This window comes from Sapientia aquatica, assembly GCF_004358105.1.
GTDB lineage: Bacteria > Pseudomonadota > Gammaproteobacteria > Burkholderiales > Burkholderiaceae_D > Solimicrobium > Solimicrobium aquaticum.
Map to the genome: position 1 here is coordinate 57,672 of NZ_SMYL01000001.1, position 57,197 is coordinate 114,868.

The 57,197-nt window shown below is 47.6% G+C and carries 57 protein-coding genes and 1 tRNA gene (1 of these 58 only partly in view); 43 read left to right on the plus strand and 15 right to left on the minus strand.

Annotated features, from left to right (window positions below; translation table 11 throughout):
• The 4 genes in view from E2I14_RS00275 to E2I14_RS00290 are tightly spaced (each overlapping or abutting the next) and all read right to left on the minus strand, a layout consistent with a single transcriptional unit that may run on beyond the window.
• Positions 1–1,278 carry the 5' portion of a sodium:solute symporter family protein gene (locus E2I14_RS00275; RefSeq protein WP_133324293.1) on the minus strand. It extends 762 nt beyond the left edge of the window, so only the first 1,278 of its 2,040 coding nucleotides appear in the window; its start codon is at positions 1,276–1,278; its stop codon lies beyond the left edge, outside the window.
• Positions 1,275–1,511 (minus strand): DUF4212 domain-containing protein, encoded by a 237-nt coding sequence (locus tag E2I14_RS00280; RefSeq protein ID WP_133324295.1) that lies wholly within the window; start codon positions 1,509–1,511, stop codon positions 1,275–1,277. Before E2I14_RS00280 ends, E2I14_RS00275 begins: the two co-directional genes overlap by 4 nt.
• A complete protein-coding gene (locus E2I14_RS00285; protein WP_133324297.1) occupies positions 1,495–2,973 on the minus strand; it encodes a sensor histidine kinase in 1,479 nt (492 codons plus the stop codon). Before E2I14_RS00285 ends, E2I14_RS00280 begins: the two co-directional genes overlap by 17 nt.
• Positions 2,954–3,637 (minus strand): response regulator transcription factor, encoded by a 684-nt coding sequence (locus tag E2I14_RS00290; RefSeq protein WP_133324299.1) that lies wholly within the window; start codon positions 3,635–3,637, stop codon positions 2,954–2,956. The genes E2I14_RS00285 and E2I14_RS00290 overlap by 20 nt, the downstream gene beginning before the upstream one ends.
• A gap of 235 nt (positions 3,638–3,872) precedes the next feature.
• Between E2I14_RS00290 and recA the strand changes: the two genes are divergently transcribed.
• The 18 genes from recA (at position 3,873) to E2I14_RS00380 (ending at position 19,461) form a co-directional block, all read left to right on the plus strand.
• Positions 3,873–5,024, plus strand: a complete 1,152-nt coding sequence (recA, locus tag E2I14_RS00295; RefSeq protein WP_133324301.1) for a recombinase RecA — start codon at positions 3,873–3,875, stop codon at positions 5,022–5,024.
• The gene (recX, locus tag E2I14_RS00300; protein ID WP_133324303.1) at positions 4,987–5,508 is read left to right on the plus strand and encodes a recombination regulator RecX; all 522 of its coding nucleotides are present in this window, start codon (positions 4,987–4,989) and stop codon (positions 5,506–5,508) included. Before recA ends, recX begins: the two co-directional genes overlap by 38 nt.
• A gap of 467 nt (positions 5,509–5,975) precedes the next feature.
• A complete protein-coding gene (locus E2I14_RS00305) occupies positions 5,976–6,566 on the plus strand; it encodes a DUF2889 domain-containing protein (protein ID WP_133324305.1) in 591 nt (196 codons plus the stop codon).
• 68 nt (positions 6,567–6,634) lie between these two features.
• On the plus strand, positions 6,635–7,813 hold the full coding sequence (gene sucC / locus E2I14_RS00310; protein ID WP_133324307.1) for an ADP-forming succinate--CoA ligase subunit beta: 1,179 nt from the start codon (positions 6,635–6,637) through the stop codon (positions 7,811–7,813).
• Between the two features lie 12 nt (positions 7,814–7,825).
• Positions 7,826–8,707: a succinate--CoA ligase subunit alpha gene (gene sucD / locus E2I14_RS00315; RefSeq protein WP_133324309.1), complete on the plus strand. Its 882-nt coding sequence runs from the start codon at positions 7,826–7,828 to the stop codon at positions 8,705–8,707.
• A 495-nt stretch (positions 8,708–9,202) separates the two neighbouring features.
• Positions 9,203–9,964 (plus strand): Stp1/IreP family PP2C-type Ser/Thr phosphatase, encoded by a 762-nt coding sequence (locus tag E2I14_RS00320; protein ID WP_133324311.1) that lies wholly within the window; start codon positions 9,203–9,205, stop codon positions 9,962–9,964.
• A 322-nt stretch (positions 9,965–10,286) separates the two neighbouring features.
• On the plus strand, positions 10,287–10,910 hold the full coding sequence (locus tag E2I14_RS00325) for an FHA domain-containing protein (protein ID WP_133324313.1): 624 nt from the start codon (positions 10,287–10,289) through the stop codon (positions 10,908–10,910).
• A gap of 205 nt (positions 10,911–11,115) precedes the next feature.
• Positions 11,116–11,559, plus strand: a complete 444-nt coding sequence (locus E2I14_RS00330; RefSeq protein WP_133324315.1) for a pilin — start codon at positions 11,116–11,118, stop codon at positions 11,557–11,559.
• Positions 11,560–11,772: 213 nt separating this feature from the next.
• Positions 11,773–12,234, plus strand: coding sequence for a pilin (locus E2I14_RS00335; RefSeq protein ID WP_133324317.1), 462 nt, complete (start codon positions 11,773–11,775; stop codon positions 12,232–12,234).
• Positions 12,235–12,323: 89 nt separating this feature from the next.
• Positions 12,324–13,049: a TfpX/TfpZ family type IV pilin accessory protein gene (gene tfpZ, locus E2I14_RS00340; protein WP_133324319.1), complete on the plus strand. Its 726-nt coding sequence runs from the start codon at positions 12,324–12,326 to the stop codon at positions 13,047–13,049.
• A 66-nt stretch (positions 13,050–13,115) separates the two neighbouring features.
• On the plus strand, positions 13,116–14,837 hold the full coding sequence (locus E2I14_RS00345) for a PglL family O-oligosaccharyltransferase (RefSeq protein ID WP_133324321.1): 1,722 nt from the start codon (positions 13,116–13,118) through the stop codon (positions 14,835–14,837).
• A 103-nt stretch (positions 14,838–14,940) separates the two neighbouring features.
• On the plus strand, positions 14,941–16,755 hold the full coding sequence (locus tag E2I14_RS00350) for a PglL family O-oligosaccharyltransferase (protein ID WP_133324323.1): 1,815 nt from the start codon (positions 14,941–14,943) through the stop codon (positions 16,753–16,755).
• Positions 16,756–16,843: 88 nt separating this feature from the next.
• The gene (locus E2I14_RS00355) at positions 16,844–17,440 is read left to right on the plus strand and encodes a DUF4376 domain-containing protein (RefSeq protein WP_133324325.1); all 597 of its coding nucleotides are present in this window, start codon (positions 16,844–16,846) and stop codon (positions 17,438–17,440) included.
• 71 nt (positions 17,441–17,511) lie between these two features.
• On the plus strand, positions 17,512–17,871 hold the full coding sequence (locus tag E2I14_RS00360) for a hypothetical protein (RefSeq protein ID WP_133324327.1): 360 nt from the start codon (positions 17,512–17,514) through the stop codon (positions 17,869–17,871).
• Positions 17,872–17,882: 11 nt separating this feature from the next.
• Positions 17,883–18,230 carry a holin gene (locus E2I14_RS00365; protein WP_165967706.1) on the plus strand — a complete coding sequence of 116 codons (348 nt, stop codon included), beginning with the start codon at positions 17,883–17,885 and terminating at the stop codon, positions 18,228–18,230.
• Positions 18,214–18,477, plus strand: coding sequence for a hypothetical protein (locus tag E2I14_RS00370; RefSeq protein WP_133324329.1), 264 nt, complete (start codon positions 18,214–18,216; stop codon positions 18,475–18,477). The genes E2I14_RS00365 and E2I14_RS00370 overlap by 17 nt, the downstream gene beginning before the upstream one ends.
• A gap of 1 nt (position 18,478) precedes the next feature.
• Positions 18,479–18,976 carry a glycoside hydrolase family 24 protein gene (locus E2I14_RS00375; protein ID WP_133324331.1) on the plus strand — a complete coding sequence of 166 codons (498 nt, stop codon included), beginning with the start codon at positions 18,479–18,481 and terminating at the stop codon, positions 18,974–18,976.
• Positions 18,973–19,461, plus strand: coding sequence for a hypothetical protein (locus E2I14_RS00380; protein WP_133324333.1), 489 nt, complete (start codon positions 18,973–18,975; stop codon positions 19,459–19,461). Before E2I14_RS00375 ends, E2I14_RS00380 begins: the two co-directional genes overlap by 4 nt.
• 49 nt (positions 19,462–19,510) lie before the next feature.
• On the opposite strand, the gene E2I14_RS00385 is transcribed toward E2I14_RS00380, so the two are convergent.
• Positions 19,511–19,792 carry a helix-turn-helix domain-containing protein gene (locus E2I14_RS00385; protein WP_133324335.1) on the minus strand — a complete coding sequence of 94 codons (282 nt, stop codon included), beginning with the start codon at positions 19,790–19,792 and terminating at the stop codon, positions 19,511–19,513.
• On the minus strand, positions 19,789–20,127 hold the full coding sequence (locus tag E2I14_RS00390) for a type II toxin-antitoxin system RelE/ParE family toxin (protein WP_133324337.1): 339 nt from the start codon (positions 20,125–20,127) through the stop codon (positions 19,789–19,791). Before E2I14_RS00390 ends, E2I14_RS00385 begins: the two co-directional genes overlap by 4 nt.
• Before the next feature lie 232 nt (positions 20,128–20,359).
• Between E2I14_RS00390 and E2I14_RS00395 the strand changes: the two genes are divergently transcribed.
• Positions 20,360–21,148 carry a DNA adenine methylase gene (locus tag E2I14_RS00395; protein WP_133324339.1) on the plus strand — a complete coding sequence of 263 codons (789 nt, stop codon included), beginning with the start codon at positions 20,360–20,362 and terminating at the stop codon, positions 21,146–21,148.
• A 32-nt stretch (positions 21,149–21,180) separates the two neighbouring features.
• Here the strand turns inward: E2I14_RS00395 and E2I14_RS00400 are convergent, their stop codons facing one another.
• From E2I14_RS00400 to E2I14_RS00410, 3 genes are all read right to left on the minus strand, one after another.
• Positions 21,181–21,780 (minus strand): hypothetical protein, encoded by a 600-nt coding sequence (locus E2I14_RS00400; RefSeq protein WP_133324341.1) that lies wholly within the window; start codon positions 21,778–21,780, stop codon positions 21,181–21,183.
• Between the two features lie 407 nt (positions 21,781–22,187).
• Positions 22,188–22,607 carry a type II toxin-antitoxin system HicB family antitoxin gene (locus E2I14_RS00405; protein WP_133324343.1) on the minus strand — a complete coding sequence of 140 codons (420 nt, stop codon included), beginning with the start codon at positions 22,605–22,607 and terminating at the stop codon, positions 22,188–22,190.
• Between the two features lie 117 nt (positions 22,608–22,724).
• A complete protein-coding gene (locus tag E2I14_RS00410; RefSeq protein ID WP_133324345.1) occupies positions 22,725–22,904 on the minus strand; it encodes a type II toxin-antitoxin system HicA family toxin in 180 nt (59 codons plus the stop codon).
• A gap of 166 nt (positions 22,905–23,070) precedes the next feature.
• On the opposite strand from E2I14_RS00410, the gene E2I14_RS00415 reads away from it, so the two are divergent.
• Positions 23,071–23,940, plus strand: coding sequence for an FRG domain-containing protein (locus E2I14_RS00415; RefSeq protein ID WP_133324347.1), 870 nt, complete (start codon positions 23,071–23,073; stop codon positions 23,938–23,940).
• A gap of 185 nt (positions 23,941–24,125) precedes the next feature.
• On the opposite strand, the gene E2I14_RS00420 is transcribed toward E2I14_RS00415, so the two are convergent.
• The 4 genes from E2I14_RS00420 to E2I14_RS00430 form a co-directional block, all read right to left on the minus strand.
• Positions 24,126–26,411 carry a TonB-dependent receptor gene (locus tag E2I14_RS00420; protein WP_133324349.1) on the minus strand — a complete coding sequence of 762 codons (2,286 nt, stop codon included), beginning with the start codon at positions 26,409–26,411 and terminating at the stop codon, positions 24,126–24,128.
• Between the two features lie 74 nt (positions 26,412–26,485).
• A complete protein-coding gene (locus tag E2I14_RS19225) occupies positions 26,486–26,629 on the minus strand; it encodes a hypothetical protein (protein WP_165967707.1) in 144 nt (47 codons plus the stop codon).
• 63 nt (positions 26,630–26,692) lie between these two features.
• Positions 26,693–27,085: a DUF2946 domain-containing protein gene (locus E2I14_RS19940; RefSeq protein WP_133324351.1), complete on the minus strand. Its 393-nt coding sequence runs from the start codon at positions 27,083–27,085 to the stop codon at positions 26,693–26,695.
• A 578-nt stretch (positions 27,086–27,663) separates the two neighbouring features.
• Positions 27,664–28,680, minus strand: coding sequence for a site-specific integrase (locus E2I14_RS00430; RefSeq protein WP_133324353.1), 1,017 nt, complete (start codon positions 28,678–28,680; stop codon positions 27,664–27,666).
• A gap of 124 nt (positions 28,681–28,804) precedes the next feature.
• Between E2I14_RS00430 and dusA the strand changes: the two genes are divergently transcribed.
• Positions 28,805–29,800, plus strand: a complete 996-nt coding sequence (dusA, locus tag E2I14_RS00435) for a tRNA dihydrouridine(20/20a) synthase DusA (RefSeq protein WP_227544541.1) — start codon at positions 28,805–28,807, stop codon at positions 29,798–29,800.
• A 23-nt stretch (positions 29,801–29,823) separates the two neighbouring features.
• Here the strand turns inward: dusA and E2I14_RS00440 are convergent, their stop codons facing one another.
• Together E2I14_RS00440 and trxB are read right to left on the minus strand one after the other, a co-directional pair.
• Entirely contained in the window at positions 29,824–30,489 is a 666-nt protein-coding gene (locus tag E2I14_RS00440) for a Smr/MutS family protein (RefSeq protein ID WP_133324355.1), read from the minus strand.
• Between the two features lie 30 nt (positions 30,490–30,519).
• Entirely contained in the window at positions 30,520–31,467 is a 948-nt protein-coding gene (gene trxB / locus E2I14_RS00445; protein WP_133324357.1) for a thioredoxin-disulfide reductase, read from the minus strand.
• 255 nt (positions 31,468–31,722) lie between these two features.
• On the opposite strand from trxB, the gene E2I14_RS00450 reads away from it, so the two are divergent.
• The 22 genes from E2I14_RS00450 to E2I14_RS00555 all read left to right on the plus strand — a co-directional run bounded on the left by E2I14_RS00450 (position 31,723) and on the right by E2I14_RS00555 (position 57,164).
• On the plus strand, positions 31,723–34,041 hold the full coding sequence (locus E2I14_RS00450) for a DNA translocase FtsK (protein ID WP_133324359.1): 2,319 nt from the start codon (positions 31,723–31,725) through the stop codon (positions 34,039–34,041).
• 12 nt (positions 34,042–34,053) lie between these two features.
• On the plus strand, positions 34,054–34,722 hold the full coding sequence (lolA, locus tag E2I14_RS00455) for an outer membrane lipoprotein chaperone LolA (protein WP_133324361.1): 669 nt from the start codon (positions 34,054–34,056) through the stop codon (positions 34,720–34,722).
• Complete coding sequence (locus E2I14_RS00460; protein ID WP_133324363.1) at positions 34,719–36,029, plus strand: replication-associated recombination protein A; 1,311 nt, start codon at positions 34,719–34,721, stop codon at positions 36,027–36,029. Before lolA ends, E2I14_RS00460 begins: the two co-directional genes overlap by 4 nt.
• 162 nt (positions 36,030–36,191) lie before the next feature.
• Complete coding sequence (locus E2I14_RS00465) at positions 36,192–36,815, plus strand: GIN domain-containing protein (protein WP_165967708.1); 624 nt, start codon at positions 36,192–36,194, stop codon at positions 36,813–36,815.
• Between the two features lie 261 nt (positions 36,816–37,076).
• Positions 37,077–38,369, plus strand: coding sequence for a serine--tRNA ligase (serS, locus tag E2I14_RS00470; RefSeq protein ID WP_133324367.1), 1,293 nt, complete (start codon positions 37,077–37,079; stop codon positions 38,367–38,369).
• A gap of 75 nt (positions 38,370–38,444) precedes the next feature.
• Positions 38,445–38,521, plus strand: a tRNA-Arg gene (locus E2I14_RS00475).
• A 510-nt stretch (positions 38,522–39,031) separates the two neighbouring features.
• Positions 39,032–40,918 (plus strand): dihydroxy-acid dehydratase, encoded by a 1,887-nt coding sequence (gene ilvD / locus E2I14_RS00480; protein ID WP_133324369.1) that lies wholly within the window; start codon positions 39,032–39,034, stop codon positions 40,916–40,918.
• Between the two features lie 491 nt (positions 40,919–41,409).
• On the plus strand, positions 41,410–42,711 hold the full coding sequence (locus E2I14_RS00485; protein WP_165967709.1) for an HD-GYP domain-containing protein: 1,302 nt from the start codon (positions 41,410–41,412) through the stop codon (positions 42,709–42,711).
• Positions 42,712–42,747: 36 nt separating this feature from the next.
• Positions 42,748–44,688 (plus strand): PAS domain-containing sensor histidine kinase, encoded by a 1,941-nt coding sequence (locus E2I14_RS00490; protein ID WP_165967710.1) that lies wholly within the window; start codon positions 42,748–42,750, stop codon positions 44,686–44,688.
• 160 nt (positions 44,689–44,848) lie between these two features.
• On the plus strand, positions 44,849–45,316 hold the full coding sequence (gene gspG, locus E2I14_RS00495) for a type II secretion system major pseudopilin GspG (RefSeq protein ID WP_133324375.1): 468 nt from the start codon (positions 44,849–44,851) through the stop codon (positions 45,314–45,316).
• A 20-nt stretch (positions 45,317–45,336) separates the two neighbouring features.
• The gene (locus E2I14_RS00500) at positions 45,337–45,816 is read left to right on the plus strand and encodes a GspH/FimT family pseudopilin (protein ID WP_133324377.1); all 480 of its coding nucleotides are present in this window, start codon (positions 45,337–45,339) and stop codon (positions 45,814–45,816) included.
• Positions 45,817–45,876: 60 nt separating this feature from the next.
• Complete coding sequence (gene gspI / locus E2I14_RS00505) at positions 45,877–46,266, plus strand: type II secretion system minor pseudopilin GspI (protein WP_133324379.1); 390 nt, start codon at positions 45,877–45,879, stop codon at positions 46,264–46,266.
• A complete protein-coding gene (locus E2I14_RS00510; protein WP_133324381.1) occupies positions 46,256–47,002 on the plus strand; it encodes a PulJ/GspJ family protein in 747 nt (248 codons plus the stop codon). The genes gspI and E2I14_RS00510 overlap by 11 nt, the downstream gene beginning before the upstream one ends.
• Positions 47,002–47,991 carry a type II secretion system minor pseudopilin GspK gene (gspK, locus tag E2I14_RS00515; protein ID WP_133324383.1) on the plus strand — a complete coding sequence of 330 codons (990 nt, stop codon included), beginning with the start codon at positions 47,002–47,004 and terminating at the stop codon, positions 47,989–47,991. The genes E2I14_RS00510 and gspK overlap by 1 nt, the downstream gene beginning before the upstream one ends.
• Positions 47,992–48,070: 79 nt before the next feature.
• The gene (gene gspL / locus E2I14_RS00520; RefSeq protein WP_133324385.1) at positions 48,071–49,306 is read left to right on the plus strand and encodes a type II secretion system protein GspL; all 1,236 of its coding nucleotides are present in this window, start codon (positions 48,071–48,073) and stop codon (positions 49,304–49,306) included.
• The gene (gspM, locus tag E2I14_RS00525; protein ID WP_133324387.1) at positions 49,303–49,809 is read left to right on the plus strand and encodes a type II secretion system protein GspM; all 507 of its coding nucleotides are present in this window, start codon (positions 49,303–49,305) and stop codon (positions 49,807–49,809) included. Before gspL ends, gspM begins: the two co-directional genes overlap by 4 nt.
• 119 nt (positions 49,810–49,928) lie before the next feature.
• Positions 49,929–50,717 (plus strand): type II secretion system protein N, encoded by a 789-nt coding sequence (gene gspN / locus E2I14_RS00530; protein WP_227544542.1) that lies wholly within the window; start codon positions 49,929–49,931, stop codon positions 50,715–50,717.
• Between the two features lie 23 nt (positions 50,718–50,740).
• Positions 50,741–52,993: a type II secretion system secretin GspD gene (gspD, locus tag E2I14_RS00535; protein WP_133324389.1), complete on the plus strand. Its 2,253-nt coding sequence runs from the start codon at positions 50,741–50,743 to the stop codon at positions 52,991–52,993.
• A gap of 1 nt (position 52,994) precedes the next feature.
• Complete coding sequence (gene gspE, locus E2I14_RS00540; RefSeq protein ID WP_133324391.1) at positions 52,995–54,431, plus strand: type II secretion system ATPase GspE; 1,437 nt, start codon at positions 52,995–52,997, stop codon at positions 54,429–54,431.
• 13 nt (positions 54,432–54,444) lie between these two features.
• Positions 54,445–55,659 (plus strand): type II secretion system inner membrane protein GspF, encoded by a 1,215-nt coding sequence (gspF, locus tag E2I14_RS00545; RefSeq protein ID WP_133324393.1) that lies wholly within the window; start codon positions 54,445–54,447, stop codon positions 55,657–55,659.
• Between the two features lie 12 nt (positions 55,660–55,671).
• Positions 55,672–56,370, plus strand: coding sequence for a type II secretion system protein N (locus E2I14_RS00550; protein ID WP_133324395.1), 699 nt, complete (start codon positions 55,672–55,674; stop codon positions 56,368–56,370).
• Positions 56,370–57,164 (plus strand): uracil-DNA glycosylase family protein, encoded by a 795-nt coding sequence (locus tag E2I14_RS00555; RefSeq protein ID WP_133324397.1) that lies wholly within the window; start codon positions 56,370–56,372, stop codon positions 57,162–57,164. The genes E2I14_RS00550 and E2I14_RS00555 overlap by 1 nt, the downstream gene beginning before the upstream one ends.
• Positions 57,165–57,197: the final 33 nt, after the last annotated feature.

Below are 57,197 nucleotides of genomic sequence, written 5' to 3' on the forward strand. Positions count from 1 at the left end.
CGCAGGGATCGTGATGTAAATCAGCATGATAAAAAACAACGACCAAAATACCGAAGTGCGCGCTTCGGCCACCGACGGTGTCGTGTAATAGCGGATGAGCACATGTGGTAGCGCAGCCGTGCCGAGCATTAAGCAAAATACCAAGGCCAAAAAATTATTGCGTTTGATGTTCGATTCGTCCGCCGTCTTACCCTGAAACGGTTCGGTATGCGCTTTGACGGGCAGGGAATGTGCCAGATTATTGTTGCGCGCCTCTGTCCATTTTTGCCGCGCATCTTCCGGCAATTTGGGAAATTGATCCAAGGCTTGCTGCGCGGCACGGACTTCCATTAACGACGCATTGCTATTGAGTTGCTGAGTGAGTTTGGATTGAAGTTGTTCTCGACCTTGCGCCCATGAATTTGGCAATTGACTGATTTGCTTTTCGAGCGTCGCAGCGCGCTCTTTATAAATTGTGCGGACTTCTAATTCTTTGGGGTCGTTGTTGATTTTCTTTTCTTGCGCGCTCAAGACCGACAAGGTTTGTCCATAAGCGCCGGGCGGAAAAGGGTTGCCAGTATGTTTGACCGATAACCACACCACCGGAATCATGTAGGCAAACAAAATCACAATATATTGCGCCACCTGCGTCCAGGTAATAGCGCGCATCCCGCCTAAAAAAGAGCAGACCAAAATACTGGCTAAACCTAAAAAAATCCCAATGGAGAAATCCACACCAGTAAAGCGCGAAGCGATTAATCCAACGCCGTAGATTTGTGCCACGACATACACAAATGAAATCAGAATCGTCGCAATCACCGCCAAAATTCGCACTGCATTTGGGAAGCGTGCATTATGAAATCGCGTGCCTAAAAAATCAGCAATGCTGTATTGCCCAAACTTACGCAAATACGGCGCAATTAAAATTCCCACCAAACAAAATCCGCCCGTCCAGCCGATGATGTAAGCCAACCCTTCAAAGCCTTCTAAATACAAACCACCTGCCAAACTAATAAAACTAGCCGCCGAAATCCAATCGGCTGCGGTCGCCATGCCGTTAAACATCGCGGGAACGCGCCGACCAGCGACGTAGTACTCCGAAATATCAGCGGTGCGCGAAATAATGCCGATACCGGCATACACCATGATGGTAGAAAAGATGAACAAGTAACCAATCCAAGCACGCGGCACGCCTGCATTTTCTAGCAACGCCAATAACGCTAAAAACGCGATAAAACATAGCGTGTACCAAATGTAGTAGCGGCGCAGACGCTGCTCGAACTGTCGCTGTTTGATCATTTATTTTTCTCTAAGCGATTCATGCGCCAAGCGTAGAGCGCTACGATGAGGACGTACAACAGCGTTAAACCTTGTGCCGCCATATAGAAAGAGATCGGCCAACCTAAAACAGTCCACTGATTCAATTCGCGCGCGAAGTAAATCACGCTAAAGGTAGGAATGCCCCAAAGTAAACATAGGAACAGGGTAAACAGGCGTGTCTTACGCCAAATTGGATTAGTTGGCTGCATCATCGTCCTCCACGTTTTCTGGCGGAGAATCGGGGAAGCTGATGCGGAATAATGTACCTGGATTCGCTTGCTCAACGGCGATATCGGCGCCATGTTGTTGCGCGATCTCACGCACAATCGCCAAGCCTAAGCCACTGCCTTCAACATGATTATTCAAGATCCGGTAGAAGCGCTCAAAGATGTGCGGAACCTCGGCCGGATTGATGCCGATTCCTTGATCTTCCACTTCTAAGACGGCATGTTGATCGACTTGTTTAATGCGCAGCGTGACACTTTTATCGGCTTGGGTGTAATGCAGCGCATTGTCGATTAAATTATTGATCAACTCGCGCAGCATCAAACTATTTCCCAGCATATACACCGGTTGATCGGGAACTTCTAATCCCAAATCAATCCGCGCATTGAGCGCCTTTGGTACCCAGTCGGATGCAACTTGGCGCGCTAACTCGCTTAAATCCATCTTGCGTAATTGCGTCGTATTGAGATTTTCTGCGCGCGCTAAGGACAACAATTGATTGACCAAATGGGTGGCGGATTCCGAGCTTTTGGCGAGCTGAATTAGCGAGCGATGGATTTCTTCTTGATCCGAATGCCGCAGCGCCAATTCGGACTGCATGCGCATTCCGGCCAGCGGTGTTTTCATTTGGTGTGCCGCGTCGGCGATAAAGCGCTTTTGAATGCTGATTGAGAGCGAAAGCCGATCTAGCATTTCATTAAAGGAATCCACCAAGGGCAAAATTTCTTCGGGAATTTGTCCTGAAATAATCGGACTCAAATCATCCGATTTGCGCGCACGAATGCGCTGCTGTAATTCAAGCAATGGCGCCAAGCCGCGTGTGAGCGCCAGCCAGATGAGGGTTAAGCCAATCGGCAAAATAATAAACTGCGGGAAAATCACGCCTTTAATAATTTCGTTGGCAAGTTGCGAGCGCTTCTCTAAGGTTTCGCCAACTTGAATTAAGATCGTTTGCCCCGGCGCAGTTGGACTGGTTTTAATGCTTACATAACGCGCTGCGATTCTGATTTCTGCACCGTGTAAGGCCGTGTAGCGAAATTGCACGTCGCTGAGTTTGTCGTTCGATTTGGCGGCAAGAGCAGTGGCGGGAAAATCCGCATCGCCATCGATCAGTGTGTGCTGGGCATCGCTGAGTTGGAAATAAATCGAATCCTGCGCATCCGCGCGCAAAATCCGTTTTTCAGAGGGAGATAATTGCGAAACCAGCTTGCCATCGACTTGCTTAATTTGCTGCGACAAGACCAAAATTTTATCGTCCAACGCGCGATCAAACGGGTGATTAGCAATCGACTTGGCGACCAAATAAGTAATCGCAATACTCATCGGCCAGAGCAACAATAACGGCGCCAAAATCCAATCTAAAATCTCGCCAAACAGCGAACGCTTGCGGTCTTCTTCCGGTTGCGTGGAGAGCGGTTTAGACGCCGCCTTAGAGGGAGTTAGGCGCATTGAATTTTTCTAGGCAATAACCCAAGCCACGCACGGTAGCAATGCGGATGCCACCGACTTCAATTTTTTTACGCAGGCGATGCACATAGACTTCAATCGCGTTATTGCTAACTTCTTCGCCCCATTCGCACAGATGATCGACCAATTGATCTTTGGATACCAACCGACCAGTGCGCTGCAATAACACTTCTAGCAAGCCCACTTCGCGGGCCGATAAATCGATTACTTGGTCATTGATATAAGCGATGCGACCAATTTGATCAAAGTTAAGCGGTCCGTGGCTAATCATGGTCGGTCCGCCACCCGCGCCGCGCCGAGTTAAAGCCCGCACCCGGGCTTCTAGTTCATACAGTGAAAAAGGCTTGGCCATGTAATCGTCAGCGCCTAAATCCAAGCCGCGCACGCGTTGTTCAATGGAATCGGCTGCCGTCAGTATCAGAACCGGCAAATGCGAATTGCGCGCGCGCAGGCGCTTTAAGACATCCAAGCCGGACATTTTCGGCAAGCCTAAGTCCAAAATCAGCAAATCAAAATCTTGCGTCGATAACGCGGTGTCCGCGGCCATGCCATTATTAACGCAATCGGTCACATAGCCAGATTGCCGCAAAGAGCGAGTCAGACCGTCGGCTAAAACGCTGTCGTCTTCAGCTAATAAAATACGCATGATTTTATTGCCCTAAGGGAAAAGTTGTGCGGTTGAAAAGATTTTACAGTCTAGGTCGTTTTCGGCACATCAGCAACAGTTTTGAAATTTTTTGACTTTTTAACTGTTTTTTTATACAGTACTAAAAAATTACAGTAGAATACGCCAAAACCGGCAAATTGCTGTTGAACAACCTTAAAAGCAAGCTCAAGAACGACCTTAGTAACGCCCCTTAATTTACTCGCTGAAAGATACCATGGACGATAAAAAAACACTCCCAACGGCAGAAAAAGCCAAGGCTTTGGCAGCTGCGTTAGCACAAATCGAAAAACAATTCGGCAAGGGTTCCGTCATGCGTATGGCGGATGGCGAAGTCGTTGAGGAAGTTTCTGTTGTGTCAACAGGTTCTCTCGGTTTGGATATCGCTCTAGGTGTTGGCGGCTTACCACGCGGCCGCGTGATTGAAATCTACGGACCAGAATCGTCCGGTAAAACGACCTTGGCATTGCAAGTGATCGCCGAGATGCAAAAGCTCGGTGGAACCTGTGCCTTTATCGATGCCGAACACGCGCTGGATGTTGGCTATGCACAAAAGCTCGATGTCAATTTGTCTGACTTGCTGATTTCTCAGCCAGACACTGGCGAACAAGCCTTAGAAATTACCGACGCGCTAGTGCGTTCTGGCAGTATTGATTTGGTCGTGATCGACTCCGTTGCTGCGTTGACGCCCAAGGCTGAAATCGAAGGCGACATGGGCGCATCCTTACCAGGTTTGCAAGCCCGTTTAATGTCCCAAGCGTTGCGTAAGCTCACTGGTAGCATTAACCGCACGAATACCTTGGTCATTTTCATTAATCAAATTCGTATGAAAATCGGCGTCATGTTTGGGAACCCAGAAACGACAACCGGCGGTAATGCGCTCAAATTTTATGCTTCCGTGCGTTTAGATATTCGCCGCACCGGCGGTATCAAGTCAGGTGAAGAAGTGATCGGTAACGAAACCAAAGTTAAAGTGGTTAAGAACAAAGTCGCGCCTCCGTTCAAAGAAGCGCATTTTGACATCATGTACGGCGAAGGTACTTCGCGCGAAGGCGAGATCTTGGATTTAGGTTCAGATGCCAAAATCGTTGAAAAAGCCGGCGCTTGGTACAGCTACAACGGCGAACGCATCGGTCAAGGTAAAGACAATGCGCGTAACTTCTTAAAAGAACGCCCAGCCTTAGCCCGCGAAATCGAAAACAAAGTGCGTCAACATTTAGGCGTCCCAGTTTTGCCTGCCATCGTTGAACCTAAATTGACCAAAGCCGCTGCCGCTAAATTAGCCGAAGCCGCCAAAGCAGCCGATGCTGATTCCGAAGAAAGTCCAGTTAATGCGTCCAAAGCAGCAAAAGCTAACGCTAAAGAATAGGGCGCTGAATTACCTTTCTCTGCGTGAACATAGCCGACTTGAGCTTGGGCGTAAGTTAGCGCGTTACGCGGAGGAGGGTGACGATGTTGAAGCCTTGTTGGATTTTTTAGAAAAGGCGAAGTTTTTATCCTCCGAGCGGTTTTCTGAAGCATTAGTCAGACGCCGCTCCGAGAGTTACGGCAATAGCCGTATTTTGGCTGAGCTGCAAACACATAACTTAGATCCAGAGTTAATGGCGCAAAGTAAAGCGGAATTGGCTGAAACCGAAGTCGCTCGTGCTTGCGCTGCATGGCAGAAAAAGTTTGGACATTTGGCTCTGGCTAATTCATCCGACTCCGATTCCTCAGATCCTGATTCAATTCAATCTTCCCGTGAACAGCGCGCCAAACAATTTCGGTTTTTGGCCCAGCGCGGATTCTCTTCCAATGCCATCAAAATCGCCTTGCGCGGCATTGTTGACGATGTTGATCAGTTCGATTCTTAATTCCTACTTAGGGCATTATTGCTTCGACGCACCTAGTGGGGCATGCCAGGTGGGTGTTTATCTCGGTAAGTATTTATCCAGTTGATGTCGACTCTGTCTACTGGCCCAATGGTCATCACTTCCGATTCGTATTTAAATAAGCAGCAATTAAAGGCAATGTGTTAACTCGGCGTTAATTATTGTTAATATTTTCAATATTCATTCTGCTTTGAAACCAACAAAACCCACCAGTTTGGTGATCGGAAAAGGCTAATTACTAGCCCAAGTACTGACAGAAAATTGGTGTCACCCACCCACCTGTGCTAAACTTCTGGAATTATTTTGCAGTGCCGCAAGAGCGGCTGTTAGCGTAGAAACTGCGCCAACGACGCGTAATGTGGCTTTTTGAACTTTAATGGAACTTTGTTTGCAAGCTTGCCGGTAATCGGCAGTTGTTGACATAAAAGAAAATCGCCCAGCCCCACTCCATGTTTTTTCCTCCATCAACATCCCGCCGTGTGTTAAAACACAGTCGTGTTATTTCCATCGAAGCCTACGCTCGAGAAGATAACTTATGGGATATTGACGCCAGAATCTCCGATACCAAAACCAATCCGACTCAATTAGCCAGTGGCGTTCGCCCTGCTGGTGAGCCGATTCACGATTTGGGTTTGCGCATCAGTATTAATACAGATTTTGACATTGTGGACGCACAAGCTGTCTCGAGCAGACATCCTTATCCCGGCTATTGCAATGCGATCACGCCCGACTACACTAAGTTAGTCGGACTCAATTTGTTAAAGCAATTTCGGCATGAGGTTCAAGTGCGTTTGGGCGGCAATCGCGGTTGCACGCACATAACTGAATTAGTTCAAATTCTGCCAACGGCGGCCTTGCAGGCTTTTGCTGGCGATGTGTTGAAGATTAATGATGTCGCCACAGGCAGCAAGCCCGATGCGGCAATGCAACAACAAACCAAGCAACCATTTCAGTTAGACCGCTGCCACGCTCTAAAGCTTGATGGCGGTGCAGTAGCAACTTATTATCCGCGCTGGTACAAACCTGCTAGCGCGATATAAAGAGTAAAAGAATCACAAGGGTTACTTTTAGTTTAATTTATCTCCAAAAGCGTTCGAAGGGAAATCGCATGAAAATCCATGAGTATCAGGGAAAAGAAATTCTCCGTAAATTCGGAGTCACCGTGCCACGCGGCATTCCATGTATGTCAGTTGAAGAGGCTGTTAAGGCGGCTGAAACCTTAGGCGGCCCAGTTTGGGTTGTTAAGGCACAGATTCATGCTGGCGGTCGCGGTAAAGGCGGCGGCGTGAAAGTAGCTAAGACGCTGGAACAAGTTAAAGAATACGCAGACGCGATCATGGGCATGCAGTTGGTCACGCACCAAACTGGCCCTGAAGGTCAAAAAGTTCGCCGTTTATTGGTTGAAGAAGGCGCAGATATCAAAAAAGAACTGTACGTCAGTATGGTGACCGATCGTATTAGCCAACGTGTAGTATTAATGGCTTCGAGCGAAGGCGGTATGGATATTGAAGAAGTTGCCGCTTCCCATCCAGAAAAAATTCATCACATCGCAATCGATCCAACGGCAGGTTTGCAAGATGCTGAAGCCGACGATATCTCACGCAAAATCGGTGTGCCAGAAGGCTCCATCGAAGACGCACGCGTGCAATTAAAAGGTTTGTACAAAGCCTTTATGGAAACCGACGCATCATTGGCTGAGATCAACCCATTGATCGTGACTGGCTCAGGCAAAATCATCGCTTTGGATGCTAAGTTCAACTTCGACTCCAACGCGCTGTTCCGTCAACCAGAAATCGTGGCTTATCGCGACTTGGATGAAGAAGATCCAGCTGAAATCGAAGCGTCTAAATTTGACTTGGCCTACATTTCCTTAGACGGCAATATCGGTTGTTTAGTCAATGGCGCAGGTTTGGCCATGGCAACGATGGACACGATCAAATTGTTCGGCGGCGAGCCAGCCAACTTCTTGGACGTGGGCGGCGGTGCGACAGCAGAAAAAGTAACCGAAGCATTCAAGATCATGTTGAAAAACCCAGGCTTGAAAGCGATCTTGGTCAACATTTTCGGCGGCATTATGCGTTGCGACGTGATCGCCGAAGGCGTGATCACCGCATCCAAAGCCGTATCCTTAAAAGTGCCACTGGTTGTACGCATGAAGGGTACTAACGAAGAAATCGGTAAAAAAATGTTGGCTGACTCTGGTTTGCCTATTATCTCCGCAGACACCATGGAAGAAGCCGCTCAGAAAGTAGTGGCTGCTGCGGCCGAATTTGCTGCTAAAAAATAATAAGGAAACAACATGTCAATCTTAATCAATAAAGACACCAAAGTAATTACCCAAGGTATTACTGGTAAAACTGGCCAATTCCACACCCGCATGTGCCGCGATTACGCTAACGGTAAAAACTGTTTCGTTGCCGGCGTAAATCCGAAAAAAGCAGGCGAAGACTTCGAAGGCATTCCAATCTACGCTAACGTGGGCGAAGCCAAAGCAGCAACTGGCGCCACCGTTTCTGTGATCTACGTTCCACCAGCAGGCGCAGCAGCGGCAATTTGGGAAGCAGTTGAAGCCGATTTGGATTTGGCGATCTGTATCACTGAAGGTATCCCAGTTCGTGACATGATGATGTTGAAAGACCGCATGGCTAAAGCTGGCAGCAAAACTAAATTGTTAGGACCAAACTGCCCAGGTTTGATCACTCCTGATGAAATCAAAATCGGTATCATGCCTGGTCATATCCACCGCAAAGGTCGTATCGGCGTGGTTTCCCGCTCTGGTACATTGACATACGAAGCGGTTGGTCAATTGACAGCCTTGGGTTTAGGTCAATCGTCCGCGGTTGGTATCGGCGGCGATCCAATCAATGGCTTGAAACACATCGATATCATGAAAGCGTTTAATGACGATCCTGATACCGATGCAGTCATCATGATTGGTGAAATCGGTGGTCCAGATGAAGCCAATGCGGCGTATTGGATTCGCGATAACATGAAAAAACCAGTCGTTTGCTTTATCGCTGGTGTTACCGCTCCTCCAGGCAAACGCATGGGTCACGCTGGCGCATTGATTTCTGGTGGTGCCGACACAGCACAAGCTAAGTTGGACATCATGGAAGAATGTGGCATCAAATCAACTAAAAACCCGTCAGAAATGGCGCGTTTGTTGAAAGCAATGCTGTAATCGTTTAATTCAATGTGAATTTACGCAAGATTATGGCGGTTGCGTAATGCGGTCGGGGCGCTCTTTCTGGGTGCCCTAACTTACCAACAAGCGCCGCTCGAAGATTCTGCGGCTCGTTACCAACGATAAGCACAAATCAACCGTAATTTCGATTTGCGTTGTATTAGGCAGTAAAAAGGAAGTGTTTCGATCGGTTTTGATGATTCAGAACAGATCACACACTTCCTTTTTCATTACAGATTTCGAATTGGCAGTGCATTGCCCAATAAAATGAATTCATTCCGGAAATAATCATCATTTTAGTGTCCGTCTGATAACCATATGAGTAGCTTCTGCGGTGTAAAATTCTCAAAATCAATAGTTGCATGGCAATAGTTTTTACATAGTTGTTACTTTTAATAAACCTTTTAAGCATCGGATTGTTTCTGTATTTGCTATAGTGACTAGGCAAATACTCATTTAACAATTACCAGCACTATTCGAGAGCGTTCGTACATGCAACAAAATCCCAGCATAGACTATGCCGCCATCACCGATGTTGGGTTAAAACGCGCGCATAACGAAGATGCTATTTCGGTCGTACCAGAACTGGGATTGACCATTTTGGCCGATGGCATGGGCGGCTACAACGCTGGTGAGATTGCCAGCATGATGTGTATCAACGTCATTAGTAATTTCATTCACGACAAACTGCATCGCTTACGCGCCTATTTGTTACCGTATCAAGTGGATGATCTAAAAAATATGATGGTCGATGCGGTGGAATTAGCCAATATTGCGATCTTGCAAGCTGCAGCGGATGACCCGCAGTATTTCGGCATGGGCACAACTTTAGTCAGTACCTTAAGTGCCAAAGATAATTTAATCGTTGCACATGTAGGCGACTCGCGCGCGTACCGCTTGCGCAACGGTGAATTAACCCAAATAACGCACGATCATTCCGTCGTGCAAGAGCAAATCGACGCCGGATTAATTACCGAAGAATCCGCCCATACCTCTGACATTAAGAACTTGGTGACGCGCGCCGTCGGTGTCATGGATTTGATGGAAGTGGAAGTGCACGCCCACAAGACAGAACCTCAAGATTTGTATTTGCTCTGTTCGGACGGTCTGTCCGACATGTTATTGCCGCATGAAATTGCCGAAATATTAGTTAAGCCCGAACTTTCATTAACCGATATGTCGCGTGAATTAGTTGATTTAGCCAACCTCCATGGCGGTCGCGACAATATTTCGGTCATTCTATTTAAGACCTAATTGCGTTAGGTGCGACTGTTCGCGGCGCGATGTTGACATCAACGATGCGCATCAACATCGAGGAGATTGAGCGGTGCAGTCAGCCGCCTTCTGACTGCGATGTTGAATTCGCCAATGTCGGCAAAGTCGAGCCAGAATTCTTGTCATGAGATAAATATTAATCTGTAGTTGAAGTACATGTGTCGAACTGCAAAGTAGCTGGCACTAAAAATGCTACAAAAGTAGTAGGTTGTTAATTTAAACAACAAAAAATACTATTTTATTAATTATTTAGAAGTCGGATTGCGCGCAGCGCGATTCAAACCTCATCAGGAGTTGATTAATGGCAAAACTGAGCGTGACCTTAGAAGGCGCAATCCTGCAAGAAATACCCATCAATAAGCCTCGAATCACCATCGGTCGGCGTCCAACTAACGACGTCGTACTCAATCACCTCGCCATCAGTGGAGAACATGCGGTCATTTCAACCGGCACGGGCAACAGCAATGATTCTTTCCTAGAAGACCGCAACAGCACAAACGGCACGCAGGTCAATGGGCAACCGATTAAACGTCATTTTTTACAGAATGGCGACATCATTACTTTGGCAAAATACCAATTAAAATTCGAAACCGATACCTTAAATCAAACGGCCGGACAGGGCGGAAAAGTAAAATCTAATGAGCCCCAAGCACCTGCAGAAGTGAAGCATGCCTTGATAAAAGTACTCAACGGCAGCAATGCTGGTAAACAATTGGTATTAAGTAAAGAGCTGACAACTTTGGGCACCCCCGGTGTACAAGTCGCAACGATTTCACGAATACAAAACCAATATTTAATCCGTCACGTGGAAGGCGAAAAATCAGCGTTGGTCAACGAACGGGCGATTGGTAAAAATGCGCTGGAACTCAAACAGGGCGATGTGATTGATTTGTCCGGTACTCGGTTGATGTTTAGTTATTCTTGATTTAACCGGCGAATTTTAAAGGCCAAATTAAATGCTGTTTTCTCTTGCCTCTCTTGAATTACTTCGCTCGTTTATAGTGAGCGAAGTACTTTATTAGCTACCTTCCCCCACAACCATTTTTAATTCCTCTACTGCTCGTTAATTCTTGATGGCATATTTATTGCTGTGAACTTGTAACTCCACGTAATACCTGAAGGAAAGTGCTATGAATAAAGTACAAAAAGGTTTTACCTTGATTGAATTAATGATTGTTATTGCGATTATCGGGATATTGGCGGCAATTGCGATTCCGCAGTACACGAGCTATACGAAGAAATCGAGGTTCGCTGAGGTGATAACTGCTACAACGCCCTATAAAAATGGCGTTGAAGTGTGCGCGACGCAACAAGGTTTGACTATGGGTGGTGCTATTACTGGATGTGGGTCGGGTAATAATGGCGTGCCAACAAATGCGACATCATCAGGGCAAGTTTCATCCGTTACCGTAACAGATGCTGGATTAATCACTGCAACGAGTAATGCAGCGTCAGCAATTGGAATTTCTGCTACCTATATTTTGTCACCAGCATTGAATGCTGCTGGAAGTCCTACCTTGATTACTTGGACGAAATTAAGTAGCAGTACATGTGTTAGTAATAATTTGTGTTGATTTTTGTCAGTTTTAGCAACAGGTAACAAATAGTCGTATGTGGTATTGGGGTTAGTGACACGAAATGTCAGTTACTAACAAAATTTAAACGTAACATTTGCTGGCACTAAAGATTGATCTAATTTTATTGTCGTAGATCAGTAAATTAGGCTGGCACACGAATTGCTTCTATCAATTCATGTAGAAATCGTTCTACTTCACTGGAGATATTAAATGAAATTGCAAACTACTCAAAAAGGTTTTACTTTAATCGAATTGATGATCGTTATCGCGATTATCGGTATTTTGGCAGCGATCGCTGTTCCTCAATATCAAACATACACAACTAAAGCAAAATTTTCTGAAATCACTGGTGCAACTGCTCCTTGGAAATTAGCTGTTGAATTGTGCGTGCAAAATAACATCACATTGACTGCAGCTGCTGGCGCTCCAATCACCAAGTGCGGCAATAGTAATGCAACAGGCGAAGTTCCTGCTCCACCTGGTGCATCTGGTAACTTGGCATCTTTGCTTACTTCTGACGCAGGTGTTATCACTGCTACAGCAATCGTCGGTAGCGGCTTAAATGGTCAAACTTTAATTTTGACTCCAACAACCAATGCGTTAGGTGCATCGACTTTGGTCACTTGGGCAAAGACTTCTTCAGCAACCTGCGTAACACAAAATATCTGCTAATTTAATTTAGCCGATAGCCAAAAAGCACGGTTTTTACCGTGCTTTTTTTTTGATAAAATTTATTTTCCTTAATTATTGTTTGTAAGCAAATGAACCGATTCAAAGCCTCTGCCATTCATCTTTTTGGAAGTGCATGTGTTATTGGAGTTTTTTTCTTATTGGTGCGCCAAGTTTGGTACCCGGGCCAACTGTTTTCAGCTGCGGCAGGTGCGGAGCTATTGCGTTTGCTGATTTGTGTTGATGTTATTTTGGGGCCGTTAATTACCTTAATCATTTTTGACACAAAGAAGAAAAAACTTCGCCAAGACATGTTTATCGTTTTATTTTGTCAACTGTGTTTTTTAGTCTATGGTTTTTGGTCGATCTTTAGTGTACGTCCGGTGTACTTCGCTTTGGTTGGAGATCAGTTCTACATGGTTCGAGCGAATGAAATTGATTCAGTCGACCAAAACAGGGCAAAAAATGCCTTATTTAGACAGTTGCCCATTACGGGGCCTGAGTTTGTTGGCACGATAGAACCCGACGATCAGAAAATTAAAAATGATTTGGTCTTCAGCAGCTTAGCCGGTATGGGATTGCAAAATCTGCCGCAATATTTTGTTCCTTTCGCGCAAGTTCAACCTCAAGTTCGGGCTGTGGCCAAGACTAGTCAGCAATTTAAAACAATTACTTCAGAAACCCGATTGCGTCTGAAGAATTATGAACTCGCGCATCCAACGAGCGCCGTTGCTTTTGTGCCTTTAGTTTTTAAAGCAGGGCAGTTATTTGTTGTGGTCAAGGCTGGCAACGGTGAGGTAATTGAAATAATCAAATAAGATTTATCTGCCGGTATTTTCAAGCTAATTTACCATTAACCATTTTCAATTCCTTAGTTACCACTAATGCTTAATAATAAACAACTCAATATCGTGGTGGGACTGTTTGCATTCATCTTGTTCTGCTCGTTTATTCATCCATTCCATATCCATCCTTATCGCAATTTTTATCATGATGTAGGAGCAGGGTTGGCGCTATTTGTTGGAATAGGTGCTTTCTGTAACGTCAGCCGTATTGAATTGTCCGTTCCCTCGTCTGTGTTGCTGCCGATTGGGCTGGCAGTAATTGTCGGGCTGCAAGTAATAAATGGTTTTTTGATTTTACCGATGGATGGTTTTTTCCCGATTGTCGAATTTCTATGTTTCGGCATGGCGATGATATTTGGTGCGACCATAGCGGCTAATTCGGATGGATTAAGAAAGTTGTGCCTCGGCTTTTCTTGGTTGTTTGTGCTAACCGGACTTGTTTCTCTGGTATTTCAACACCTTCAGTTATCTACGGCCGATTTAATGCCGTTTGTGATGCCGATTAAACGCGTAATTTCTATTCGACCTTACGGAAATTTCGGCCAGCCGAATATATTGGCGCTAATCGATTGTTTTGCGTTGGCGTCAGTTTGGTGGTTGTACACAAATGGGGAATTAAGGAAATGGCCCGCAATCGGAATTACTGTCGGTATTTTATGGGGGATCGCTCTCACTCAATCCCGAGTGGCTTGGGTTATTTTGCCATTATTTGTTCTGATCTCGTGTTTTCAGCCACAAGTAGGTAACGTTAGCGTTCACCGCAAAGTGCTTTTGGGACTGCTGTTGCTGTTTGCACTGATGGTGCTGGCGACCCCAAGTTTTTTCAGTCTCTGTGGCTCTGTTGTTGAGTCGGTTAATGAGCGGGCGGCGCATACTTCTGTGCGTTTGACTCTATGGCAGCAAGCTTGGAAGATGAGCCAAATGCATCCTTGGTTTGGGATCGGGTGGTTACAATTTAGTGCAAATCAAGTGATGTTGGCGTCTTTGTTTCCTCCGACTGAGGTAGCGGACTATGCGCACAATATTGTGCTCAATTTCGTCGCTGAATTGGGTTGGCCTGCTACGATAATTATCTTAGTTAGTAGCGCGTATTGGTTCTATGTTAGCTGTATTAAACATTGGAATGACATTCAGATTTGTTATATCGGTTTGATCTTAATTGCCATTGTTGTGCATAGCATGGTTGAGTTCCCATTGTGGAATGCTTTTATTTTGATTCCCTTTGGCGTTATGGTCGGTGCTGTGCACGGTAAGCAATTAGGGATAGCGACCTTAAGTTTGGCTCGTGCTTGGATGGGTATCGTCGCCTTCGGTGCGGTCGTTGCCATTGTTGTAGCTTGTTGGGATTATCAACGGGTCACGGATGGCTTTCAGTCGGCTTATCGCCAGCAAGTTCTGCATCAAGCTGATGACGGCGGCACCAACAAACCGGAATGGACTTTATTTCCGCAGTTCTTTGATTATTTTCGAATAAATAAAATAGCGATTTATTCGGGCATGCCCGCCAGTGATATTGAGTTTTTAGAGAAGATGTCATTGAATTTTGGATTTCCCCCTGTTTTGGAGCGGCTTGCTTTGGCATATGCGCTAAACCAACGTCCGGCAGAGGCGGTTCAGGTACTCATTTCCTCGCAGCGTTTGAATATTAATTATTACCCAAATACGTATGCGTTATGGGGCAGTTATGCTAAACAAAACCCGGCGTTGTTTGGCCAAATTTTCGTCAGTTTGCCATTGCCTGAAAAGAGCAAGCAGCCTTAATTGGTAGTTAAAATTTGTCTGACTTGGCTGCGCCAGAGTGCTATGCTTTTTTGCTCGAAATATGCCGAGTTGTTTGGGTATCGCTTCCTTTTTATGACAATTCATGAGAAAACGCCGTCTCGGCGTTTTTTTATTATTGGATTTATTTTTTATGTTGACTAAGCATCAAACCAACATCGCCTTGGCTATTTTTGCGATTTTTTTATTTCTCAGTTTTACCATTCCCATCCATATTCACCCATATCGTACTTATTACCATGAAGTATTAGGCGTCTTGGCAGTGTTGATGAGCATGAGCTACTGGGCCGCGGCTCCTAGATTAGTCGTCAGAATTCCGCATGCCGTGTTACTTCCGCTGGGTTTGATTATCGTTATTGTTGTGCAATTGTTAGCTGGACTGATTCTTTATCCAATCGATATGTTTTTCCCCATCGTCATCTTGGCGTGTTTTGCTATAGCGATGATTTATGGCGCGACCTTGGCGATGCAGGAAAATGGATTAAGAAAGCTAATGCTCACTTGTGCCAATACGTTTTTAGTGATTGGTTTGGTATCCGTTTTTATTCAATTTGTTCAAATATTGAAGCTCAATTGGATGCCATTTGTGGTCCCATTATCGTGGTCAGATAGCCCACGTCCCTACGGAAATCTTGCACAGCCTAATATGCTGGCTCTGCTGTTTTGTTTTTCTGTTGCGTCAGTTTGGTATCTTTATGCTGAACGACAAATTCGCACTTGGATTGGCTTTTTTTCGATCGTCTTTTTGTTGTTAGGGTTAGCGCTAACCCAATCGAGAATTGCCTGGATAATTTTGCCTTGTTATGTTTTGATTAGCTGCAAGCCAGCGATTAATGCGCCAAGAATTTCTAAATGGCTGCTTGCGTCCTTGTTGGCCGTATTCATCCTGTTTGTATTTGTTGTACCGCATGTGCTGAATTGGTTCGGTATTGCGGCTAACTCAGTGCAAGAGCGCGCCGGGCAAACTGCAGCTCGATTGGTAATGTGGGATCAAGCGTGGTCGATGAGTTTGGCTCATCCTTGGTTCGGCGTCGGTTGGTATCAATTTGGGACCACACAAGCCTTGATTTCGTCGCTGTTTAAGCCAACCGAATACAGCAATTATGCACACAATATTGTGCTCAACTTCGGCGCTGAAATTGGTTGGCCCGCAACTATCGTCGTGTTCGGCTCTGCAAGCTATTGGTTTTATCGATGCTGTTTGCGGCGCTGGAATAATCCCTCGATTCGTCTTATTAGTTTAATGATCCTTGCGATCACGGTGCACAGCATGGTCGAATTCCCACTTTGGTACGGATTTGTCTTAATGCCTTTTGGCGTAATCATCGGAGCTGCTCATGTCGATAAATTAAAGTGGGAACACATCACCGTTGCACGCGGCTGCTTCATCGCGTTTATGGTGACTTGCATGGTGTCTACCGGCGCAATGACGTGGGATTACGATCGCGTAGCAAAAGGGTTTGTCGCCTTGGCGTGGCAGCAAGAAGGTAAAAAAAATGGAGTGGGAAGCACTGAAAAGCCAGAATTCACGTTCTATTCGCAGTTTTATGATTATTTTCACATCATCAAGATTGATCTTGGCCCAAACATGGCCCAATCGGATTTAGATTTTTTAGAGCGCGTAACATTACGTTTTACTTTTCAACCTTTGTTGAGTCGTTTGGCGATAGCGTATGCAAATAACGATAGACCTGATAACGCTTTGAAAACCATATTAATTATCAATCGGTTGCATAACGAGCTATACCCGCAAACCTATAGTGAGTGGGCAAATTTAGCACAGACCAATCCTCATACCTGTGGGGCAATTTTTACGCGTATGCCTCAGCCAAGAGCGCTAGACTCGATCAGTCCTATTACTCTAAAGTCGATGACAAAATCAGAGCCTACCAGCCCTTAAAGAATTATTTTTTTAAAAATTCGTCGGATCTTCGGTTCGATCTCTACATACAGGCAACAATGACTATGTTGGCGATAAAGGTAAAACGATGATTAGCTACGTGACTTATGAAGTTGCAACTGGATTGATTATTCAATCTGGAACATGCTTAGACGAAAACTTAACCCGATACGAGCGAGATGGGATTTCAGTCCTGATTGGAAATGGACACCCCGATTTACATTACGTACTAGATGGGAAAATTCAACCCTATTCAGAAGCTGAAATTGAGCTTAAGAGTAACGAGTCAGAAAACTTCAAATGGCAGATGCCAGAGCGAACGCTACTAGACATGCGCGACTTGCAAACGGCAAAACAGCAAGTCTGGGATCGCATAAAGGCCGATCGCCAACAAGCTGAATGCGCGAATTTTTTATGCAATGGCCAAATATTCCAAGCTGATTTGGAGCGAATACCGCTGGCAATGCAATCAGCGATCGAGTCCATTCTATCCAGCACACCGTTTTCGATCGACTGGATATTGGCCAATAATTGCACTGTCACGTTGGATGCGCCGGGTATGATCGAGGTTGGAAAAGCACTTAATCAGCAAGTGACAGAATCAAATCGAAAAAGCCAATTGCTGCGACAAAAAATAAATCAGGCAAGCACGATTGCGGAAGTTGAAGCAATACATTGGGACTGAGATTTGCCCAATATCCACCAAACGCCTTCGGGCGTTTTTTTTCGTCCATCATTTTTATAAAGGAACTCACCATGACAATCAAAGGCATTAATAAAGCAATAGAAGAACCCAACACAGGCTCTATCGCCAACTTCCACAGGATCGAATATTTCTCGATTGATCTGCGCTCCAAATACGTTTCGATGATCGTGCGTGGCTACGTTTCTGAGGATACGTGCGATAGCGGAAGGCTACACATTATGGAGACTAACGTCAGTATTTCGGACGCGCCAACTTTGGCCGACAACATCCCTCAATTTTTATATAACGCCATAACCGCTGTCGCCCCCGAGCCGGAGGTGGATCCAACTCAGCCGAACACTGCTTTGCCAGTGAATGTGTTTGCAGGTGGAGTACTGGTTGGTGAAGTCACCACAAAACCAAAAAAATAGCAGGTCCAGCTATGCGAGAAGAAACAGGTTACCTGTTCATGCTCGCCAAGCTTTTATGGACGATGTTGCCCGGTGCAATGGGTAGCATCGTCGCTCTTAAATTCTTAGGCGACGAGCTCAGCTTTGGTCAGAAGCTAACGAGCTTTTTTTCTGGATTGGCGTGCGCGGTGTATGTCGCGCCGATTTTATTAACGTGGTTTTCTATTGAGGGTGAACGGGTTATCGCGGGTGTGGAATTTCTGGCCGGTCTGTTCTCGATGGTCACCTGTCGTGAACTGTTTAAAGAGATTAATCACGCCGACATTTTAGGCGCTCTCAAACGGCGCTATTTGGGAGACAAAAATGATGAGCTTAATTAATCAAATTTCTAATGGTGTCATGCTGGTTTTATGTTTGTGGGCCGTCTTAGATCAGCGCGTTAGGACCGGTATGTTAGGCACGATTTTGTTTGGTCTAGTTGGCATAGCTGCTTTCATCAATATTTGTCGGCCGGAGCAGCTTTTAATATCCGAGCATGCGGAAGTGCTGCTCAACGCCGTGCAAGCCTTGCTATCAATTTGGTTCTGGCTACGCTGGCGGCATTCTCATTGCAAAGGGAGTGATTAGTATGAATGTATCCAAAAATTTGAGCGCATTTCTAAATATGCTGGCAGTAAGCGAAGGAACGTGCACCAGTCCTGCCACGCGCAATAATGGTTACGATGTGATCGTGACCGGCTTTGACCGCGTGCCGGAGATTTTTACCGATTACAGCACGCACCCATTTGCTAAGGGCAGACCATCTAAAGTGATCAATAGTCGCGGTCTAACCAGCAATGCAAGCGGTCGTTATCAACTCATGTTGCGCGACTACCAGCACTATAAGGCTTTGCTTAATCTGCCCGACTTTAGCCCAGCGTCACAAGATAAATGGGCAATTCAACTGATCAAAGAACGTGGCGCGCTGCCGCTCATCGATGCGGGTCAGTTTGACCAAGCAGTAGCGCGCTGTCGAAATTTGTGGGCTAGTTTGCCCGGCGCTGGCTATGGTCAACCAGAGCAGTCGCTTGCTCGATTGCGTCGAGTGTATTTGGATAATGGTGGACAACTGGAGGGCGCTCGATGATGACTGTCTTAAAAGCGATTCCAGTCTCCATTTACTTTTTCCTTGGAGTGATGGCGCTCTGTGTTTTCTTTGAGTTCCACGGGCGCAATGTTGTCCAGGAACGCTGGGATTTTGCCAAGCAACAACAAGCGTTCAATGATCAACAACAGATCGATCAGCGCTATGCCGAAATAGCCGATTTAAAGGCCGCACAAGCGATTACAAATCAAACCATACAGAAAGTTCACGATGAAGAAATTAATACAATTAGCAGCGCTCTCGCTCGTTCTGAGCGGCTGCGTATCAGCACCAAGTTCTGTCTTGATCCGGCCCGACAAGCCAACACCGAAAGCACCGTCAGCAGCGATGGAGCCGATACCGGAAGCCGGTTACTTTCAGAAGAAGTGGATAGAGCTGTTAAGCAATTGATTCTGGAGACTGAAAAAGCCACCGCAACGGGCAGGGCGGCTCAGGCCTTTATCCGCGCGAATGGGCTGGCGGAGTAAATAAAATTTATCCGGCTAGATTTAAGCCGGTTGAATTGGATTCGATGAATTACGCTGCTTCCAATATCCGCATTTCAATGTACATGCCAGCATTAGCCGCCATAGTCACCAAGGCATCAATGGCAAACAAATTAATCTTGCCGCGCATTAAATCCGAAATACGCGGCTGAGTTACGCCAAATAATTTGGCGGCGTCTGATTGGCTTAGATTAGCGTGGGTAATGTAATTTTTTAACTCACGCATTAAGGAAGAGCGCAGCTTCATGTTCTGCGCTTCTTCCGGTGTGTCTTCAATAGCGTCCCACACGCTGGTAAATTGGTTTTTGCTCATGATTTGATCTCCCTGACTAACTCCCGATAACGCGTTTCAGCAAGCTCTATATCGGCTTTGCTGGTTTTTTCGGTCTTTTTTTGAAAACAGTGCAGCACATAAATAGCATCGGCAAACTTGGCCACATAGATAACCCTAAATGCACCAGCCTCATCCCTGATCCGAATCTCGCGTACGCCTTTGCCTATTGTCGGCATCGGCTTCCAGTCGTCAGGCTCACCGCCTTGCTGTACTTGGTCAAGCTGGAATCCAGCTTCGCGTCGTGCCACAAGAGGAAAAGTACGTAAATCTTCCAGCGCGCTGCCACGGAATTCAACTGGTTTTGGTTTGCTCATGGAATCAATATACAAAATTTTGTATGTCAAGTCAAGGGTGATTGAAAAATGGAGGCGACGGTGAATAACCAAATAGCGCTGTAATCAGCAAAAAAGACAGAGCGACAGATTGATTGCAGCAACAATCAACCTGACCTCAATTCACTGCGGTAACCAGTAAACCGAGCAAAGGCTCTGCCACCTCGCGAGGCGGGCGGAGAATAGCATAAAACACAATAAAAGAGTTTACTTTATGGCATTACCTATCATCCCTTGGCTGGGCGGCAAACGTCGCTTGGCTGATCAACTTATCCCAAATTTTCCAGCACATTCTTGCTATGTAGAAGTATTCGCCGGTGGAGCTGCACTTTACTTTTTACGGCCACCGGCTGAGGTCGAAGTTATTAACGATATCAACGGCGAGCTGGTGAATCTTTATCGCGTTGTTAAAAACCACCTAGAAGAATTCGTCCGTCAATTCAAATGGGCACTGGCCAGCCGCGACCTGTTTAAGTGGCTGCAAGATACGCCACCAGAAACATTAACCGACATCCAGCGCGCCGCCCGTTTTTACTACCTGCAGCACAATGCGTTTGGTGGCAAGGTAGATGGTCAAAATTGGGGAACAGCCACGACAGCCCCGCCAGTCAATTTGCTGCGGATAGAAGAGAGCCTATCAGCCGCGCATTTGCGCTTGTCGCAGGCCTATATCGAAAATCTAGACTGGCACAAATGCATGACCAAATACGACCGCGAACACACTTTTTTTTACTTGGACCCGCCTTATTTAGAGACGGCGGGCTACGGTGTCGACTTCGGCATTGAGCAATACGAAAAGATGGCCACTTTGATGAAAGTAATCAAAGGCAAAGCAATCGTTAGCCTGAACGACCATCCAGAAATTCGGCGGATTTTTGCTGGATTTGAGATGGATGCTGTGCCAATTAAATACTGTGTTGGCGGCGGTGCAAAGTCGGTTGATCGCACGGAGGTGATTATTTACAGCTGGGATCGGTCGGTGGAGCCGGTGGGGTTGTTTTAAAAATATTCAGCCCCTATTTTCCGAGGAGTGTTTCAGGTGAGGTTGGAACTGAAATTTTCGTTGTACAGCGACTTATATCGAATGGTTAATTGGATGTTGTTGAGGATGTTTACTGCAGCATTGTGGTTTGATGGTGAATCTATCGAGTTGGAAAATATAAGTAAATCGATCTTTTGTCCAACTGGAAATGCTGTGCCCTTGTGTATAACTGTCGCACTTATTTTTGTGCCGAATATCGCTGAATCTTCGTCAATCAAATCTCTAACGGACTTGCTTGTAAAGGGGTAGCTTACTCCACTGTATTTAAATTCCATACTCTCTATAATTGCCGCGCCGTGGCCATTGTTCATGATCGATAATGCAACTGGGCTGTGTTGATCTCTGTTGCAATAATATTCAATACAAGGCCGTATCGAGTTCCGATTGTGTTCCCGAGTTATAAGCACCTGCCACAAAGTAGTTATCAAAGCTGATAATCCAATTAGTGTCGTTGCATAAGCGGTTAATTCAGAGGTCGTTGCCTTTAAATAGAGGTTGGCGAACTTAAATAGATAGACCGATAAAGTCAGTGCTAGCACTGCGACGGTAAGCCCAAATATAGCTTCAGTAACGCCCCATAGTTTTTTTAACATCGTTGCCCGCTCTGATTATTTTTATTAATGGCGTAGTGAAAGCCGTTATTCGAATGCAGCGACTATTTGAATTGTTAGTCGATATCTAGACTATCTAGGCACTAAAAAGGACTCATTTAGCGAGTCCTTTATTTTTAATTGGCTGTGCAATTCTCTATCAGTCCAATTACTTCCTTTTGATTCACATTGAGTATAAGTCGATGGGATTCGCTAAAATGAACATACGTGTATCCGTCCGAATAATCACTTATGAATTTGATTTGTTGAGCATTGATCGTAACCAAGATACCGTCGCCATTAATTGCACTGAAAAAATTTGAAGGCATTTTTTTTCCTATGATTAAATGTAAATTTGCAAATGTATATTATTCGACTTTATTGAATTCATGCAACAAATATCAATATTATTAAACCAGTGAGATTTCGACTCTTTTACCCAATGCACGGGCCGCTGACTCTACAAACTCAATTTTAGAAGAGTGGCGAACGTCAAAAAGTCGATCAATTTGCGGCATATGCACATTTAATTTTCGGGCTAGATCGGCTTTCCTTAAATGCTGAGACAGCATTTCATTCCAAAGTAAAACCTTGCTTGTCTCTAATGCTGGCAAATCAACTGAGTGCTGACCTGCTTCTACTTTTGAAGGTGTCGGCACTGGTCTACGCTCATCGAAATATATTTCTATCGCGGTTTCAAGCGCATCGAGCGCGTTTAACAGCGCTTCATCTTCATTATCCCCAACAGAATTTGCTTCGGGAATATCTGGAAAACCGACCAAAAACGTACCGTTAGAGTCGGGCGTTAATGTGACTGGATAACTTAACATGATGTATTTCTCTCTCAATTATTGAAGCTATGTAGCTTTATATTTCTATACACGTGTACAGAATTAGAACGACTTATGATTCAGCGAGTTTTTCAGAAAACCCCTTTCGGGGCTTTCCTATTTAAGTCCTAGATCCTTCTTAATTTTTGCTACCAATCCTGTTCCTATTTCTTTTGCCCCGTGGTCTGGGAAAACAGAGGTTTTGCCATTAAGAGTTATCTTTCGGTGGCTTCCTTTGCCCGGCGAAAAAATCACGCCTTGCTTTTCTAACCACCTCCGAAACTCGCTATACTTCATCAATCTCCTTGTTTGTTAATTTGAAATAATTATGCAACATATTTGTTGTGTTATGTAACAAATATGTTGTTGGTTTTGGGTAAATTAGTAGTTGAGTAATCAGTTGAAGAAAAACAAGCGGACCATATTAAAAAATTCACTTAATAAAGAAGGATTGATACATTCGATGAATCCCGTTATTGAAACCATTGATTGCCCAGATGTTCCAGAATTTTGGGAGCAAATCTCTCCATTCAACAAGAGATTCTCCGATCCTATGTTTAATTTTGTGTATAGAGGGCAGGGAAATAGTGAACATAAATTAATTCCAAAAGTTTTTAGGTCGACAGTGATCGACCAGTATAAAAGGGGTGTCTTTGATGTATTTGTTGGTCAGTCGGGGCAAAAGATTTTTGAATGGAATTTATTAGATCATTTTTTGTACTATTGCGATTCGATTGGCATGAGCTTACCTAACGATTCGGATGAGTTTCGGAGCGCCATGTCATTGGTAGCAACGCAATCCATGATCCAAGGTGGAACTTGGCCACCGCGCATAGTAATGCCGTTGATTGCGCTCGCTCAGCATCACGGCCTACCGACTAGACTTCTTGATTGGACGGGTAGTTCATACGTGGCTGCATACTTTGCGGCCGCTTCTGTTTTGAATGAGGACGTAGTTACCGACAATGAAAAATTATGTGTTTTTGCGCTTAATTTAAATTTGATAGAAAAAATGGACGGGATTAGGCACGTGCGGGTTCCCGGTAGTGTCTCGCAATATCTGGCCGCGCAACGAGGGTCATTTATTCTGGTTGATGATATAGGAACTCCGATGAACAAATTCGCACCGGATAAATGTTTGGAGAGCAATTTGACCGGCAAATCTATTGCGTTGACTAAGGTTACTCTGCCTGCAAAACATGCAGCCGAGCTTTTGGAAAGGTGTAATAAACTAGGCTTCTCGGCAGCTAACATTTTCCCGAGCTACGATGGCGCAGCATCAGCGGCATTGGAAAAATTCAACTCCTATAATTTCAACGATAAATTAAAATAAAAGTCCAGCTCGGTGCAAGATTTTCTGCGCAGTTTTCTGGGTTGTGTCGCAATCAGGTAGAACAAGCGCGGAAATTGACAGTGCCACAAACTGTGTAAAGCTAGTTCTTGGGTATCCATTGCTAATTGCTGCTCAAAGCTACAGAAAATCTGGCCGACTTATTCAGAGCGGCCAGATCACAGTGATCAGAATTTGGCGGTCAATCTACTATAAAAGCTGCGTCCCATCCCCGGTACAGCACTGACAGTATTATTACCATTGATGAACATGGTTACTCCTTGTCCCATGTAGGCACCACCAAGCGGTTGGTAGTAGAACTTGTTGAGGGCATTATCGATGCCAAAGCTGATACTGTATTTCTCGTCGGACCATGTGCTTTTCAGATTGAGCAATGAATACCCCGGTGTAGCGACTTCATTTTGGACCGAACTGATATCTGTTTTGGCATCAACAAACTGTATCTCTACAGTATTTGACCATAACGCAATTTTTTCATTGAGTGACACCTTTACATTTAGCGGCATCATGTTGTACAAATGGTCCCCAGTTGTTTCGTTTTTTCCGCGAACATAGGAAAGGACGTTACTTACACTGAATGTGCCGAATGTTGGACTAACGCCGAGGCGGACCTTGCTTGATAGATCAGCTCCATAAATTCGTGCGTTCTGATTGACATATTCAAGGATATTGTATTCACCTGTTTTGCAATCGCTGGTGTTTCCAAGGATCGACGGAGGCGCGCACTGTCCTGCGATGTAGTTTTGTACATAGGTAAAGTATGGACTGAATCTGACGCCCCAAACGGCCTCATCGGCATCGTGCCAGTTGGCATCGAGACTGACTTTATTGGCCACTTCAGATTTGAGGTTGGGATTACCCACGTAGCCATTACCATCGCCAATAAAGTTATTCATCGGCGCTGTCATCATATTCAATCCAGTACCTTCGTTAGATGTCCAAGCGTAGAGCTGATAGAGATTAGGTGCTTTCGCATTTCTGGATACACCAAACTGGTACGATGATTGGGCACTAGGTAAATAATTAAACAGAGCGCTGGCATTCCAGTTGTTGTCTTGTCGACTTTGATTAGTGGTGTACGGATAGGGAACCGAATACATCACCATACAGTTCGACGACTGGCTGGTACAGTACGCGCTGGTAATGGCATCAGTGCGCGCTCTAACCGTTTCAGCACGGATCCCGATAATAGAACTCAATTTCTCTGAGTAACGGTTTTCGATTTCAGCAAAAGCGCTGTAAACGTCGCGCTCGCCATTATGAATATTTTGGTACTGATTGGGTCCCATCATGCCACTAGGATCAACCCCACCCGGTGCTGAACTATCTGGCGCAGGTGGCCACCAATCATTTAGGTGATATTGCAGCACATCGATGCCGGACACCAACAATGCGTTGTCCGATAGTGGCTTGCTGATCTTGGCTTTGACTCCTGTAGTATTAGACACCGTGTTCATCGGCATACCCGCCACGGTGTATTTGCCTGATACCATGCTTTGGTATAAGAATTGTCTATCTTCACCGAAGTTCATATAGTGATCAACATTCTGGTGATAAACTTGCGCGTCGAAATTTCCCCAATCGAACTTGCCCTCATAGCGCAAACTAGTTTGGGTAGACTTGTTGCTGAGCATATCCATGTATTGATTCACAAATCCCTCATAAGGAATGTGTTGCACACCGACTTTCAATTCCAGCAGATTAGTACCGCTCATTAAAGCCATGGCCAATTCGTGGTTAAACGCTTTATAGAAAGTTGACCCAACCACATCTAGTGGTAATGTGGGTACATTAGGTTGTCCGCCAGCATACTGGACAGCTGATTTAAAATTTGCTGCGGCAGAATAGTCGCCTGACTTTGCTCCAGATCCGGTATAGCTCAAACTAAATTGGTCGGTAGCCAAAGTGACTTTGGCATCTGCACCAGAAGCATCGCCATTGCTACGATAAAATGCGCCAATCTCACCATTTGTCAGCAGTGCCCCAGCAGTGGCAAACTGTGGTTTGAGTGGCGTAACTATCACTGCTCCTCCCAGACTGTCGCTGCTGACACTGACTGGAGAAACTCCGGTGTACACCGTTACGCTATCCACCTTAGTTGGATCAATATAAGATAGGGGCGAGTTCATGTGATTGGGGCAGGCCGGAAATAGATCCATGCCATCGATGGTCACCTTCATGCGATCATCACCCAAACCATGCGCCATCGGAAGACCCGAGACCCCTCCGGTGTTGTAGATGTACATACCTGGAATAGACTGCAACAGATCTCCGGTACTGCTGGAAGTGGCTTTCTTACTTAGCAAATCATTGTCAGTAATGGTTTGAGAACCGGTTTTATTGATTACACCGGTAACCACAACGGTACTAATTTCTCCAGAGGTTTGGGCCAATGCGCCCGACACCGTTAGCATTGCACAAGCCGCAATAGGGCTTAGTTTTAACAAGTTCATTATTAACTCTTATTTAAAATTCAAATGTGGCGGCACCAACACTGCCGTGGCAGCGTTAGCGATCTAGTTACTGCTTATTTACTCACTGGCAGTAGCTTGATTTGCACTGCGTCGTAACCCGTGTGGGCGTGCGCAGTAAAGCGAATGTAAGTTATCGCTGAGCAAAGCAAACAAAAGGAGATGCTGACGATGGTCGCCAGCTTGCGAGGAGATTTCATGAAAGGCCCCTGAGTGTTAACGAAACTAACCCTGTCGATTAAGACAGATTAGCGCGGCATCATTCAGGTGTGACTGGGGGGAGCCCGAGGTTGGGCAAATGTCCGTGGCTCGGACAGAAAGTAAGGAAGTCCAGTAGATACAAAAGTGACTAAACGTGTGTCAAGGAATGGGATCAGTGGGCTTGGCAATCCTAGAATCGCTGGGGAGGTCGTTTGCAGCGAACAGTACGGACAATGATCTAAGCACGACTGAACTGAGCCAGAACTGCCGGATTTGTCGGATTCGGTAGCTTTAATCAGTTTCGAACCACTAGCGCTACATATCTCATTCCAGATGGATTGCGTATACAGCCCAGTTTCCAGTGCGCTGGAAATTCCCGGAGCCAAAACGGTCAGCAGGATGGCAAAAATCGCCATCCAAGCGGTGATTCTGTTGAGGTGTTTACGGGATGTCATGGCCCGATTATAGCAAAGAGATGTTAGCGGTCAAGAAATTCCCCCCTCCGCCGTTCGATTGTTCCCTTTTTTAATCAATGCGCGTGGGCTGTGGCTTACTTAATACAGAGTGTGCGAAAGTCTATAAGCATGTGATAAGCGAATGACCTGTCCCATGTTGGGATTCAAGAAGCTTCATTGAGCGCAAGCTGCTATTGCTAGTATCGAAACGATGCATATGATTCACAAGGGACGGATAAAGTAAGCACCAAAGCCTAAACTGAATCCAAATCCAAATCTAAGCAAAGTTGCAGCGTGGAATTTTAATTTCCCGTGGCATTGCCGACGTCCGCGCTTGTTGTACCTTGTTTCGGCAAAAGCGCTTTAATCGCCTTATCGCTATCAAATTATTCTTGCAAGAACAATGACTCTACAAGTCTTGATTAATAAATAGTTTTACTATTTGATACTACTACGAGCTATGGGAATTACGACTAAAAATATTTAGCGAAACTCATAAAGTTCAAATTACTTGTACTAGACATGAGATTTATACTGGACATAAGACTTATATTCGACATTAGTTTTGTTAGGCTGATTTAATTACGATGCAAATCCCTCGCTTTTAACTGCGTATAGCGTTTCAAGTTCTCCCAACTCTTATGGCCAGAGACAAGTGCTACTTGCTCGATGCGGTAGCCTTGCTCAAATAGACGCGAAACACCTTCATGCCTGAAGTCATGAAATCGTAAGTCGTCGATTCCAAGCGCTTGGCAAGCACGTGGGAAAACGGAGCTGATCGTTTTTTCGTGCACGGGAAAAATTCGGTCGGATGAGCGCGGTTGGCGCATAACGATATCAAACGCCTCACCCAGCAACGGCACAACCTGATCGTTGCCAGATTTCTGTTTTGGATCCTTGCGGTCGCTGATTAGAATTGTTCTCTCAGCTTCATTGAGGTCGCACCAGCGGATCCGTGTGATCTCGCCCAGTCGCATTGCGCTGGCAATGGCAAATTTAATTATATCGGTGTAGGGAATCGTTTTTCGGCGCGTAGGGGCGTCGAAGTATGCATATAGTTTTGTTAATTCTTCCTCAGTCGGCCTCCGGTTCCGCTCTTTACTCCGGGTATTCACCCCTGCGTATCGCATCAAAATTCTGGCCTCGGACACGGCTTCGGGATTGACTGGAATTTTCCAGAGATACTTCGCGGTATCGAGCACTTGCTTTAAATAGGTGAGGTCAATCGCGATAGTGACTCCGCCAGCCCCCAATCTGATCCGATCTTGCACAAATTCCATTATCCGATCCGATGTTAAATTGCCAATGAGAACTTCTCCTAAATAACTTCTCAGGCTGACCAGCGTCGCGCTTTTGTTTTTGCCGAAACCATCTTGGCCACCGACGTCTTCGATGTAGCGGCTAATGAGAACCTTGAGTGGGATGTCTGATAAAATTCGGGCATCCGAAAATTTCGATGCATCCATACTCTGTTCGATCCCCCGGGCCCACTCTTGGGCCAGTGCCTTGTTGGGGAATGTCTTTGAGATGGAAGGGTAGCCCTTCCTGCGCACCGTCGCATACCAACTACCGCTTCTTTTTACGAATGAGGCCATGATGTAATTTTGATGTAATTTTGATGTAATTTTGATGTAATGAGTGAGTTAACTATACATCAAGTTATTAATAAATATTATATTTATGGCTATTTAAAATTGCATGCTTCTCTAGGTAACTGTAGTGAATTCAACGAATTACAAGCCCCGCACTTTGTCTGTTGCGCCGATGATGGATTGGACCGACCGCCATTGTCGGCAATTCCACCGTCATATCACCAAGCACACTTGGCTGTACACCGAAATGGTGACAACCGGTGCGTTGCTGCATGGGGACGTGGCGCGGCATTTGGATTTTGATGGGATTGAGCATCCGATTGCGTTGCAATTAGGCGGTAGCGAACCTGCTGATTTGGCCAAGAGCGCTAAGTTGGGCGCGCAGTGGGGTTACGACGAGATTAATTTGAATTGTGGCTGTCCGTCAGAGCGCGTGCAGCGTGGGGCGTTTGGGGCTTGTTTGATGGCGGAGCCAACCTTGGTGGCGGATTGCGTTAAAGCGATGCGCGATGCGGTCGATGTTGATGTGACGGTGAAACATCGGATCGGCATTAACGACGTGGATTCGTATGAATTTATGCGTGATTTTGTTGGCGAAATTGCCGCTGCCGGTTGTTCGACCTTCATCGTGCATGCGCGTAACGCGATCTTAAAAGGACTAAGCCCGAAAGAAAATCGTGAGATTCCACCGCTTAAATACGATTACGCTTATCGCCTTAAACGTGAGTTTCCTGATTTAGAAATCATCATCAATGGCGGCATTAAAACGAGCGCTGAAATTGACCTGCATTTACAACACGTTGATGGCGTGATGTTGGGACGTGAGGCCTATCACAATCCTTATGTGATGGCGGAATTTGATGCGCGTTATTACGGCGACAATGCGCCGATCAAATCGCGCCGTGATGTGTTGGCGGTCATGATTCCGTATGTGCAAACGCAGCTAGATTTATACGCCGAACGCGGCTTGAAATTAAATAGCATTACGCGCCATATGCTTGGCTTAATGACCGGTTTGGCGGGAGCGCGATCGTTTCGACAAATGCTGTCTGATTCTAAGCAATTGGCGTCTGGACGACCTGAGTTGTTGCTGGAAGCTGCCGAGCGCGTTCGAGAAGGTTAAGACGGGCCGATTAAGTTTAGGACTTATTCGCGTTCGTTGATTAGTAGTACATGCACCGCGCCATCGCCACCATCGGCTGCATTAGCTTGGCAAAACGCTTGCACCCATTCTGACTGACACAACCAGCTACGCACTTTGCTCGGCAAAATCGCTGGCTGGCGTGAATTGATGCCTTTGCCATGAATCACGCAAACGCTCCGTAACCGAGCGTGTTTGGAGCGGCGTAAAAAATCCGCTAACGCGCTACGTGCTTGGTCGCGTTGCAATCCATGTAAATCTAGATAAGCCTGCGCTGGCCACTGGCCTTTACGCAATTTACGCAACACATCGGGACTGCTACCGGCCACGCTGTAGCTCATTTCATCGTCGTCTTCTTGCCATTGGCTGGCGTCAAATTCATCCGACCATTGTTCCATGACTTGCATGGCCTCCGACATGCTGGTGATGTCTTTGGGCTTGACGGGAGTGGCTTTGGTGACGATGGGAGCGCGTTGATGGACGTAGACGTCTGGTGCCTTGATCGGCGTTACGCCGCCGAGCTGGCTTTTAAATACATTGGCTTCTTTTTGCGCGGCGCGTTCTTGCAGTAAGCGCTGCTGTTCGGCGATTTTTTCTTGCTCTTCGCGCACCTTTAACTGTTGTCGTAGGCTGCTTAATTCAGTTAAGTCTTTAATTGGTGAGCGTTTCATGGGTGATGCCGGTAGGTGAGCAAGAGAGAATTAAGCTTCCAAATAACGTTGTGCATCCAACGCCGCCATGCAGCCTGTACCAGCACTGGTGATTGCTTGACGATAGACGTGATCTTGCACGTCGCCTGCTGCGAAAACGCCCGGAATACTCGTCGCAGTGGCCATGCCTTCTAAGCCAGTTTTGGTTTTGATATAGCCGTTGTGCATATCGAGTTGGCCGTCAAAAATCGAAGTGTTTGGTTTATGTCCGATAGCGATAAACAAGCCGTGTAATGGGATAGCTTGCACTGTGCCATCGTGCGCGGATTTGATGTTGATGCCAGTTACGCCGGATGCGTCGCCAGTGACTTCATCTAACGTGTGATTCCATTTGATCTCGACTTTGCCTTCGGCGACTTTCGCCATTAAGCGGTCAATCAAAATTGCCTCAGCGCGGAACTTGTCGCGGCGATGCACGACGGTGACTTTGCTGGCGATATTGGATAGATACAGCGCTTCTTCGACCGCGGTATTGCCGCCGCCAATGACAGCCACTTCTTTGCCGCGATAAAAGAAACCATCGCAGGTCGCGCAGGCTGATACGCCTTTGCCCATGAAGGCTTGTTCCGATGGCAGACCTAAATATTGCGCCGAGGCGCCAGTGGCGATAATTAAGGCGTCGCAGGTGTATTCGGCTTGATCGCCGATTAAGCGGATCGGCTTTTCGGTCAATTTGGCGGTGTGGATGTAGTCAAAAATGATTTCGGTGTTGAAGCGCTCGGCGTGTTGCTGAAAACGCTGCATCAATTCTGGGCCTTGCACGCCCATTGGATCGGCTGGCCAGTTTTCGACATCGGTGGTCGTCATCAATTGTCCGCCTTGTTCCACGCCGGTAATCAATACTGGTTTTAAATTGGCGCGCGCGGCATAAACGGCGGCGCTGTAACCTGCTGGACCGGAACCTAAAATGAGTACGTGAGCGTGTTTTTTGCTAGACATGATGTTTTCCTGTGGGAAATGTAAGGATAAGAGTGCAATTGCCGGTTTTGGCGCCGATTTGGCGTTGCTTGTTTTTAAAAACTGGTTAAGATATTGAGCTAACTAAAAATCGCTCGTGAAACTCAATATAGCCCAAATTTAAGCTAGTCCAAGGTGACCTAGATAATGTAAATTTCGCTAGAGCAATTAATTAATAGTATGCAAGCCTGAGATTATAGAATATTTTTCCAAATTCAACGTTTCCCCAACGGATTTATGAGCAAAGCCGCGTACACCAGAGACCCCGACAAAGATAAAACCCCCGCCAAGCCCGGTCGCATGGTGATCTTGCTCAGTGAAGCGCGTTGGCTGGCGTTGGTCGCTGTTAGCGTATTTTTGGCGATGATCTTGCTCACCTATTCAGTCACTGACCCGGCTTGGTCGCAATCCAATCAAGTTGACCACTATATGAATTGGGGCGGTCGCTTGGGCGCTTGGTGCGCGGATTTGATGCTGTATGTATTTGGAAAATCGGCTTGGTTGTGGTTTTTGTTGCTCGGCATTAGCGTGGTGCGCACCTATGCCCAATTGGGCAATATGGAAAACTGGGAGCCCGAGCAACGCTATTTTGGCTGGCTGCGCGGCCTCGGGTTTGCCATGTTGCTGTCTGGCTGCATGGGCATGGAATATCTGCGCATGTATTCCTACCATTTCCGCTTGCCGCGTGCGCCCGGCGGAGTGTTAGGCGAATTAATTGGTAATGCTGCGTTTAAGACCTTTGGTTTTACCGGTGCGACCTTGTTTTTATTGGTGCTGATTTGCCTAGGGATTAGCGTGTTGTTCCAAATGTCGTGGTTCACCGTGGCCGAAAAAGTTGGCACGGCGATTGAATTAACCGTGGAATGGGTGATTAAAAAATATACCGCGCGCCAGGATCGCTTGGTTGGACAAGTAGCTGCTACCAAGCGCGAAGTGGTCGTAGTGCAAGAGCGTGCCAAACATGTGGAAGCCGCGCCGATTCGGATTGAACCGCAAGTTGTGGCAGTGGTGCGCTCTGAGCGGGTTGAAAAAGAAAAACAAGCGACCTTATTTGCCGACCCAACCGACAGTTCCTTGCCGCCCTTAGCCTTGTTAGATGAAGCCAAGATCGTACAAGAAACGGTGAGCGTTGAAACACTGGAATTTACCAGCCGCTTAATCGAGAAAAAGCTCTCGGATTTTGGTGTCGATGTCAAAGTCGTTGCCGCTTATCCCGGCCCCGTCATTACCCGCTATGAAATCGACCCAGCAACGGGTGTGAAGGGCAGCCAAATTGTCGGCTTGGCGCGTGATTTGGCGCGTTCTTTGTCGATTACCTCGATCCGCGTGGTCGAAACGATTCCCGGCAAAACCTACATGGGCTTGGAATTGCCGAACCCGAAACGGCAAATTGTGCGCTTAACTGAAATCCTCGGCTCGCAACTCTATAACGATAGTGCTTCGTCGTTGACGATCGCGCTGGGCAAAGACATTGCCGGTCATCCGGTGGTCGCCGATTTAGCCAAAATGCCACACTTGTTGATCGCGGGTACCACCGGTTCCGGTAAATCGGTGGGGATTAACGCGACACTGTTATCGTTGCTGTACAAGTCCGACCCCAAATCAGTACGCATGATTTTGATCGATCCAAAGATGTTGGAAATGTCGGTCTACGAAGGCATCCCGCATTTATTAGCGCCGGTTGTCACCGATATGCGCCAAGCCGGTCATGCGTTGAATTGGGCGGTCAACGAGATGGAGCGGCGTTATCGCTTGATGTCCAAGTTGGGCGTGCGCAATTTAGCTGGCTATAACAACAAAATCTTGGACGCCGCCAAACGCGAAGAGCATATTCCGAATCCGTTTAGCTTAACGCCCGACGCGCCCGAGCCGCTGGAAGAATTGCCAACTATCGTCATCATCATCGACGAGTTGGCCGATTTGATGATGGTGGTCGGTAAAAAAGTGGAAGAACTCATTGCTCGGATTGCGCAAAAAGCGCGTGCCGCAGGATTGCATTTAATCCTCGCAACCCAGCGTCCATCGGTTGACGTTATTACTGGTTTAATCAAAGCCAATATCCCAACGCGCATTGCATTCCAAGTCAGCAGCAAAATTGATTCGCGCACAATCTTAGACCAAATGGGCGCTGAAGCGTTATTGGGTATGGGTGACATGTTGTACATGCCGCCCGGATCAGGTTTTCCGGTGCGGGTGCATGGCGCGTTTGTGTCGGACGAAGAAGTACATCGGGTGGTGGAATTCCTTAAAACCAAAGGCGAGCCGAATTACATTGACGGTATTTTAGAGGGCGGCACTACTGAGGACGGAGTTCAGTTGTCGCTCGATGGCGTGCCAGCGGCCAGCGGCAGCGAATCCGACGAGTTGTACGATTCGGCGGTGGCCATTGTGTTGAAAAATCGCCGTGCGTCAATCTCGCTGGTGCAGCGTAATTTGCGCATCGGATACAACCGCGCCGCGCGATTACTGGAGCAAATGGAACAAAGCGGCATAGTGTCGACCATGCAGAGTAATGGAAATCGAGAAATTTTAGTGCCAACATCGGCACCTGAGTAGAGAGGAAAAATAATGTGGATTAGCAATCAAGTCGGTAAGCAAATGAAATTAAAAGCAGCCTTAATGCTCGCGGGCGCTGTGTTAGCTGCCCAAGTTCAGGCTAGCGGAATCGAACAATTTAAAGCGTTTGTCACCAGCACACACGCAGCCAAAGGTGACTTTATCCAGCGTCAACTCAAAGTGGTGGACGGCCAGCCCAAGCTATCCAAACAAACCAGCGGCACGTTTTCGTTCTCGCGTCCTGGTAAATTTATTTGGCTCTATCAAACTCCTTATTTGTTGCTGCAAGCCGATGGCGATAAGTTGTTTATGTACGATAAAGATTTAAACCAAGTGACAATTAAATCGCTTGGCACAGCGTTGAGTTCTAGCCCAGCAGCGATTCTGTTTGGTAGCAACGATTTAGAGAAAAACTTCACCATCAAAGACGTCGGTCAAAAAGATGGCATGGATTGGTTGCAAGCTACGCCTAAGGACAAAGACAGCACCTTCGCGTTAATCAGCATCGGCATGGCGGATGGCGTGCCGCGCGAGATGGATTTGCGCGACACGTTTAATCAAACCACGATTATTCTGCTGCAAAATTTAGAAAAAAATCCTGCGCTCAAAGCCGATCAATTTAAGTTCACCGTGCCTGCTGGTGCTGATGTGTTCAACCCAGATCAACCTAAAGCACGATGAGCGATTTGTTTAAAGTCGCACCAACACCACCGCTGGCCGAGGCACTGCGTCCACAAACGTTGGATCAAGTGATCGGCCAGCGGCATTTATTGGGCGAGGGCAAACCGTTGCGTTTGGCGTTTGAATCGGGCAAGCCGCATTCCATGATTTTGTGGGGGCCGCCGGGTGTGGGGAAGACTACCTTGGCGCGACTCACAGCCCATGCATTTCAATGCGAGTTCATCGCATTGTCGGCGGTATTTTCTGGTGTAAAAGACATACGCGCGGCGATGGAGCAGGCGGAACAATATCTGTCGCAAGGCAAGCATACGATTTTATTTGTCGATGAAATCCATCGCTTCAACAAGTCGCAACAAGATGCTTTGCTGCCGTATGCGGAATCGGGTTTGGTTACCTTTATCGGCGCAACGACGGAAAATCCCTCGTTTGAAGTCAACTCTGCCTTGCTATCGCGCGCTCAAGTCTATGTGCTGCAATCCTTGTCCGATGAAGAGCAGCATCAGCTAGCCACCAGAGCGCAGCGAGAGGTCTTGTCGCATCTGCATTTTGATCCAGCAGCGTTGGATACCTTAGTCGGTTATGCCGATGGCGACGCGCGGCGACTGCTGAATTTGTTGGAACAAACCAATAGCGCAGCGCAGGCCGCGCACGTAACAGACATTACGCCGCAATTTATTCAAAACGCGCTGACCTTAAATGCGCGCCGGTTTGATAAAGGCGGGGACAATTTCTACGATCAAATTTCGGCCTTACACAAATCGGTGCGCGGCTCCAATCCTGACGCCGCATTGTATTGGCTGTGCCGCATGTTGGATGGTGGTGCGGACGCTAAATATTTATCGCGTCGTATTGTGCGCATGGCGTGGGAAGACATCGGCATTGCAGATCCACGCGCCATGCAAATTGCCAACGATGCCGCCACAACCTACGAGCGTCTTGGCTCACCCGAAGGCGAATTAGCCTTGGGTCAGGCGGTCATTTATTTAGCCATCGCGGCCAAAAGTAACGCTGGCTATAACGCCTTTAATCAAGCGATGGCGTTCATCAAACAAGATAAGTCGCGTGAAGTGCCGGTGCATTTACGCAATGCGCCGACCAAGTTAATGAAAGAATTGGGCTACGGCCACGCTTATCGGTACGCGCACGACGAGCCCGAAGCCTACGCGGCGGGTGAAACCTATTTGCCAGATGGGATTCCTGAGCCGGGTTGGTATCAGCCTGTGCCAAGGGGATTGGAAATTAAGATCGCCGATAAATTGGCACATTTGCGCCAATTAGATGCGGATGCGAAGAAATCCAAGAAATAGCGGTTGCGCGCTTTGACGTTAAAACGGTGCCAGATTTAGCAATCTATTCCTCAAATTATGCATTTGGTCGCAAAGTGGCGACGAGTTTATCCAACTCTGCGTACACTCAATTTATCGCAATTGTTCACAAAAACTAAGATTGCCTACCTAAAGGAGATTGTCATGCGTCGTTTATTTATTCTGTCATTAATCCTGTTTAGCTCGATTGCATCGGCTGACCAATCGTTTCAGCTTCCCGCATTTAATTCTGTTAAAACCGATGGCGTGTTTTCAACCTTAATTACCGCTGGTAGCGCGCAAACTGTCATGATCAAGGGCGATAACGAGTCGATTAAAAAGCTTTCGTTACAAGTTGTGGATGGTCAATTGATTATTTCTGGCCCGGAAAACAAGAATAAAGTGTCCTTCAACGTGGATGAATTAAATGTTGTCATTACCATGCCGAGCCTACGCTTGTTTAAAGGCAAAGGCGTGGGCGAAGTGATTTTGAAAAATATCGATGGCGACCGGATTGATATTGCCTACGAAGGCGTGGGCAATCTGGAAGCCTACGGCAAAACCAAATGGTTGCGCTTGAAAGGACAGGGCGTTGGCAGTATCGATACCAAAAAATTGATCGCCGAAGACGCGGACGTGGATTTTGATGGCGTGGGTAATGTGGATGTGTATTGCAGCAATCGGTTTAACGCAGTCGTTAGCGGCGTCGGTTCGGTCACGTATTACGGCAATCCACGTTCGGTGAATAAATCGGCCGATGGGATTGGCAGTATCAGCCCAGGTAAATAAACGGGGATGAATCGGCGCGTTGAATGGCGTCGCTTGATTAACAATTAATAATTTGGCAATAAATTTGCTGCCAATAAATGATAACAACACGCGCTCTGGTGACAGAAACGCGTGTTTTTTTACGTGAAACCGAGGCTATGCCCGACTGATCCACAGCAAACCACACCACACAACGTTCGACCTAATGCCCTTGCTCAAGTACAATTCGGCTTCTAATGCAGTTTTTCTATGCAACAACATCATTCTTAATACTTACTTGCCATGATAGACATTCAACTTCTCCGTAAAGACATTGCCAACGTCGCCGCCCGTTTAGCACAGCGCAAATTTGTTTTAGACGTCGATACATTCAACGCCCTCGAAGCGCAGCGCAAAGAATGCCAGTCGCGTAGCGAAGAGTTGCAAGGAATGCGTAATAGTCTGTCCAAACAAATCGGTATGTTAAAAGGCAAGGGCGAAGACGCCAGCGCCTTGATGGAGCAAGTCAACGGCATCGCCGACGAATTAAAAAGCTCAGCGACGCGCTTAGAGCAAATTCAAAACGAGCTGACCGCGTTCGTCGAAGTGATTCCTAACTTGCCACAAGCGTCGGTACCGGTCGGTACTAGCGAAGAAAACAACGTAGAAGTGCGTCGCTTTGGCACGCCACGCCAATTTGATTTTGAAGTGCGCGATCACGTCGATGTCGGCGCCGCGCTGGGTTTGGATTTTGATACTGCCGTTAAATTAACAGGCTCACGTTTCACCTTATTAAAAGGCGGCATCGCCCGTTTGCACCGCGCATTGGCGCAGTTCATGCTCGACACGCACACGATGGAACACGGCTATACCGAGTGCTATTCGCCCTACATCGTTAATGCCGCTTCGATGCGCGGCACCGGCCAATTGCCTAAGTTTGCCGACGATTTATTTAGCGTTAAAAAAGGCGGGCAAGATGGGGATGGCGAGACTTTGTATTTAATCCCCACATCCGAAGTTTCCCTGACCAATATCGTGCGCGATGAAATCGTGGCCTTGGATACATTGCCCTTGAAATTCACCGCGCACACGCCGTGCTTCCGTTCCGAAGCTGGCAGCTACGGACGCGACACGCGCGGCATGATTCGTCAGCATCAATTCGACAAAGTTGAGTTGGTTCAGATCGTTCATCCCGATCAATCCGATGCAACACTAGAACAAATGGTCGCGCAAGCGGAAGTCATTTTGCAAAAGCTGGATTTGCCTTATCAAGTTATGGCGCTGTGCACCGGCGATATGGGTTTCTCATCGGCTAAAACCTACGACATCAACGTCTGGTTGCCAGCACAAAACACCTACCGCGAGATTTCATCGTTGTCCAATATGGAATCGTTCCAAGCCCGCCGCATGCAAGCGCGATTCCGCAACGCGCAAGGTAAGCCAGAGTTGTTGCACACCTTAAATGGCTCCGGTTTGGCAGTTGGGCGTACGTTAGTGGCAATTTTAGAAAATCACCAACAAGCCGATGGCAGTGTGACAATTCCAGCCGCTTTGCATCCGTACATGGGCGGCATAACGAGCTTGAGGGCGGAATAATTTCTGGTTTTTCGGCATTTAAATGGCTCAAAGGCTTCCAAAGAGCCGTTTTACCATGCTATAATCTTCTGCTTCGCGGCTGTAGCTCAGCTGGATAGAGTACTTGGCTACGAACCAAGGGGTCGTGGGTTCGATTCCTGCCAGCCGCACCAGTAATTCAATGATATTTGTATTCGTAGGAATATCATGTCAAAAAGCCTCGCTCTTGCGGGGCTTTTTGTTTTCTAGCGCGAATTGTTTCCTCGGGCTTCACTTTGCTTAGTTGATCAGCCAATTTTTATGTAAAAACAAGGGCTGGTGAGTCTAGCCGATGTTGTTTTCAAGCACCTTAAGCGCTCAGTGATTACTAATTTCCGCCGAAATATTCACCTGCGTTTGCACATCTGCCGAATCGATGGCCCTTATTTGCCAATGGCTCACTTCAATCGCTAACTAAGTTAGTAAACTAATTTACAGGCTGCCATTAAATTTCCTTATTGGAATAAAATTTCCAGTTCAGCGCCAGATTTGTGTTGCAGTGACCTTAATCTTGAACAAATTCAATATCGCCAAACGCTTTAATTCATATGTTAAACGACTTAATAGGCCGATTAATCCATATTTGACATATTGATTAACCCAAGGCAATCTGACCGCCATTACTAAAGAACTTGGAGTTAGCCATGCCCGAATACCGTTCCCGCACCACCACCCACGGCCGCAATATGGCTGGAGCCCGCGCTTTGTGGCGCGCTACTGGGATGAAAGACGGTGACTTTGATAAGCCTATTGTTGCTGTCGTCAACTCATTCACCCAATTTGTGCCGGGGCATGTGCATCTTAAAGATTTAGGTCAAATGGTCGCACGTGAAATCGAAGCAGCGGGCGGCGTGGCAAAAGAATTCAACACCATTGCCGTCGATGACGGCATTGCGATGGGCCATGGTGGGATGTTGTATTCCTTGCCGTCGCGTGAATTGATCGCCGACTCGGTCGAGTACATGGTCAACGCGCATTGTGCTGATGCGATGGTGTGTATTTCTAACTGCGACAAAATCACTCCCGGCATGTTAATGGCCGCGATGCGCTTAAATATTCCGGTGGTGTTTGTCTCTGGCGGCCCGATGGAAGCGGGTAAGGTATTAGAAACCTTGCACCCAAAATCCAGCGGCGAGCAAAAAATCATGAAGATCGATTTGGTTGATGCCATGATTAAGGCAGCCGACAGCAAAGTATCGGACGAAGAAATCGGTCGAATCGAGCGTTCTGCTTGCCCAACGTGCGGCTCTTGCTCCGGCATGTTTACTGCCAATTCCATGAACTGTTTAACCGAAGCCTTGGGTTTGGCTCTGCCGGGCAATGGCACGATTTTGGCGACTCACGCGGACCGCAAAGAATTGTTTTTACGCGCGGGACGTTTAATTGTTGAGCTGGCTAAACGCCATTATGAGCAAGACGATTACACGATTTTGCCGCGCTCGATTGCGACTAAATCCAGTTTTGAAAACGCGATGGCACTCGATGTCTCGATGGGCGGTTCGACCAACACCGTGCTGCATTTATTGGCTGCGGCGCACGAAGCCGGTGTTGATTTTACGATGGCCGATATTGATCGTATTTCGCGCAAAGTACCGTGCTTGTGCAAGGTCGCACCAATGACTGATAAATACCATATCGAAGACGTGCATCGCGCTGGCGGGATTATCTCGATTTTGGGTGAATTGGCGCGCGCTGATTTGCTCGATACCACGCGCCCAACCATACACAGCGCGAGCTTGGCCGAGGCCATTGCACGCAACGACATTGCGGTGTGCAGTGACGAAGCCGTTCATACTTTATTCAAAGCCGCGCCCGGTGGCGTGCCTACCCAAACAGCATTTTCGCAATCCAAACGTTTTGATAGCTTGGATTTAGATCGTCAACAGGGTTGTATCCGCGATAAAGCTCACGCCTATTCGCAAGACGGTGGTTTGGCGGTGTTATACGGCAATCTGGCTGAAAAAGGTTGCATCGTGAAAACCGCTGGCGTGGATGAAAGCATTCTAAAATTCACCGGCAAAGCGCGGGTGTTTGAAAGCCAGGATGCCGCAGTCGATGCGATTTTGGGTGATACCGTGCACGAAGGCGATGTCGTTATTATTCGTTACGAAGGTCCCAAGGGCGGTCCCGGCATGCAAGAGATGTTGTACCCAACTTCGTACATCAAATCCAAAGGTTTAGGCAAAGCCTGCGCGTTGTTTACCGATGGTCGTTTTTCTGGTGGCTCATCCGGTTTGGTCATCGGTCATGCTTCACCTGAAGCCGCTGAAGGCGGCACAATCGGCTTGGTGGAAGAGGGCGATATTATTGACATCAACATCCCTGCGCGCACGATTCATTTGAACGTCAGCGACGCCGATTTAGCCGCCCGCCGAGCCGCGATGGAAGCGCGTGGTGATGATGCATGGCAACCAATCGGGCGCGAGCGTGTGGTCTCCCAAGCCTTGCAAGCCTATGCAGCGTTAGCGACCTCGGCAGATCGTGGTGCGGTTCGGGATATTTCTCAATTGAAACGAGCCAAGCGCGGCTAGTTTAAATTGGATAAAACCGCTTAACTGGACTGGATGAATTTGGTGCAGCACTCATCCCGAATTCACTCATCCTGATATTGAATACAAGCCAAAACGGCAGCGACTACACGTGCTGCCGTTTTGGTTTTTTTGATTGCAACGCAAACAATTTGCTCCATTGAAGCTGTGCGGTGAATTGTTGTCATCGCGTATTAGTAGCGCGCTTTTTATTCTTATATCTTCTTCAATTGCTAAGTTTTAACCCGCACGCCGTTTTGCGGCCTTGCGGAGCCCGCTTATTTTGATGCAGTTCACAGTTTTAGGTGGAAAAAGCTTAAAAAACCGACTACAACTAACGGTAGCGGATTGCATATTTAAGAATTATTTTCGCGAATGCGATCCGCGCTGGCTCTGCAACACAATGAGCCAATTTTACCCATGTCGTTAAATCTCAACCCTACCCACTATTCCATGCAACAAACGTACGAATTAAGTGCATCACCATGGCAGAAATGACAAAACTCGTTGCAATTGACCAAGTCAAGATTGGTATGTTTATCAAACTTGATTTGAGTTGGTTTGAGCATTCGTTCCCGATGAGTTCGTTCAAGATCACCAATGAGCAGCAAATCCAGGATTTGATTGCGTTGAAATTGAAGCATGTGCGCTACATTCCCGCCAAAACCGATCCCGCCGCGTTGCGTTTAATCGAACCGGCCCACAATGAGACGCCCAAAGCGCTGGACTCTGATCGGGCGCCGGCGAATGTTTTCGATAGCATTATCGCTGCTAAAAAAGCGCGCTTCGAAAAACTCCAGCTCCAACGGGAAGAGATTGCGCGCTGCGAAGCCAAGTTTATAAAAGCCTCGGCGGTGGTAAAAAATATCAACAAATTTATCTTCTCCAAGCCCAAAGAAACGCTGGTCGAAGCGGGGCAATTAATTGATAGCATTGCCGATGTTTTTTTAACCGGCAACGACGCGATCATGCATTTGATTCAGCAGAGTGAGGGAACGGAAGAATTGTATTTTCACGCGCTCAATGTGTCGGTATTAGCGATGATGTTGGCGCATGAAATGAACTGCACTGAAGCGCAAATGAAAGTCATTGGGATGGCCGCATTATTCCATGATTTAGGCAAGACCAAAATCCCCGATCAGGTCAATAAAAAAATTACGCCGCTGACCAAGCCTGAGCAAAATTTACTCGAACTCCATCCTGTGTACGGTGTGGAAATCGGACGGGTAGCGGGGATGGATAAAGTGACGTTAGACGTGATGGCCAATCATCATGAGTACATGGATGGCAGTGGTTATCCCAACAGATTAAAGGGCGATGGATTGAGTTTGCCGACTCGCATTATCACTGTGGCTAATGTGTACGATAATTTGTGCAATCACATTGATTTCCACCAATCGATGACGCCGCACGAAGCGCTATCAATTATGTATGCCCATCGCAAGTCACAATTTGATCCTGCCGTCATGGGTGTGTTAATTAAAAGTTTAGGTGTCTATCCACCGGGAACCTTGGTGCGTCTTTCTAACGACGCCATTGGTCTGGTGATGAACGTCAATGTCGGCATGCCCTTGCGTCCGCGTATTTTAGTGTACGACGATGAGATTCCTAAAAAGGAAGCGATTATTTTAGATTTGTCGGCAGAAAGTAGCGAGCTAGCCATTACGGGCAGTATTCGTCCCGGACTGCTTCCTAAAGCGATTTTTGACTATTTAAATCCGCGCAAGCGCGTGAGTTTTTATATGGATTCCAAAATCAAAAATGTGTCGGCCGCGACATTAAGCGGCGACGTCTAGGGCGTCCTTAGCGCGATTATTATTATGGAAAAGTCGATGTCATCAAACGAACAACCGCCACTGCAACAGAGTGGCTCCGCAGTGCCACCGATGAGCGCCAGTTTGCTGCGCGCGATCATTGATAGTGGACGCGAAGCTGTCTTGGTCGTCGATGCGGCCAATTTGACACTAGTCGATGTCAGCGCCAAGGCCTGCCAATTGCTGGGATATCAACGCGACGAATTAATCCGCAAAACGTTGTCCAGCGTGGAGTGCTCGCTGCTGGATGTGTTCTTTTGGGATGAGCTAAGTCGGCAAGGCTCGTTTGAGGGAGTACGGGTTGCGGAAACCGAATGGATGCGGTGCGATGGAACGGCTTTTCATGTTGAAAAACAGGTGTCAACGTATTCGGAAAACGGCGCGGATTTTTGGATTATTCATGCCTATGATTTGACGGCGCGGCGTAAAACCGATCAGCAACATTTGCAGTTGGTGTCGCAATTACAAAGCGCATTGGAATCGACCGCCGAGGGGATTTTATCCATTGATTTATTGGGCAATGTGATTAACTTTAATCGCCGCTTTGCGCTCATGTGGGGGCTGCCCGATACGCTGTTTGCGGAAGATAATTCGCACCGTATGTGGGAACATATCTTATCCACCTTGACCGATGACACTGACTTGATCGCCAGCCTAGAGCGCTCACAAATTGAGCAGCATATTGACACTGAAGATTTCTTAACGCTGCGCGATGGCCGTGTTTTTATCTGCGTATCTAAACCCGAATTTGTGCGCGACAGTTTAATTGGTCGCGTCTTTAGCGTGCGCGATATCACCACCATTAAACGCATTGAAACCGATTTGTTAGCGGCTCGCGACATCGCTGAGCAAGCCAGCATCGACAAATCTGCCATGCTGGATGCATTGCAGGTGAGCGAATCGCGGCTGCGTCGTTTAGTCAATTCAAGTTTAATTGGCATTATGCAGGGCGAGGTCAATGGCACCGTTTTTGAGGCTAACGATGTGCTGCTCAATCTGATTGGACTGGATCAGCAAAAATTTGCCGAGCAGGGCTTGAATTGGCACCAACTAACTTGCCATTCAGCGCATACCTTTTACGAAAACAAGCTCAAAGATTTGCAACTGTTGGGACAAACGCCGCCGTTTGAAGTGGAGTTAATCCGCGCCGATGGCAGCACTATTCCCACCATGATTGGCTTGGCTAAATTAGAAGGTTCGACCACCGAATGGGTCGGGTTTGTCTTGGATTTAACCAAGCAGCGGGAATCCGATCGAATTAAAGCCGATTTTATTTCAGTGGTCAGCCATGAGTTGCGCACGCCATTGACGTCGATTCATGGATCGCTCGGGTTGATCGATAGCGGCGTTTGCGGCGCATTACCCGAGGGGGCGAAGAATCTGGTGTCCATCGCGCTAAAGAACAGCCAACGCTTGGGCGTATTGGTCAACGATTTGCTGGATATGGAAAAGCTCGCCAGCGGTAAGATGACCATGCATATCGAGCGGCTCAATTTAATCGCGGTAACTAAGCAAGCTATCGAAGCCAATACCGGTTATGCACAAAGTTCGGATATTAGTTTCGTTTTCATGCAGCATCCCAAACAAGCTTGGGCGCTGGGCGACACCAATCGTTTGATGCAGGTGTTCGCAAATCTGTTGTCAAATGCGGTGAAATTTTCCCACTCGGGCGGTGTAGTGGAGGTTAGGCTGCTCGATGTTGACGGAGTCTATAAAGTCGAAATTCATGATCACGGTGTTGGGATTGAAGATAAATTTAAAGAACGTATTTTTAAGAAATTTGCTCAAGCCGATGATGGCAATACCCGCCGTCAAGGTGGTACCGGACTGGGGCTCAATATCACCAAACGTTTGGTTGAAAAAATGGGCGGTGAAATCGGCTTTCGCAGCCAAGTCGGAGTTGGCAGCGTGTTTTGGTTTACGGTTTTATCGGGAGTTCAGCGGGTCAGCGATCGATAATATATTGCTTAGAAAAATGTCATGAAGTGACTAAGTTTCCAATATTTTTTAATAACTAATCGATGTTGAGACTTTGTTTCAATTTTCGTTGCCTCAAATCAGCAAAATTCGCCAGACATGCAATACAATAAATGTTCCCACTTTTATTGGCTTTATTGACATGCAAAAATCAGTTTCCCTAGCCTCATTGCGTCATCGCGCCCAGTATTCCATCGCACGCGGCTTTACTTTGATCGAAATTATGGTCGTTATCGCCATTCTGGGAATCATGGCCGCTGTGGTTGTCCCGAAAATCGTTGGCCGAACCGATACAGCCAAGATTGCCGCTGCCAAGCAAGATATTACCGCGATCAAACAAGCGTTAATTTTGTATAAATTGGACAACCAACGCTACCCAACCACTGAGCAAGGCTTGCAAGCCTTGGTGACTAAGCCAACGAGCGGCCCAGCGGCCAATGGCTGGAACGCTAACGGTTATTTAGAAAAATTACCCAAAGATCCTTGGGGTAATCCTTACCAATATTTATCGCCCGGCGTCAAAGGCGATATCGATATTTTCTCCTACGGTGCTGACGGCCAACCTGGCGGAGAAGGCCTGGACGCGGACATCGGTTCTTGGGATTTATAGTGCGTCGGCCTGCGCCGTTGATGTCATCGATCAAAACATTCAAACAAACGGCTGGCTTCACCTTATTGGAACTCATGGTGGTGCTGGTCGTAGTCGGTATTATGCTGGGCGTGGTGAGTCTCAACGCGATCCCCAACAAACATCAAAGTTTGCAAACCGATGCTCAACGCGTGGCGTTGTTGTTGCAGTTGGCGCGTGAAGAAGCCATTGTGCGTAATCGCCCGGTTGCCTTTGAGCTCGATGCCGAAAAGTTTCGCTTCTACGTGAAGGTTGATCAAAGCTGGCAATTAATTACCGACACTGATTTGTTCCGCGAACGTAGTTTTAAAAATTTCCCCTTAACGATCACCATGCAACCTGGCGGCGCAGCGCAAGTTTTGCCGTTAAAAATTATCTTTGGGCGCGAACCCGTTGATAAACCTTTTGTGTTGACCTTGGGTTTTGAAGATACTTCGGTCGCCATTAAAGCCGATGGATTGGGGCATTTTGTAGTGGAATAGTTGAAGTGCTTTAGCGCTAGTGTTGGAACACGTTTTCACATCTATTTAGGCCGTTTATTTATGCATTTGCTCAAATCGTCGATCAAGCAGCAAGTCGGTTTTACCCTGCTAGAAGTGCTAGTTGCGTTAGTTATCGTCGGCGTGGCGCTGGGTGCGAGTTTGCGCGCTGTCGGCAGCCTTACGCAAAATAGCGACCATTTGCGCGCGGCGATGATGGCGACGTGGTCGGCAGAAAATCGCCTGGCGGAAATCCGATTGGCAAAAGCGTGGCCCAATATCGGACAAACGACCTTCTCCTGCCCACAAGATGATTTGCCGCTGACCTGCAAAGAAGAAGTGTTTGCCACGCCAAATCCCTCTTTTCGTCGTGTAGAAGTTAGCGTTGTTGATGATCGTTCGCCCGGTCAGCGCATTATTAAATTAACCCAGGTCGTGCCGAATGCGTTATAGCCAGTGCCCTAAAAAATCCATCACCACCCAAGGGTTCACGCTGATTGAACTATTGGTGGCGATCAGCATTTTGGCAATTGTCGCGGTGCTGGGTTGGCGTGGCTTGGATAGCATTGTGCGTAGCCGCGAAGTATTGACCGCCGAGCTTGAACAAACGCGCGGTTTGCAATTAACGTTTGCGCAATTGCAAAGCGATTGCACCAATAACGTCAATCCTGCCAACTACCCTAATTTGCCCGAAGGTTTATCGAGCTGGATTGAGCCGCAACGTTTTATTTTGATTCGCAATGTTTTTCCCGATGCGCAAGCGCCAGCCATGCAAGTGGTGACCTACCGTTTGAACGATGGAAATTTAACGCGCTTTGAATCGATCTCCACCCGTGACTTGAGTATGTTGAAGCAATTGCTGCAACAAGCCCGAACCCCGCCCGACCAGCAAGTTGAAGTGATTATGCAAAAAAATGTCCAGAACATTGAATTCGTCGCTTGGCCGATTGGTTCTGGTAATGCTAATGCTGTTGCAGCAACCAGCAACAATGTCGTGGCACCCAGCGCCTCGAGCAGCCTAGGCGCAAGCGCAACCAGCAGCAACGCAGCCACATCTGGTAATCAAGCTGTCAATAATGGTATTCAGAATGGCGTGCCGACCAATACCACCACTGGCTTGCAAGTATCTTTGCAGTTAGAAAAGCACGATAAAAATATGCGCAAGATATTTATTTTGGGCGGCGCGTAATGCATTCAGTTCGATTAGCCCATTTCAAATTTATTCGATCCGCCCAGCAGCGCGGCGTCGCGATTGTCACGGCGCTCTTGCTCACGGCGCTGGCGATTACGATCGTGACGAGTTTATTTGGGCAGCAAAATGTGCAAGTTCGCTCGATTGAAAATCAACGTTTGCAATTGCAAAAGCAATGGGTGATTCGCGGTGCATTGGATTGGGCGCGTTTGATTTTGCGTGAAGATGCGCGGCTGAATCAGGTTGATTATATCGGCGAGCCTTGGTCGGTGCCCTTGGAAGATACTCGCTTGGATCAGTATTTGGATAATGGCCGCGACAGCACGGATGCGACCGATGCAACCTTATCTGGCTATGTGATTGACGCACAATCGCGCTTGAATCTGACTAATTTAGCATCCAACGGCGTTGTTGAACCCAAGATGCTGGCGGCGTTTGAGCGCTTGTTAAGTGCCCAAGGGATGGACAGTGGCTTGGCTTCTGGCGCAGCGCAGGCGGTGGCTTCCAGCCAATCGCAGGCGGCGCAATTTAATCCGGACGGCAGCGTTGGCGCAGCAGGCGTTTCAGCTAAAGTTTTAGCATTAACACAAGTCGATGATTTGTTGTCAGTAGCGGGATTTACTCCGGCTGCTGTCGCCAAATTAAAGGACTTGGTTGTATTTTTGCCGGTGCAAACGGCAATCAATGTAAATACGGCTTCAGCCCAAGTTATTTCGGCTAGAATTGCGGGCATCTCTTTGTCAGACGCTCAACAATTAGTCACGTCTAGGGATCGCGCTTACTTCAAAGATTTGGCTGATTTTGGGGCGCGCTGGGTCAACAGCAAAGTCCCAGTGCCGAGTGTGGCGGAAGTCAATACCCAGACTAATTACTTTATTGTGCACGGCAAAGTAAGGATTGATCGTTCTTCGCTGGATGTTGATGCGCTGGTCGAACGCGCTCCGGTCAGCGGCAATACGCGTATTGTTTGGGTAAGAGAAAATTGAACACGGTTGAAAGATAATCTCAGGTTTGTGCCACAAAATTGGTCAGTGAATATTATTAAAATTTACAAAGAATGACATCTTGAACACACTGTATTTACGCATTCCAGCAAAACACACCGCCCAATGGCCCAACACCGCAGTGGCCTTTGCACTTTGTTCGCAAGAAGGCGCGATCACTCGCGAAGGACGCAGCACACTGTCAGACTTGGCGGGCGTGATTGCTAAATCGGATGTGGTGCTATTGATTGCTGCCACCGATGTGACCTTGCTGGAATTAGTCATTCCGCCGATGCCTGAATCCAAACTCAAGCAAGCCTTGCCCAATTTGGTCGAAGATCAAATCATGGCTGACCCAGTCGATTGTGTTTTTATCGCTAGTGCAAAATCATCAGCCACCTCTGGTAAGCGCACTATCGCGGTTGCTCAGCGCAGTTGGCTCAGTGAATTATCGACTAGCTTGTTTGCATTGGGCGCTAACCAAATTAAAGCGTTTCCAGCCCAATTATGTTTGCCGGTTAAGGCTGACCAAACAACGGCCCGGATTGGCGATGCGGTACAAGATGGCAGCACCAATTTAACGCTGCGTTTCGATCAAGATCGCGGTTTGGGCATGTTGTTACCCGATGCGTCCGATGCGTTAGAACGCTTGACCACCTTATACATGATGGTGCCAAGCGGCTCGATTTTGTTGCAATTGCCGTCTGAATTAATTGCGGAATATAAATCAGTGATTGAAGCCAATCCGACCTGGTCAGAACGTACCGCATTACAAGCCTCAACCTGGGCTGGTACGATTCAACACGCCAAAACCGTGGGCGTCAATTTAATCGCTGGTTTGAACAGCGCACAAACCAATCGCATCCAATGGCAAATCTGGCGTTGGCCGTTAATCTTGGCGGCGCTTGTGGCGCTAGTAAATATCATTGGTCTCAATAGCGAATATTGGACCATGAAGCGCGAAGCGCAAACCTTGCGACTTGGGATTGCCCAAACATACAAAGCTACTTTTTCTAAAGATGCCGTTTTGTCGCCGCTCGATCAAATGAAGAAAAACTTAGATTTGGCGCAGCGCAGTTCAGGTCAAGCAAGCCCCGATGATTTCACAATGCTGCTCACCCAATTTGGCGCTGCATGGCAAGCAGCACAGCAGGGTGGTGCTGCGAAATTAGTGTCGGTGGAATACAAAGATCACGCTTTATTGATAACAATTAAAGGCACGATGCCGCAGGCGCAACTAGAGACGATGCTGTCCGCGCGTGGCTTAAGCTTGAAGAAAAATAACGCAGAAGTTTGGCAAGTGAGAAACAGCAAATGACGCAATTTAAAACCGTATTAATGGATTCGTTCAGCCATTTCTGGGATGCGCGCCAAGAGCGCGAGCGTAGATATTTGACGATAGGCGCAGGGCTATTTGTGCTGATGCTCGTCTATTTAATCGCGATCGACCCAGCCTTAACTGGACGCGAACAGCTCCGAAAATCGCTACCGATTTTGCATCAACAAGCCGCGCAAATGCAGCAATATGCGCAGCAATATGCTGCCCTGCCAAGCGCCGACAGTCGGCACGAAGTGAGCCGCGATATGGTTGAATCGTCGATGGCGCAACAAGGCATTAAAGCGCAAACCTTATCGGTCAATGACAACGTGGTGCGCGCACAAATTAACTCGACATCCATGTCTTCGCTACAGGCGTGGTTACTGGATATGCAAAAAAGTAGCAGCCTGTTTGTGGAAGAAATCAAGATTACTGGCTTAGAAGGTGGACTAGTCTCGGCTACGTTAGTGTTGCGACAAACTGGTGGGAGCAATAGTAACTGAGGGGAGCTGAGAACAACGCAGGCCGACCAACGACAACAATGCGTGCAACACAAATGTCCGGCACAAGAATAAAAAATGAGTTAGATGCCAAAGGCTGTCAGTAATAAAGGGTTGAATGTGTGGCTAAATTAAGTTTAAAGCAAAAGTTTGCCTGCTTTGTATTGGGACTATGTTGTATCGCCTTGACCGTGATCTCGTTTGCTCCGGCAGTGTGGCTAGGCTCGATACTCGAGCGCCAAACAGACGGACGATTAGCCTTGGGAGATGCTCAAGGTAGCTTATGGAATGGATCGGCTTTTATCGGTGTGGCAGCGAACAAAACGGGCGAATTAACGCCGTTGTTGCCTGGACGATTTGAATGGCATTTGTCCCCGATTATTTTGTTGGGGCAGGTGGAATTTGGATTAAAGAATACGGAATCCTTGCAGCAAGCGATCACCGTGAGCGGCAACCTGAATCACGTTCAAGTCAGTCCTAGCGCAGTCGTGTTGCCGGCGGATCGCTTGAGTGGTTTAGGCGCTCCGTTAAACACGGTTAAGCCTTCCGGGAAAATGACCTTGTCATGGAGTCCATTGAGCTTGACGGTAGCGGACAATACGTTGGACGTGAATGGTTTGATGAAATTAGAGATGACAGAAATCGCTTCGGCGCTGTCGCCCATCAAACCATTGGGCTCGTATGTGATGGATTTTGTGTGGCACGGACAGCAAGCTGATTTGGATTTAAAAACCGTGCAAGGCCCGTTGTTATTAAGCGGACGCGGTGGATTAAATCAAGGCCGTTTGCATTTCAGCGGGCAGGCGCAAGCCGAAGACGGACAAGAAGATAAGTTGCTTAATTTAATGAATTTGCTAGGACAACGCCGCGCAGGTGCGGATAAAAATGTGATTGCTTTAGAATTTAACTGAAAACGACTCAAATGATCTCTTCCATGCTCACTTCCCAAAAACGTCACTCGACACGCGTAAAGTCGTTTGCTTTGCGCCAACTACCGGCCAGCTTATTATTCTGTGCTTTTACCGGTTTGCTTGCGCCGACTTTTTCTGCCCACGCGCAAGATCCGAGCGTCAATGAATCCAAGCTCACCTTTGTTGGCGCGGACATTGAGTCAGTGATCAAAGCAGTCGGTCACTACACCGGCACGACCTTTATCATCGATCCGCGCGTAAAAGGCACAATCAATTTAGTGTCCGAAAAACCAGTGACCAAAGCACAGGCGTTTGAGTTGTTAACTTCCACCTTGCGTTTGCAAGGTTATGCCGTCGTGACCGCCAACGGATTTACCAAAGTCGTGCCAGAAGCTGACGGTAAATTGCAAGCCGGCCCAACCCAGATGAGCGGCGTCAAGGGCGATCAAATCGCCACCCAAGTGTTCCGTTTGAATTACGAAAGCTCAGCGAACTTGGTCACCGTTTTGCGCCCATTGATTTCACCAAACAACACGATTAACGCCAATCCTGGCAACAACTCAGTAGTGATTACCGATTACGCCGACAATTTAAAACGTCTCGAAAAAGTTATCGCCACTTTAGACGTGCCTAGCTCCAGCGACGTCGATGTCGTGCCCATCAAATACGGTATCGCTAGTGACATTGCCACACTGATTCTGAAATTGACCGATCAACCGGCAGCCGCAGCGGATAGCGGCAAAGTCAATATTTTGGCGGACAGTCGTACTAATTCAATCTTGATCCACGCACCATCGGTGGCGCGGGCTAATTTGATTAAAACTTTAATCGCCAAGCTCGATCAGCCGACCGCGTTACCCGGCAATGTGCATGTGGTGTATTTACGTAACGCCGATGCGATGAAGTTGGCGCAAACTTTGCGCGCTATTGCGCCGGCAGATTCAAGCTCAACGAATTCCGGTGGCTCTTCGGTTTCTACTAGCGGCTCAACATCGAGCTTTAATAATTCCACTTCTAACCAAGGTGGGATGTCTAAAACCGGAACGTCAAGCGGCTTCGGCAGCTCCAGTAGCTCTAGCGGCGGCTTGGGAAGCACTTTGGGCGGCAGTTCATTGGGCAATAATTCGGCTGCGAGCACCTTGTCGACCGGCGGGCCAACTGGCTACATTCAAGCAGATGCCTCGACCAACACCTTAATTATCACGGCCAGCGAAACGGTCTACCGCAATTTGCGCACTGTCATTGACCAACTCGATGCGCGTCGTTCGCAAGTCTATATCGAAGCATTGATCATTGAAGTATCGACTTCTAAAACAGAACAATTCGGCGTGCAATGGGCGGCCTTAAGCGGCTCGACCAACAACGATATTCGCGTCGGGGCAGCGACCTCGTTTAACACTGGCGGTGCTGCCAACAACTTGTTCACCTTAGCGGCGGAAGGCAAAGCGGCTATTCCGGCGCCAGGTATTAATTTGGGGATATTTAGTTCTAAGTTAGGATTGGGCGCGCTAGCTTCGGCCTTGCAATCGTCCGGTAATGCCAACGTGTTGTCGGTGCCAACCTTGACCACGCTAGATAATGAAGAGGCCAAAATTATGGTCGGTCAAAACGTGCCTTTTGTGACCGGTCAGTACACCAATACGACAGCTAGCGCCGGCTCCACAGTCAACCCGTTCCAAACCATTGAACGTAAAGACGTCGGTGTATCGCTGCGCGTGCGTCCGCAAATTTCCGAAGGCGGTGCAGTCAAATTAGTGATCGCTCAGGAAGTCTCCAACATTGATAACTCGGTTACCAGCACTTCTGGAATTATTACCAAAGTGCGCTCCATTGAAACCAATGTCATTGTTGATGACGGCCAGCTTTTGGTGTTAGGCGGTTTGATGGCCGAAGACAGCAACGACAACAACGATCAAGTGCCATTGCTGGGCGATATTCCTTACCTCGGCAATCTGTTTAAATACAAAAGCAAGATTCACAATAAGAGCAATTTGCTGATTTTCTTGCGCCCAACCGTTGTACGCAATACCGATCAAAGCAATTCAATCTCGGTCGATCGTTATGACTACATGCGCGCCAATGTTCGTACCGACAAGCCTGCTAATCCGTTACTCAACATTCCGTCTTTATCGCCAGAAAATAACAGCGTATTGATTCCGCAAAACGTGATGAATCGCGCGGCAAGCAATAGCAAGTTGGATGCGCAATCGGACGCTAAGCCGCAAACCACGCCAGTAGCTGCGCCTGAAACCACGACCACCCCTGCGACGAACTAGTATGTCATCACTCACCATTGCACAAGCAAACCTGCTCCCGTACGTTTTCGCGCGGGAGTGTTCCATATTGGCGGGTTGGGGCGAACCTGACGTGCTGCATGTTTGGGCTTCCGAAAAAACTGCCCCAACCGCCATTGCTGAGGTTGGTCGCAAGTACGGTCGGGTAAAGCTCATTCCGATCAAACACACCGAATTGGAGCAAGCCATTGATCGCGCCTACGCAGGTTCGGGTGGCGATGCGGCGCAAGTTGTGGATGAGGTCGAATCGGATTTAGATTTAGCCAAGTTGATGTCCGATTTACCCGCGATTGAAGATTTGCTGGAATCGGCTGACGACGCGCCAGTCATTCGCATGATTAACGCCTTACTTACCCAAGCATTGCGTGAAACTGCGTCCGATATTCATATCGAACCATTCGAGCAAATCTCAGTTGTGCGTTTCCGTATTGATGGTTCCTTGCGCGACGTTGTTCGTCCAAAGAAAGCGATTCACGCCGCCTTGATTTCGCGTATCAAAATCATGGCGCAATTGGACATTGCCGAAAAGCGTTTGCCGCAAGACGGACGTATCGCCTTGCGTATCGGCGGTAAATCGGTCGATGTGCGGGTCTCTACTTTGCCAACCGGTCACGGTGAGCGCGCGGTGTTGCGTTTGCTGGACAAGGAAGCAGGGCGCCTAGATTTAATCAATCTAGGCATGAGTGACGCGATGTCGCCCAAATTCAATAAGCTGATTAATCAGCCGCACGGCATTGTGTTAGTTACTGGCCCAACTGGCTCTGGTAAAACCACCACGCTGTATGCGGCCTTATCGCGTTTAAACGCCAGCACGACAAACATCTTAACGGTTGAAGATCCGATTGAATACGAGTTGCCCGGCATCGGTCAGACCCAAGTCAACGCTCGCATTGACATGACGTTTGCCAAAGCGCTGCGGGCCATCTTGCGTCAAGATCCAGACGTGATCATGATCGGTGAAATTCGCGATCTTGAAACCGCACAAATTGCGGTGCAAGCCTCACTCACAGGTCACTTAGTTTTAGCGACTTTGCATACCAATGATTCCGCCGCTGCCGTGACGCGCTTGTTGGACATGGGGATTGAACCATTCTTGTTGTCGTCGTCCTTGTTAGGCGTGTTAGCGCAACGATTGGTGCGTAAATTATGTCCGGTCTGCAAACGTCTCGACGGCCACGAATGGCATCCGGTCGGTTGCGATGCGTGCGCGCAAACCGGCTATCAAGGCCGTGTTGGGGTGTACGAACTGTTAACCACCACCGATCAAATCCGCGCACAAATTCATCAAAAAGCATCCGAAGCGGAGGTGCGTAATGTCGCCAAAGCCGACGGTATGTTGAGCATGCGTGAAGACGGTGAGCGTTGGATTGCGCAGGGCGTTACTTCGCGTGAAGAACTTTTGCGCGTCACCAAAGAATAGGATTAGGTAAAACGTGCCAGCCTTTAGATACGAAGCGCTTCTTGCCAGCGGACAAAGTAAAAACGGGGTCATCAACGCCGACAGCGCCCGCGCTGCGCGTGCCGAATTGCGCGGCCAAGGATTAACGCCAATCACCGTCGATCAAATCGCCAGCGAAGAAAAAAACAAAGGTCAGCAATCGCTCTTTGCTGACAAGCTCTCGTCCAACGAACTGTCGTTATTTACCCGCCAACTCGCTAGTTTATTGGAAGCTGGTTTGCCGCTGGAGCAATCGTTTTCTGCCCTGTTAGAACAAGCCGAGCGGGTTTATGTGCGTGACTTAATTGCCGCGATTCGCTCAGAAGTGATGGCCGGTCATTCCTTGTCCGATGTGTTGAAACAGCATCCGCGCGACTTCGCCGATATTTACACCGCGCTCGTTGCATCCGGTGAGCAAATTGGCCAATTGGCGCGTGTGCTCTCGCGCTTGGCAGATTTCATTGAGCGCCGCAATGCCTTGGTGCAAAAAGTACGCTTGGCATTCACTTACCCGGCAATTGTGACGGTGGTCGCGTTTGCGATTGTGATTTTTTTGTTGGCCTATGTAGTGCCGCAAATCGTTTCGGTGTTTGCTAACACCAAACAAAAATTACCACTGCTGACCGTGGTGATGTTGGTCATCTCCGACTTTGTGCGAGCTTATGGGATTTACGTTGCAATCATCGTCGCTTTTGCCGCGTGGTGCTGGCGTCAAATTTTGAAAAATCCCGACGTAAAAATGCGTTGGCATGCTTGGCTGTTGATGGCGCCGTTGTATGGCAAATTTGAGCGCAGCTTAAACACGTCGCGCTTTGCTAGTACCTTAGCAATTACGATTGGTTCTGGCGTGCCTATTCTGCAAGCGCTGCAAACCAGTCGCGATACCTTGTCCAATGTGGCCATGCGCGAGCAGGTGGAAACAGCCACCTCTGCGGTGCGCGAAGGCGTGAGTTTAGCGCGCGCGTTATCGACCCATCAGCATTTCCCGCCGATGCTCATTCACATGATCCGAGCGGGTGAAGTGACTGGTGATTTGCCGGCAATGTTGGAACGCGCCGCCGATTCGCAACAACAAGATTTGGAACGCCGCGCGTTGACGATGGCGGGTTTGCTTGAGCCAATACTGATTTTGGTCATGGGCGTAGTGGTTTTGTTAATCGTGTTAGCGGTGTTAATGCCTATCATCGAAATTAATCAATTGGTTCATTAGAGAAAGAATTACATGAAAAAAATACCTCTAATTAGTAGTGTGGTGCTATTTGCGTTGCTGTGCGTGAGTGCCAGTTATTGGGTGCTGCAATTCATTAAACCACCCGTCCGTAAAATTATTGCTCCTCCACCCGTGGTGCAAGTCGCTGATGTCGAGAGCGTTGCCACATTGTTTGGTGGCGCGTTGACGGTCGCTTCAAACTACCAACTCAAAGGTATTGTGTTGGCCAATCCAATGAAGCAAAGCGTGGCAATCATTGCGGTGGATGGCAAAGCGACACAGGCATATCCGATGGATACCGAGATCAGCAACGGCGTGCGCTTGGTAGAAGTTCATGCGGATTATGTGTTGTTGCTCGATAACGGAGTCAGTAAGCGGGTCGATTTGCCGCAAGACGCCAAATCTGTCTCGTCCGGTTTTCAAAGTCCAATAGCTCCGATGGCTCCAATCGTGCCGACCGCGGCGGCTGTTCCGAACGCTGTGGAAGATAACGCTGCGGTGCACGGCGGTAATATCAGACCGCGATTTAATCCGCAAGGCAAGCCAAGTATGCCGGGAATGTCTGCGACACCCAATGTAATGACGTTGCCGTCAACGACTACGCCGCCGAACTTTCCGCCTGGTACAGCGAGTTTTACCCCCAGTTTTGTACCGTTAAAACCAGCTGCCACCGATCAAGTAAATCCGACTCCAAATCAGCAAGACCGCTGATGACTCCGATGGAACGCGTGCTGTTTCCTGAATCTATCGAGCTCGCGCTGCGCCAAGCGCATCCCAGTTGGAACAGTGCATTGCGAGCTGGCTTATTGGCTGTGCAGCACAGCCAGCCCAATTATTTAACTGAACTAGCGCAGGGGCAATTTTTGCCAACGCAAAATCGATTATTCGCCGCGTTTAGCTTGCCTATCGATGCCACCAATTACGTGTTATTCGGCGAAGGCCCTTATCCCAGAGAAGAAAGTGCAACTGGCGTGTGCTTTATGGATGGCGCGGTGCAATCGCTGTGGCAAGCCGGTACGGGCTTATCAAAAGCAGTCAATCGCGCTACCTCACTGCGCAATTTCATCAAGATGATGTTGGTTGCCGAAGGCCATTTGGAGCCAGACAACACCGCTGGCGGTGCATTGCAACCAATCGCGGATTTAGCCCTTACCAGTCCTGCGAAATGGATACAAACCGGAGCGGAATTGCAAAGCAACATGCTGGCACATGGTTTCTTGCTGCTTAATGCTAGCTTAGTGTTCCGCAAGGAAGTCGCACCGGCGCTCGATGCCAAAGCGTGGCGGCCATTTTTGCGCGTCATCCTGCAAGCATTAGCACAACAAGCAACCAAGCCCAAATTAATTCTATGGGGCAAAATCGCTGAAAAAATTGTCGATCTTCCCGAGGCGCAGCAGTTCGAGGCAATTGCTTCTGAGCATCCTTACAATCTCTCTTTCATCACCAATCCAGCCATGCAAACGCTGTTTGCACCATTGCACTTGTTGAAACAACAGCATTCTTAAGGCAATTTTGACCAACTTTCACTGATTTATCGA

What these genes read in the sequence shown, in the direction of transcription:
- E2I14_RS00280 (WP_133324295.1), bottom strand. Translation starts at nt 1,511, where the DNA reads ATGATGCAGCCAACTAATCCAATTTGGCGTAAGACACGCCTGTTTACC.
- E2I14_RS00285 (WP_133324297.1), bottom strand. Translation starts at nt 2,973, where the DNA reads ATGCGCCTAACTCCCTCTAAGGCGGCGTCTAAACCGCTCTCCACGCAA.
- E2I14_RS00290 (WP_133324299.1), bottom strand. Translation starts at nt 3,637, where the DNA reads ATGCGTATTTTATTAGCTGAAGACGACAGCGTTTTAGCCGACGGTCTG.
- recA (WP_133324301.1), top strand. Translation starts at nt 3,873, where the DNA reads ATGGACGATAAAAAAACACTCCCAACGGCAGAAAAAGCCAAGGCTTTG.
- recX (WP_133324303.1), top strand. Translation starts at nt 4,987, where the DNA reads ATGCGTCCAAAGCAGCAAAAGCTAACGCTAAAGAATAGGGCGCTGAAT.
- E2I14_RS00305 (WP_133324305.1), top strand. Translation starts at nt 5,976, where the DNA reads ATGTTTTTTCCTCCATCAACATCCCGCCGTGTGTTAAAACACAGTCGT.
- sucC (WP_133324307.1), top strand. Translation starts at nt 6,635, where the DNA reads ATGAAAATCCATGAGTATCAGGGAAAAGAAATTCTCCGTAAATTCGGA.
- sucD (WP_133324309.1), top strand. Translation starts at nt 7,826, where the DNA reads ATGTCAATCTTAATCAATAAAGACACCAAAGTAATTACCCAAGGTATT.
- E2I14_RS00320 (WP_133324311.1), top strand. Translation starts at nt 9,203, where the DNA reads ATGCAACAAAATCCCAGCATAGACTATGCCGCCATCACCGATGTTGGG.
- E2I14_RS00325 (WP_133324313.1), top strand. Translation starts at nt 10,287, where the DNA reads ATGGCAAAACTGAGCGTGACCTTAGAAGGCGCAATCCTGCAAGAAATA.
- E2I14_RS00330 (WP_133324315.1), top strand. Translation starts at nt 11,116, where the DNA reads ATGAATAAAGTACAAAAAGGTTTTACCTTGATTGAATTAATGATTGTT.
- E2I14_RS00335 (WP_133324317.1), top strand. Translation starts at nt 11,773, where the DNA reads ATGAAATTGCAAACTACTCAAAAAGGTTTTACTTTAATCGAATTGATG.
- tfpZ (WP_133324319.1), top strand. Translation starts at nt 12,324, where the DNA reads ATGAACCGATTCAAAGCCTCTGCCATTCATCTTTTTGGAAGTGCATGT.
- E2I14_RS00345 (WP_133324321.1), top strand. Translation starts at nt 13,116, where the DNA reads ATGCTTAATAATAAACAACTCAATATCGTGGTGGGACTGTTTGCATTC.
- E2I14_RS00350 (WP_133324323.1), top strand. Translation starts at nt 14,941, where the DNA reads ATGAGAAAACGCCGTCTCGGCGTTTTTTTATTATTGGATTTATTTTTT.
- E2I14_RS00355 (WP_133324325.1), top strand. Translation starts at nt 16,844, where the DNA reads ATGATTAGCTACGTGACTTATGAAGTTGCAACTGGATTGATTATTCAA.
- E2I14_RS00360 (WP_133324327.1), top strand. Translation starts at nt 17,512, where the DNA reads ATGACAATCAAAGGCATTAATAAAGCAATAGAAGAACCCAACACAGGC.
- E2I14_RS00365 (WP_165967706.1), top strand. Translation starts at nt 17,883, where the DNA reads ATGCGAGAAGAAACAGGTTACCTGTTCATGCTCGCCAAGCTTTTATGG.
- E2I14_RS00370 (WP_133324329.1), top strand. Translation starts at nt 18,214, where the DNA reads ATGATGAGCTTAATTAATCAAATTTCTAATGGTGTCATGCTGGTTTTA.
- E2I14_RS00375 (WP_133324331.1), top strand. Translation starts at nt 18,479, where the DNA reads ATGAATGTATCCAAAAATTTGAGCGCATTTCTAAATATGCTGGCAGTA.
- E2I14_RS00380 (WP_133324333.1), top strand. Translation starts at nt 18,973, where the DNA reads ATGATGACTGTCTTAAAAGCGATTCCAGTCTCCATTTACTTTTTCCTT.
- E2I14_RS00385 (WP_133324335.1), bottom strand. Translation starts at nt 19,792, where the DNA reads ATGAGCAAAAACCAATTTACCAGCGTGTGGGACGCTATTGAAGACACA.
- E2I14_RS00390 (WP_133324337.1), bottom strand. Translation starts at nt 20,127, where the DNA reads ATGAGCAAACCAAAACCAGTTGAATTCCGTGGCAGCGCGCTGGAAGAT.
- E2I14_RS00395 (WP_133324339.1), top strand. Translation starts at nt 20,360, where the DNA reads ATGGCATTACCTATCATCCCTTGGCTGGGCGGCAAACGTCGCTTGGCT.
- E2I14_RS00400 (WP_133324341.1), bottom strand. Translation starts at nt 21,780, where the DNA reads ATGTTAAAAAAACTATGGGGCGTTACTGAAGCTATATTTGGGCTTACC.
- E2I14_RS00405 (WP_133324343.1), bottom strand. Translation starts at nt 22,607, where the DNA reads ATGTTAAGTTATCCAGTCACATTAACGCCCGACTCTAACGGTACGTTT.
- E2I14_RS00410 (WP_133324345.1), bottom strand. Translation starts at nt 22,904, where the DNA reads ATGAAGTATAGCGAGTTTCGGAGGTGGTTAGAAAAGCAAGGCGTGATT.
- E2I14_RS00415 (WP_133324347.1), top strand. Translation starts at nt 23,071, where the DNA reads ATGAATCCCGTTATTGAAACCATTGATTGCCCAGATGTTCCAGAATTT.
- E2I14_RS00420 (WP_133324349.1), bottom strand. Translation starts at nt 26,411, where the DNA reads ATGAACTTGTTAAAACTAAGCCCTATTGCGGCTTGTGCAATGCTAACG.
- E2I14_RS19225 (WP_165967707.1), bottom strand. Translation starts at nt 26,629, where the DNA reads ATGAAATCTCCTCGCAAGCTGGCGACCATCGTCAGCATCTCCTTTTGT.
- E2I14_RS19940 (WP_133324351.1), bottom strand. Translation starts at nt 27,085, where the DNA reads ATGACATCCCGTAAACACCTCAACAGAATCACCGCTTGGATGGCGATT.
- E2I14_RS00430 (WP_133324353.1), bottom strand. Translation starts at nt 28,680, where the DNA reads ATGGCCTCATTCGTAAAAAGAAGCGGTAGTTGGTATGCGACGGTGCGC.
- E2I14_RS00440 (WP_133324355.1), bottom strand. Translation starts at nt 30,489, where the DNA reads ATGAAACGCTCACCAATTAAAGACTTAACTGAATTAAGCAGCCTACGA.
- trxB (WP_133324357.1), bottom strand. Translation starts at nt 31,467, where the DNA reads ATGTCTAGCAAAAAACACGCTCACGTACTCATTTTAGGTTCCGGTCCA.
- E2I14_RS00450 (WP_133324359.1), top strand. Translation starts at nt 31,723, where the DNA reads ATGAGCAAAGCCGCGTACACCAGAGACCCCGACAAAGATAAAACCCCC.
- lolA (WP_133324361.1), top strand. Translation starts at nt 34,054, where the DNA reads ATGTGGATTAGCAATCAAGTCGGTAAGCAAATGAAATTAAAAGCAGCC.
- E2I14_RS00460 (WP_133324363.1), top strand. Translation starts at nt 34,719, where the DNA reads ATGAGCGATTTGTTTAAAGTCGCACCAACACCACCGCTGGCCGAGGCA.
- E2I14_RS00465 (WP_165967708.1), top strand. Translation starts at nt 36,192, where the DNA reads ATGCGTCGTTTATTTATTCTGTCATTAATCCTGTTTAGCTCGATTGCA.
- serS (WP_133324367.1), top strand. Translation starts at nt 37,077, where the DNA reads ATGATAGACATTCAACTTCTCCGTAAAGACATTGCCAACGTCGCCGCC.
- ilvD (WP_133324369.1), top strand. Translation starts at nt 39,032, where the DNA reads ATGCCCGAATACCGTTCCCGCACCACCACCCACGGCCGCAATATGGCT.
- E2I14_RS00485 (WP_165967709.1), top strand. Translation starts at nt 41,410, where the DNA reads ATGACAAAACTCGTTGCAATTGACCAAGTCAAGATTGGTATGTTTATC.
- E2I14_RS00490 (WP_165967710.1), top strand. Translation starts at nt 42,748, where the DNA reads ATGTCATCAAACGAACAACCGCCACTGCAACAGAGTGGCTCCGCAGTG.
- gspG (WP_133324375.1), top strand. Translation starts at nt 44,849, where the DNA reads ATGCAAAAATCAGTTTCCCTAGCCTCATTGCGTCATCGCGCCCAGTAT.
- E2I14_RS00500 (WP_133324377.1), top strand. Translation starts at nt 45,337, where the DNA reads ATGTCATCGATCAAAACATTCAAACAAACGGCTGGCTTCACCTTATTG.
- gspI (WP_133324379.1), top strand. Translation starts at nt 45,877, where the DNA reads ATGCATTTGCTCAAATCGTCGATCAAGCAGCAAGTCGGTTTTACCCTG.
- E2I14_RS00510 (WP_133324381.1), top strand. Translation starts at nt 46,256, where the DNA reads ATGCGTTATAGCCAGTGCCCTAAAAAATCCATCACCACCCAAGGGTTC.
- gspK (WP_133324383.1), top strand. Translation starts at nt 47,002, where the DNA reads ATGCATTCAGTTCGATTAGCCCATTTCAAATTTATTCGATCCGCCCAG.
- gspM (WP_133324387.1), top strand. Translation starts at nt 49,303, where the DNA reads ATGACGCAATTTAAAACCGTATTAATGGATTCGTTCAGCCATTTCTGG.
- gspD (WP_133324389.1), top strand. Translation starts at nt 50,741, where the DNA reads ATGCTCACTTCCCAAAAACGTCACTCGACACGCGTAAAGTCGTTTGCT.
- gspE (WP_133324391.1), top strand. Translation starts at nt 52,995, where the DNA reads ATGTCATCACTCACCATTGCACAAGCAAACCTGCTCCCGTACGTTTTC.
- E2I14_RS00550 (WP_133324395.1), top strand. Translation starts at nt 55,672, where the DNA reads ATGAAAAAAATACCTCTAATTAGTAGTGTGGTGCTATTTGCGTTGCTG.
- E2I14_RS00555 (WP_133324397.1), top strand. Translation starts at nt 56,370, where the DNA reads ATGACTCCGATGGAACGCGTGCTGTTTCCTGAATCTATCGAGCTCGCG.